We start from the raw sequence: 44,281 nt of genomic DNA, 5'->3' as shown, positions 1-44,281 counted from the left end.
TGCTTGAACGCGGTGATGAACCCGGCAGGGCGCGTGCGGCGGGCTGAGTACGCCCGGCGGGGCGATGTGTACCGTCAATTTTGAAGACGGCAACCGCCTGGGTGAGGCGCGCGGCCTGTTCTTCCAGAGAGGCGGCAGCGGCTGAGGCTTCCTGCACCAGCGAGGCGTTCTGCTGAGTCACGCCGTCCATCTCAGAGACAGCCTGGCTGACCTGGCTGATGCCGCGGCTCTGTTCATCGGAGGCGGAGGCGATTTCCCCCATTATGTCAGTCACATGGCTGACGGCGGTGACAATTTCAGACATCGTCGTCCCCGCATCGCCCACCAGAATGCTGCCTTCACCCACGTAATCCACCGATTCTTCAATCAGTGATTCGATCTCTTTTGCCGCCTGTGCGCTGCGCTGCGCAAGATTACGCACTTCGCTGGCGACCACTGCAAATCCACGGCCTTGTTCACCCGCGCGGGCGGCTTCTACGGCGGCATTCAGCGCCAGAATATTGGTCTGGAAAGCGATGCTGTTGATCACATTGGTGATTTCAGCAATTTTGGTCGAACTGCGCGAAATATTTTCCATTGTGCTGACGACGTTGGCGACGATTTCTCCGCCTTTCTGCGCTTTATTCGAGGCAGCCGCTGCCAGTTTGCTGGCGTGATGGGCGTTTTCAGAGTTCTGTTTCACCGTCGCGGTGAGCTGTTCCATACTGGCGGCGGTTTGTTCCAGCGCGGCAGCCTGTTGCTCGGTGCGTGAGGAGAGGTCGGTATTGCCGGAAGCAATTTCCGTTGAACCCTGATAAATGGACACGGCGCCTTCGCGCACGGTCAGCACGGTGCTGGCCAGTGAATGCTGCATGTGGTCGACATTGCTGCTCAGCACGCCGATTTCGTTGCGGCCATTATTTTGTGCCGGCTGAGTCAGATCGCCTTCGGCGATTTTCTGAATGCGCACCACCAGACGGTTCAGCGGATTGATGATCACTTTACGCATCACCAGATAAGTGATGAACGTCAGTACCAGCGCCAGCAGGAATGCGCCGCCCATCAGGCCATAACCGAGCGTGGCATTTCGCTGCGCTTTATCGTTGATTTTATTGGCAGTTTCGGTGCGATAGGCGATTGCGGCCAGCAGCGGTGTGTTGTTAGCCTGATCCAGTTCACGCACTGTTTCGGCTTCCTGAGAAATCACTTCCTCAAAATGCGCCTGCTTCGCAGAATCCATCATCGGCAGCATGCCCTGCGTCATGTAGGCGTTGTAGGATTTTTTCAGCGGTTCATCGAGCGCCAGATCGGTGGCATTTTTACCGGGCCGGTTGATGTAGGTATCAAAAGCCGTCTGCGACTGTTTCAGGCGGGTGGCGGCATCGCTGAGATTCTTATTAAAGACGTCCTGATCGCCAACGCGGGCTGCCGCTGCGGCCTGAATCAATAACAGGCGGGCAGTGCGCAGGTGGTTGGAGCTGTTCGACAGCGCCAGACGTATTTGCAATTCCTGCGTGGCATTCGACAGTGCCGCATTACTTTGTTTCAGGAAAAAGCTGGATGTGCCAATCGAAATGGCAAACAGGAACAGGATCCCCACCAGAATCTGGCTGATCAAGGTGATGAGTCGAATATTGCTGATAAAAGAGGTTCGGGTATTGATGTTTAAAGGAGTATCCATTTTATTCCGCTCTGTTAATCCTGTTCACCGGCAATTGAAGGTCGGTGAGTGACAGCGATGTAGGGTCTGCCTGCGGGCAAGTCCTGCCGTGGCGAAAACACGCCATATAAGGACATCGGCAATCCAGAGAGGAGATTGAGTTTATATTTGCGACGCGGATCTCATTTCAGAAGTTTGTGTAGCCTTCTACAGGCTATGCAATGGCATAGCCTGTAGAAATAGCCCGTCAGTAAAGAGAATTAGCTGACATAAATACCGTCAGTAAGCTGATCACATAAACGCACAACATGATAAATAATGTGTTTGTTCGGTGATTTTATTTTCCGCTTAATATTTCCTTTATATGACGACACTGTTTTGGTCTTAATTTTCAGCTTATCCGACATTTCATTTGTGCCGTCGCCTGACATCCACATTCTCAGCATGGCCGATTCAGACCGGCTGAGCATCACGGGGCGGATGTCCAGCAGGCCGCAGCTGGCCGGGTTTTTCGCCTGCGGCAGTCGCGGGTGATTCAGCAGTTGTTTCAGGGTTTCAGCCTTAATGGATTTCGAGGTGATAATCACGTTCTTGCGAACGAAAACGTACTCTTCAAAATGAATACGTGTGCTGGACATAAAAATAAAAAATAACGTGTCGGCATATTCAGTAATCAGCGCTCGCAGGCGGGATTTACTGTCCGCATTGGGTTGCATGCAATCTTCATTAATAAACACCACGGACGGCTTCAGTTTGCGGCAACTCTGGTGTAACTGATCAAAGTGGCTGACATAACTGATGTCCTGTTCCTCGGCGAGAAATTGCTGCAATCCAATGCGGGTAAAACGGCAGGGATCCAAGATTATCGTTTGCATAGTGAGTCCTCACAGGACGTCCTTGTTCGGCATAATGATTGGATTAAAACAGATGAATCTTAAAAGCACGAAGAACGTGCTGACCCTATTTCTCGCATGAAAAAACCGCATATTCAAAGTTTTTTTTAGCGTTTAAAGAGAGTTACGAGATTATATTAATTTGGTTTATGTCAGCGTTTACTTTGTGACTGAACAAAAGGATCGTGAAATTAGGACTATTCTGAGCGGATGTAAGGACATAGCAGTAAAACTTATTGATGATGGCGTAATTATAACGACAGGGAATACTTAGCATACACATCAAGAGCCGCAAAATGCTTCAAAACAATTCACGCATTGTAAACGGCAAGTTAACGGGACGCGATACAGAGTACCGCGTCCATAAAAGTTACCAGTAGGATTGCCAGCACTGAGTCAGGCGTACCAGGGCCTCAACGTAAAAATAGTCGCCCCAGCTGCAACATTCATCCACCCCTTTGCCACTCGCCATGTGGTAAACCGAATGCTTAAGCAAGCCGTCACAGTCTTCCTCTTCACGGACAAGATAATGGTCGGTCAGAGAATCCATTATGCGCAGCGCCATTTCCTCATAACAGGCGCGCTTGTCATCGGTGGCGGGCAGGGTGTTGACCAGGCTCAGCAGACCGCATACGGCAATCGCTGCCGCTGAACTGTCGCGGGGTTCCGTGGTCCCCAGCAGCGCCAGATCCCAGTGGCAGACATCATCCTGTGGCAGACGGTTGAGAAAATAGTGTGCCAGACGCCGGGACAGCTCGACCTGATCCTCGTCTCCGGTGTAGTGGTAACTCAGCAGGAAGCCGTAAATCCCCCATGCCTGGCCGCGCGACCAGCATGAATCGTCGGCATAGCCCTGATGGGTGTTCCCAAAGCGCGGCTCACCGGTCTGCGTGTCCATATAAAATGTGTGATAGGTCGAGGCATCAGGGCGAACAATGTACTTCGCGGCCTGCTCTGCATGGGCGCGCGCTGCCTCTGCAAAGCGCGGCTCGCCGGTTTGCTCACTGGCCCAGTAAAGCAGCGGCAGATTCATATTGCAGTCGATGATCATGCGTCCGGCCTGTTCCGGATCCTGCAAATCGCCCCAGGCCTGAATGATTTTCGCTTTCGAATTAAAACGCTCCATCAGGGCCTCGGCGGCCAGCAGCGCGATGCCGCGGGCCTGACGGTTGCCGGTCAGTTTCCAGGCACTGACGCAGGACAGGCTGTAAAGAAAACCAAGATCGTGCGTGGCGGTATCAATGCGGTTAACGATGCGATTGCCAAATGAGGTGACCTGTTTCTCTGCCGCATGACGGTAGCGATCGTCACCGGTCATTTCCCACGCCAGCCACAGCTGGCCGGTCCAGAAACTGGTGGTCCATTCCACATTTTCCGTCAGCGGGTAATGCCCGTTCTGACAGGTTTCTGCCGGAAATTTATCGCCGAACTTTTCCACGTTGCGGGCAATTTTGCTCAGAACCGTCTGGCGCGCCCGCTGCATTTTTTCTGCAAACGCAATCCTGTCTAACTGATTGAGTTCAACCGGCAATAAATTCTCTTTCGCGATATTCATCGTCATATCTTCTCCCTTTTTCAATTAATTCATTCACTCAGCGTTTCGCCGGGGTCAGTTCTGCCGGGGTTTCCAGCGGTTTATCGGTGGCGGGGGCGCCTGACCGGATGCTCTGACAGGCGGATAACGTAAAGGCTGAAACCAGCGTAAAGAACAGCGCAATACTGCCCATGATCAGATAGGTGTGTTCGAAGCCGATGCGTTCATACAGATAGCCAGCCGGCGGTGCGATAACGATCGAACCGACGTAAATCATGGCCTGATAACCCAGCAGATACATGGTGGCGTTAACGCGTTTGCTGAAATGCTCGGCGATATATTTGAAGACTGAAATCAGCAGCAGTGAGATTTCCAGCCCGTAGAACGGCTTGATGATGGAGATCAGCAGCGGATCGTGAGTCAGCCCGGAGGCTATCAGGCGGATCCCCACCACCACGCCGACCATCAGCAGGCTTTTCTTGGCACCGAAATAATTCACCAGGAACGGGATCACCATCATCATCAGGAATTCGAACCCGGACTGTACGGTGCTTAGGTAGCCATACCAGGCGTTGCCTTGCTCTTTGGTGGTAAAAAAGGTGACGAAATAGCGCGAGAACTGCTGCTCGGCGACAAACATCATCCAGGCGACACCGGCGACATAAAGCGAAAACATCCAGAATTTGCGGTTTTTCAGCAACAGGATCACATCGCTGAACACGATTTTTTGCTGCGCGATCACGTCGTTGTTTTTCAGCTCTTCATTGCCAATTTTCAGTGAAAGCAGCACGCACAACATCACCAGCGACGTGGCACTGCTCAGGCCGAAATTCCAGGCAGGAGACAGATTAAACAGCAGGCCGGAGAACGAGGCAGCCAGCGCCCAGCCGAGCGAGCCCCACATACGGACCTGCCCGAACTCCATGTGATACAGACGGCTGAAGCGATCGGCATAAGATTCTGACGCGGCGACACCGGCATACCAGCCGAGGCTGAGATACAGCGCGCCGACAATAATGCCGATCATCATGTGGCTTTCCAGCAGCGGCTGGTACACGAAGATGAAGAAGGGAGCCATCAGCGCCGACACCAGCACGACAAAATAGAGCAGGGATTTACTCATGCCGATCTTGTCCATGATGTAGCCATAAACCGGCTTCATCACCACCGCAAAAACGCCGTTAATGGCGAAAACGGTACCGATACTCATGCTGTCCAGCCCGGCCTTTTGCCCCAGCCACAGGGCGTAAAGCCCGAAGCTGGAAGACCAGGTGAAGAAATACAGGAATATAAAGCTACTCATTTTATAGTAAGCCGATTTACTGGCTGTTTTTATGGCTTTCATGGTGACTCCTCAAGCGTGAACTGCCGGGATTTACTGTGAAATTCAGGCCAGAGAAATCTGCCCGCTGCGTCCCTGATACTGCCAGTGCAACTGGTTGCCCTCGCGGATGATTTCCGGTGCGGCAAGGTCGCCGGTGTCGCTGCCGGTCCCGGCGCAGACCGCGCTGATGAGCCAGTGCGAACCGGCGGGGTAACTGGCTTTAAGCACGGGGATCACCGCCGTTTCGGCGAACATAATGCTGCTGTTCGGCGGAGTCACGACCATCGTGGCCTCGCGCTCGCTCCCGCCGTTCAGGCTGACTATCCGGCTGATGCCGTTGCATGCCGTCACCGCAATTGCGTGCTGATTGGGGGTGATTTGTGACCGGGTCGCCGGATCCTGAATCACTGCAAATCCGCCCTCGGCGGTGTCCAGCGGACGCTGGTTTTTCAGATGATGAATGCGCAAATGCCAGTCACCACACGGGATAAGCCAGGTGCGCACTTCCACGTCGAGCCAGGGCAGCCAGCGCGAATAAATCACATCCTCGCTGATGCGGGTTTCAGCGCAGTCCCGGCGTCCGCGAAAATATCCGTCGCCTTCGGCCAGCATCAGCATGGAGTCGCAACCGGCGTGATTCAGCCCGTAACGTCCGCGATCCAGCGTGAAGCCGAACTGGCTGGAATAGGCGAATTTGGTGTATTTGGCTTCGGTATTGACGAAGTTATTCAGCTCCAGCTGGCCGGACGTGAGCATCACAACGTGCTGACCTTGCGCGTCGCGCATCAGGATCTGACTGGCGTGAGGAATACAGTGCGTGCGCGGCAGTTCCGGCAGTGGCGCTTCATCCGCCAGCCAGAACGCATCATCCTGCGGCAACGCCAGGATCAGAAAGATTTTGCACGCCCAGTAAGGCGAACCCGGCGCGTTGTAGTCTTCGGCCATCACCAGATTGGGTGTGTGATAGCCGATGCTGAGCAGGCCGTCGCGGTCGAAAATGGGCTGTTTCAGCCAGTGACGCAGATGGCGCAGGATCACGCCTTTGACGATACCCGGCGTAAACACATCCAGCTTGCTGTACGCCGCAGCGCTCCAGAAAGCGGCTTCGGCAAAGCGATAGGTCAGGCTGCGGCCAAACGGCACAGCGGCACCGTCGGCGGAGAAAAGAGTGATGAAATCCTGCGCAAATATCCCGGCGCGCTGGCGCAGTAAGGCCGCGCGCGAAGGATCCACATCCGCCATGTTTTGAGCGTACAGCAGGCCGTAATAGTGGAACGCCATTGAGATGTAGTAATCGCGCGGACGTCCGGGGCCGTCGGAGTACCAGCCATCGCCGAGATAATAGGCTTCCATCAGGTCAAAACGGGCAGCCACCGCGTCCTGGCTCCACGGCAAACCGGCCTGCTTAAAGCCCATCTGCACCATGATCGGAAAGAAATTCCAGTTGTTGTTGGGAATGAGTGCGTCACGTCCCTGATTCAGCCAGTCGGCCAGATGTTGCTGTTCCTGCGCGGTAAAATGCTGCAAAAGACGTTTATCCAGCAGCGCCAGCCCGACGCCAAACGCAGCCATTTCCACACAGCGCTGATCGAAATCGCGCAGGGTGCCCCAATACTGCGGATGTTGCGGGTCGGTGCCGAAACGGATCGCATCCAGATAGAAGGGCAGATCGGCGCATTCGCCACCCCCGGCCATCAGCGGAAAAATCCCCCACAACATGCGGGACAGCGCTTCCATTTTGGCAATCTCTTTTCCGTAATGGGTGGTGGACTCTCCGAGGTCGATACCACTTTTGCCTTTTTCGGTATAAGGCGAGACGGCCGAGAGCAGGTCATTCAACAGATGTTGTACGTCTTCGCGATTACGCAGCGGATTTTGAGTATTCACTTTATTTTGCGTCATAAAAGCTCTCCCGGTGGTGTTAAAGGACCGGTAAATAAGGTTTTTATTATTTGAAATACTATTTCAATTCCTTGTGTCGCGATTGAAATATAGAGAAATGGAAAACGCTGATTGTTACGGGGTTCACAGATTCAGCTGAATTTTGAAATTGTGATAAAGAATTTCGCCTGAAAGCGGCTTAAATTATAAAAAATGGACTGAAAATTGTGATCTGCTGTTATCCGTATTATGCGTAAAGGACATCCCGAATGCCGGTATCAGATTATCTTGAACGTATTGCCCTTAATGAACGTCAGGTTTCTTTTAACCGGATGAGTCGCGGCAGCGCTAATTATTTCCACTGGCATCAGTGTCTGGAATTACTGTTTGTCAGCCGGGGTTACGGCATTGTGATTGTTGATAATCAGCAATACACCTTAAAACCGGGGCGCCTGTTCGTGTTTCCGCCGTTCAAATTGCACAAAGTGTTTGTCGAAGCAGGTGAAAATAACGCCTATGAACGCACCACGGTTCATCTGGATCACCAGCTGCTGGACGGCTGCCTGCAATCTTTCCCGCAGCGTCGCGCCCGGTTTGCCAGGTTGTGGGATCCCGACCGCGCCGCCCACATTTTTGACCTGAGCGACCACGCCGCGCACATTGAGGTGATCCTCGAACAGTTCAACCAGCTGACCGAGCAGCAAACACATCAGTGGGAGGAAATCGCGATGCTGGTGTTGCAGCTGATGGCCTTTATGCCCGCGCAGGGCGATACGCCGAAAACGGTCAGCCGCACGACGGCGTCAAAGGTGATGCAGTGGATTGAAGAAAATTATGTGCAGAAATTTTCGATGGCCAGCCTCTCGGCGGCGGTAGGGCTGTCAGAAAGTTATATCTCACGGGTTTTCGGGCAGGAAACCGGCGGTTCTGTTCAGGATTATCTGGCCACGCGCCGGGTGAAGCGCGCCTGCGAGCTTTTACGTTTAACGGATCAGTCAGTGGAAAGTATCGGTCTGCAATGCGGATTCGCGGACGCGCCATACTTCATTACCCGCTTCAAAAAAATGATTGGAAAAACGCCGCTGCAATATCGCAAGGCGGCGTTTTCATTATTGCAGTGAACTGGCTATATTGCAGTGAAATGACTATGCCTTCCGCCAGCTGGCAGGGGATGTGCCGAGCGCAGAGGCAGGCAAATCCCATTGCCACGCGGTGCCCTCAAGCTGAACGGGCGCACGTAAGCGCCAGCCCGGCCCCCAGACGGTATATTCCGGCTGCGACGAGTAGTCTTCTGCCTGCGCCGCAAAAAACCGCGACGCAGACGCTGTCTCTTGTGCCCCGGAGGTCATCAGTTCACGGGCAGTACGTGCCAGCGACAGCCGTGTTTCACTGCCCTGATGCGTTTCGACGCGCTGTGCTAACCCCTGAATCACCGCTGCCGCCATCAGATAACCGGTGACGTGATCCAGCGCCTGAACCGGCAGCGGCACAGGCTTATTCTCGCCCGATTGCAGCATACCCTGTTGCGCGATCCCGCAACTCATCTGCACCAGGCTGTCGAACCCGCGCCGCTCGCGCCACGGCCCGCTCCAGCCGTAGGCATTCAGACAAACATCCACCAGCCCCGGCGACAGGGCGCGCCGCTGTTCACTGCCATAACCGAGTTTGTGCAACGCACCGGCGCGATAGCCGTGAACGATCACGTCCGCCTCTCGCAGCAAGGTTTCAAAACGATGCCTGTCCTGCGGGTTGTGCAGGTTGAGCCGCGCGCAACGTTTACCTAACGTCACGTCGGCTTCCTGGCCCGGTTCATCCCAGCCAAACGGGTCGATGCGCAGCACATCCGCGCCCAGTCCGGCCAGAAAACGCGTGGCTACCGGCCCGGCAATGATGCGCGTGAGATCGAGGACGCGCACGCCTGCCAGCGGACGCTCGCGGCCCAGGGCCCATGCAGGTGGCGTGGCAGGCGGGCAAAGTGCGCGCTGAAACAACGGCTCACTGACCAGCGATTTTCCCTGCACATGCTGCTGCCACTCACCGGCGCTGAACATTTGCGCGGCACAACCTCCGGCCAGCACAACCGCCTGTTCCAGCTCTGCTTTCTTCCACAAAGCCACCCGTGGCGCCAGCGCCTCCCGGTGGTTTGCCTTGCCCAGCACCGTTTCGACGACGTTGCGATGGGCGGGCGCATTGGTGTGAAGACGGATCCAGCCGTCGGCGGTAGCGTAATCACCGGCCAGACTGTCCCAGACCGGAGGAATTTCCCAGCCGTCAGGTTTGATGCTGCTCTGACACCACAACGACGCCAGCCGGCGGTCAACGGTGACAGCAGGGGTAATGCCGTCTTTCAACGACAACAGATGCGACAGCGCCTGCGCCGCCACCGCCACGGACGCTGTGATGAGCGTTGTCACCGGATAATAAGCCGGTAAATCCCCTTCACCGGTCACATGCAGCGCCGCAGGCAGGCGGTCCCTGCCGGTGAGTTGTGCATACAGCGCGCGGGTTCGTTCCGGGATGTTTTCATCAGACATACTGCGACTCCAGAAGGCGGATAACGGAGTTACAAATTTAGAACATTTTGGCCGCAGCGTGCCAAATGAGGGAGAGAAGTGCCCTGAACCGCACGAAATTCAGGGTTCTGTAACAGAATGCTCCTAAAACGCCTGCGTGAATAACCACCAGACTATGCCCCGCAAAGTGCGGTTAGGGAACCTGCCCGCAGCCCCTGACCGGCGGGGGCTGCGCGCTTTCAGATGTGCTTACTTTTACAAGCAAAATATTAGCTGAATGCATTCAATTTCTTATACTCGGCGGGTGAATTTTACGTTAGCCTTGAGGTCGAATTTTTTCGAACACCGCGGGGGCGGCGCCCTGAGGCGATGCCCCCAGATTTTTGCCCAGTACAGGAAACGAATCTGGCATGGAACGAAGAGCATTTATTCAAGCTTCAATGGCATTCGCCGCCTGGTGCGGTGTGCCGGCTATGTCCACACTGTTCACCGGTTCCGCTGAGGCGGCAGAGGCGAACGTGGCAGACGGCGGCGAACTGCCGTTTGATTTCAACGCCCTGCAAAAGATGGCGAAGGACTTAGCGGATAAACCCTATGGCGGTGCGCCGCAGCCTTTACCTAAAACGCTGGCTGAGCTGACACCGCAGGCCTACAACGCCATACAGTACGATCACGCCCATTCCTTGTGGAACGGATTGCAGGACCGGCAGCTCGACGTCGAACTGTTCCACGTGGGCATGGGCTTCAAACGTCGCGTGCGCATGTATTCGGTGGATCCGGTCAGGCACATGTCGCGCGAAATCCATTTCCGCCCTGAATTGTTTAACTACCATGACGCAGGCGTGGACACCAAACAGCTCGAAGGTTTCTCCAATCTCGGCTTCGCCGGTTTTAAGGTCAACAAAGCGCCTGAACTGACGCGCCGCGACGTCGTCTCTTTCCTCGGCGCCAGCTATTTCCGCGCGGTGGATGACACCTATCAGTACGGCCTTTCTGCCCGTGGCGTGGCGGTGGATACCTTCACCGATCAGCCGGAAGAGTTCCCGGATTTCACCGCGTTCTGGTTCGATACGCCTAAACCGGGCGATACCACCTTCACGGTGTATGCGCTGCTCGATGGCCCAAGTATCACCGGTGCCTATAAATTCGTGATCCACTGCGAACCGACGCGCGTGGTGATGGAAATCGAAAACCATCTTCATGCCCGTGAAGACATCAAACAGCTGGGCATTTCTCCGATGACCAGCATGTTCAGCTGTGGCACCAGCGAGCGTGGCCGTTGCGACACCATCCATCCGCAAATTCATGACTCCGATCGCCTGCAAATGTGGACCGGCAACGGTGAATGGATTTGTCGTCCGCTGAATAATCCGAAACGTCTGCAATTTAATGCGTTTGCCGATAACAGCCCGAAAGGTTTTGGCTTGCTGCAACTCGACCACGAGTTCAACAATTATCAGGATGTGATTGGCTGGTATAACAAACGTCCGAGCCTGTGGGTGGAACCGGTCGGTGACTGGGGGAAGGGCGCGGTTAACCTGATGGAAATTCCGACCACCGGCGAAACGCTGGATAACGTGGTGTGCTTCTGGCAGCCGGAAACGCCGGTGAAATCCGGCGCTGAGTTCAGTTTCAGCTACAAACTGTACTGGAGCGGTACGCCGCCGCACCGTAGCCCGCTGGCCAATGTGCTGGCTACGCGTACCGGTATGGGCGGGTTCCCGGAAGGCTGGGCGCCGGGTGAAAACTATCCGGCAGTGTGGGCGCGTCGTTTCGCCATCGACTTCGTCGGCGGTGAACTGAAAGCTTATGCCGACAAAGGCATCGAGCCGGTGATCAACGTCTCTCACGGCCAGATCAAGAATATCGAAATTCTGTATGTCCAGCCGTTCGACGGATACCGCATCCTGTTTGACTGGACTCCGGACAGCGATTCTGTCGCACCGGTCGAACTGCGCATGTTCCTGCGTTCCGGTCAGACCGCGTTGTCAGAAACCTGGCTGTACCAGTATTTCCCGCCAGCGCCTGAAAACCGCAAGTACATCGACGACCGCCAAATGCGCTAACCCGCAGCGGCGTTAAAAAACAAAAAGCCCCGATTCGCTCGGGGCTTTTGCTTTTTACTGACTTGTTTTGCAGATGCACCGGACACAGGATCTGCGTTGGGTAAAACAAGGGTACTCAGCTGACGAAGGCGAAGACGGCAATCAAAACGCCTTAACCAGCATTCCTGTCTGCGGTTGTTGCTGAGGATTTCTCAGCGCCGCGTCGAAAGATTTTTCAACCTCTTTCAACTGTTGTAAGAATTCTTGTGGCGAGAAGTCGTGTGGTTTGCTGCTCATATAAGCCAGGGCCAGTTCTTTGGCGTTGTAACGCTGAAAGTTATACATGCTGTTCCTTATTCATCTCAGAGATTATTAATGGGATGGCTAACAGCAAGCTGGTGTACTCAAACGGCCTGCCACTGCTTACGACGTGCTGCCAATGGACTGCATTCTACGGAAAAGATTGATAAGTAAAAGCTGGTGCTGTTTATGCATTTGATAGCTGAAACCTAACTCATCTCGGTTTTTTGCTTGCACATCCCAATAGTCTTTTCAGGTGATTAATTCATCAGGCCACTGTCTCTGCGGAGGAAAGCCTTCATCCTGCTCAGAGAGAAAATTTCTTTGCCAGTCATGCTGTTAATGTGAATTAAAAGGGTGGGCGCGGGCAGCCTGCTGGGGTAGGCTGAGGGGAGTCATTCACATCTCAATGGTCTACGAAAAGAGGTTTTTATCATGAGTAAATTTATCTTCTCTTCGCCAAGAAAGTACGTTCAGGGAAGCGGTGTGCTGGATGAGTTAGGGGATTACCTGCCGGCGCTCGGCGGGAAATCTTTCCTGATTGCTGATGACGTGGTCTGGGGCATTATCGGCGAGCGCGTAAAAGCATCGCTGAGCGCCGCACAGGTCGAATTTCATTATGAACGTTTCAACGGCGAAGCTTCTGCCAGTGAAATCAACCGTCTGGCGGCCATTGCCCGCGAAGCGGGCACGCAGGTGGTGGTCGGTCTTGGGGGCGGCAAAACCCTCGATACGGTAAAAGCCATCGCGGATGAACTAAAACAAAACGTGGTGATTGTGCCGACGGTGGCCTCAACCGATGCGCCGTGCAGTGCGCTGTCAGTGATTTACACCGACGAAGGCGTGTTTGAATCCTACCGTTTCTACAACAAAAACCCGGATCTGGTGCTGGTCGATACCCAGGTGTGCGCTCAGGCGCCGGTGCGGTTGTTTGCCTCCGGGATTGCAGACGGTCTGGCGACGTTTGTGGAAGCGCAGGCGGTGTTGCGCTCGCACTCCCACTCGATGGTAGGCGGTGACCCGACTATCGCCGGGATGGCGATTGCTGAAGCCTGTGAAAAAACGCTGCTGACCTACGGTTACAGCGCCTATACCGCCGTTGAGCAAAAACTGGTGACGCCAGCCGTCGAAGCGGTGGTGGAAGCCAATACGCTGTTGTCCGGTCTGGGCTTTGAAAACGCCGGTCTGGCGGGTGCTCATGCGATCCACAACGGATTCACCGCGATTTCCGGCGACATTCATCACCTGACGCACGGTGAGAAAGTCGCCTACGGTACGCTGACGCAGATGGTGCTTGAGCAGCGCCCTGACGAAGAGATCGCCAAATACGTGCGCTTCTACCGTTCAATTAAAATGCCTACCACGCTCAAAGAGATGCATCTGGAAAATGAAACCTTTGCCAGCCTGGTAAAAGTGGGTGCACTGGCGAACGGCGAGGGCGATACGCTGGGCAACCTGAATCCGCATCTGTCGGCAGAAGACGTTGCCAGCGCCATTCTGGCGGTCGATGCGTTCAGCAAGTCTGTGAAGTAAATAGTGCGTCCTCCCCTGCGCGGGGAGGACATTTCAGAACCGCGCCATCGCCCACGGCAGTACCACCGGCAGTTGCGACAGCAGATACAGCACCAGCCCGATAAACGCGCCGACCAGCGTGCCGTTGATGCGGATAAACTGTAAATCCTTACCAATGTTCAGCTCGATTTGCCGCGACATATCACGCGGATCCCAGCCTTTGACCGTATCGCTGATGTGGCGGGTGAGGAAGGTGGCGAAATCCGGTGCGAGTTTACCGGCGATGGTTTCCATTTGCAGATTCAGCGACGCTCGCAGTTTTTCATCCTGTGCCAGCGCATTTCCCAGCCACTGGCCGGATTCGGTGACTTTGACAAACACCCGCGAATCCTCGCTTTCTAAATCTTCCTTCAGCCAGTTACGCATGTCGCCCCACAGTTGCAGCACGTAGGCGTTCAGCTTCTCGTCATCTTTCAGGTACTGCTTAATTTCTTCGGCTTTCTGCGCCGTCGCCGGGTCGTTTTGCAGCTTCCAGATAAAACTCTGTACCGAGCGGTCAAAGCCTTTGCGGAAGGCGTGGGTTTTATCGTTGCCCATATCATCGAGCACCGAATTCACCGCATTGGACACCATATCCGCGCCGTTGCGTCCCAGCCAGCCGGTGGGCAGCAGTTTGGCCGTCAGCGGGTGTTCACGCTTCATCCAGCCGACGATTTGCGCCGAAATAAACTGCCGGGTACTGTCCTTTGCCAGCAACACTTCCAGTTGATCCATTGCCTGATCGAGCAACTCCTGATGGCGGCCATTTCGGGTCAGGCTTTCCAGCAGCGTGGCGATGGACGACGAGAGATCGATTTTGTCGATCACCCGGTACAACGCGCGGCGAATCAGCTGCGCGATGCGCTGATCGTCAGTGACATCCAGAAAACCGCGGATCATTTTAATGGCGTAGCGGGCAAAACGTTGGGCGTTGTCCGGTGCGTTCAGCCAGTCGGTCAGCATCCGCGCCGGATCGTGCTGGCGGATAAGGTTAATCAGCGTGGCGGGTGCGAGGAACTTTTCCTGCACAAACACCGCCAGATTGTCGGCGATTTTGTCTTTATTTCGCGGGATGATCGCCGTATGTGTGGAAACAAACGGCACCGGCACACGGCGGAACAGCGCCACCACGGCGAACCAGTCGGCCATTGCGCCGACCATAGCGGCTTCGGAAATGGCTTTCAGCCCGGAAACCCAGAAATTGGGTGGCAGAAAAAGGGTGATCACAAACAGGGCCGCAGCAATCAGCAGCAGCCCCAGCGCGTTACGTTTACTTCGGCGAAGTTCTTGTTCTTTATCCATGGCCCCAGTTTAGGAAGCGAAAAGCAGGCTGTCAGCTTTTTTCTCCGTGGCGAAGAGAGTTGATAAAATGAGAATTATTCTTGATATGAGACAATGTCTCATTAAACTGCCTGCAATCAGGTTTCTGGCATTCACAATGAGAGCATTTCATGGAGTTGTTACGCGTCGTTTTTAAGCAGTATCGCTGGCCGTTTTTAGGCGTCATGTTGCTGAGCCTGCTCAGCGCCATTCTGGGCATTGGCCTGATCGCGTTTATCAATCTTAAACTGATAGAAACAACCCACGCTTCCCTGATGGTCTTGCCGCAATTTCTCGGCTTATTGCTTCTGCTGATGGTGGTGACCCTCGGTTCACAACTGGCGCTGACGATTCTCGGCCACCATTTTATTTACCGTCTGCGCGGCCAGTTCATCAAACGTATTTTAGATACCGACATCGAGCGCATTGAACAAATCGGCAACGCGCAGCTGCTGGCCAGTCTGGGCAGCGATATCCGTAATATCACCCTGGCGTTTGTCCGTCTGCCGGAGCTGGTGCAGGGGATTATCCTGACCCTCGGTTGCGCGGCGTATCTGGCCTGGCTGTCACCGGAAATGCTGCTGGTGACCGTCATCTGGCTGGTGATCACCATTGTCGGCGGTTTCAAACTGGTGTCGCACGTTTACAGCCATCTGGCGAAAGTGCGTGAAGCGGAAGACAAACTGCAAACCGACTATCAGAAAGTCATCGAAGGGCGCAAAGAGCTGGCGCTTAACCGCGAACGGGCGCGCCATCTGTTTGACGATGTTTACCGCAAAGATGCCGAGGAGTACCGCTACCACATTATCCGTGCCGATACCTTCCACCTGAGCGCCGTGAACTGGTCGAATATCATGATGCTGGGGGCGATCGGGCTGGTCTTCTTTATGGCAAACACGCTGGGCTGGTCAAATACCGATGTCGCCGCGACCTATTCCCTGACGCTGCTGTTCCTGCGCACGCCAATGCTGCAGGCCGTGGGCGCGTTGCCGACGCTGCTCAGCGCACAGGTGGCCTTTGGCAAACTGAAAGCCCTGAAACTGGCGCAATACCAGGAGGACTTCACGCCGCCGGTGGTGACGACTCGCTGGCAGACGCTCGAACTGCGCGATCTGGTGTTCAGCTATGAAGGCAAAGAAGATCATGCCGGTTTTGGCATCGGGCCGCTGAACCTTACCATCACCCGTGGCGAACTGGTGTTCCTGATCGGCGGCAACGGCAGCGGAAAGTCTACCCTGGCGATGCTTCTGACCGGGCTTTATCACCCGCGCGGCGGGCAAATATTGCTCGACGGCGTTGCGGTTACCGCACAGAACGCGGAGCAATACCGGCAGATTTTCTCGGCAGTATTCACCGATTTCCATCTGTTTGGTCAGCTGATGGGGCCGCAGGGGCAGGCACCCGATCCGCAGGTGGTGGAAGACTGGCTGCAACGCCTGAAAATGAAAGAAAAACTTCAGTTCAGCGGCAACGAAGTGACCAATCTGCAACTCTCCGCAGGGCAGCGTAAGCGCGTGGCGCTGCTGCTGGCGGCGGCCGAGGGGCGCGATTTTCTGTTACTGGATGAATGGGCTGCCGATCAGGATCCGCAATTTCGCCGGACGTTTTATCGCGAACTTCTGCCGCAACTGCGTGACATGGGCAAAACCGTACTGGCAATCAGCCACGATGATCACTATTTTGAACACGCCGATCGCCTGCTGGAAATGCGACAGGGTAAACTTAAAGAGCTGCACGGGCAGGAGCGCGCTGACGCCAGCCGCGATGCGGTCGCACAAATCGGTCTTTAAGCGACGTTTTTCGAGATAAAGGAACACTCATGAACTGGAACGAAGTGATGGTGTGGGGCATCAGCGGTGTGGTGCTGGCGTCGGTGCTCAGCCTGTTACATAAAAAGGGCAAACTGGGCCGCGTGCCCGGCATCATCTTGTTTGTCGTGCTGATTGTGGGCGGCGCAATAGTGTGGGGCGGGGTGATTAAGCCGCGCGTCATGGGCGAAAGCGAAGAGCAGAAAATCGACAGCGCGCTCGCCGAACTGCCGCTGTATGGCACCATCAGAACACAGGAACCGGCGCTGTATGCGCAGATCCGCCGCGATATTTTGCAGATGAAGAAGGAAGGGAAACCGCAGCAGGAAGCCATTGATACCGTGAAACCGAGGGTGTCTGAGCTGCTCTCTGCGCGCATTGTTCATGCGCCGGATGCGGCGGTGAATGCAGCGATGCAGGTTAATCTCGAAGAGATGCAGACCCTGCTGGCGCGCAAAGACGGCTCCTGCTTTAAGTTTCTCTATCCGCAGGTGAGCGGCGGGGTGAACACCGCGCAGGTGCTGCCGCCGGAGCTGTTCCGCAAAGATCTGAGTACCATGAACGATTTACTGCTGGCGACCGGGCCGGGTCAGACCAATCTGCCGGTGGCGGTGAGCACCGAAAAAGTCATCCTGATGATGGCGCCGGTGCGCGAAGCGCTGGGAAATATGTACGGCGATCAGTTGCAAATGTTCAGCGACCTGACCAAACCGGATGTCGATCGCGAAAAAGTGTGTGAGATTTCCATCAGCCTCTATTCCGGCATTCTGGCGCTTCAGCCCGCCGATTCGGCGGCGATCCTGCGCCAGATGCTGGGTAAACCCAACTGATCCCCACGGACGGTACGCGCCCGCGTGCTGTCCGTGAAGAGACTGATTCAGACAAACAGACAATCCCTACTACTTTTCCGACTAAGAACAGGTATTCTTAGCCGGAAATTCATAAAACAATAATTTACCGAACTTCCGGAATCCTTTTTCTATGCAAAAATTGTTAAGAATGCCGCTGTTGCTGGCATTGTTGTCATGTCTGCTGATGACCCCCACGCTGAGTCAGGCCGATGAAGCCACCGGCCAGCCGGATGCCCAGCAGCCGGTGAAAGTCAACGCCACCACGGCGTTACCTGCGCTGCAAAAACGTCTGGATCAGCTCAAGCAGCAGGTGTCGGCGGCGAAAACCGATAAGAAATTTACCGGCCTCAACGACGGCGCGCAAAAGCTGGCCGAAGACGCCGACAAACTGGCCGTGGCGCTGGCACCGCAGTTGGAAGAAGTGCAGGCGCAACTCGACGTTCTCGGCCCCGCGCCGGCGGCGGGGACGCTGACTGAAACGCCTCAGGTGGTCAGCCAGCGTAATAAACTCAACAACAGCAAAACGTTGCTGACTACCCAGATTGAACAAACCAAAGGTATTGCGACCGGTGCGCGAAATCTGTCCTCGCAGATTTCCGGGATGCGCCGTGACGCGCTGAAAACTCAAATCGCGCTCAATACCGGCAGTATTCTCGGCAGCAATTTCTGGTCACCGCTGATCACACCAAATGAAGACGATGCCGCGCGCTTTGACGATTTTGGCTCGCAGGTCAGCGATGCCTGGACGCAGGCGTGGAGCCCGGACTGGCGCGTCGGCACGGGCATTTATCTGCTGCTGGCGCTGTTGATTGGCGTGTTTGGCCGGAAAACGCTGGATCGCCCGATGAACTGGATCCTGCCGCGCTGGTTGCCGCAGGGGCGTTTTCGCCGCAGTTTCCTGGCCTGTTTCACCACCCTGAGCACCACCTTTACGCTGGGCATCAGCGTCCAGTTACTCGGTTTTATCTTCACCCGCCTGCCGGACACCTCGCAGTGGGTGAATGAATTTGCCGAACAACTGGTTGAACTGACCTATTTCTCAGCGGTGATCGCCGGTCTGGGTATCGCGTTACTGTCTAACGGCCATCCGTCCTGGCGTTTACCGGGCATCGCTGATCCGCTGGCGAAAACGCTGGCGTCATTCCCGGTGTTGCTGGCGGGCTTTATTTTCCTGTTCGGCATTATCGAACAGCTGAACAATCTGGTCGGCGCGAGCATCGCCGCCACGCTGTTTGGCAATGGTCTGGCGGCGTTGCTGGTGGCGCTCAACTGCCTGATTGCGCCGCTTCGCGTTAACCGTATGCGCCGTAAAATGCGCGCCGACGGTGAGCAGACCGAAGCGCGCTCCACGCTGGCCGGGCTTATCCATCTGGTGATCAGCCTGACGGCCTTCGTCATTCTGATCGCCTTGCTGATTGGCTACATTCCGCTGGCGCGTTTTGTCACTTTCGAACTGTTGTGGATCGGTCTGGTGGTTTGCAGCCTGTATCTGCTGATTCACTTCTGGGTCGATCTGTGTGAAAGCGTGTTTTCGGCGACCACACACAGCGGCAAAATCCTGAAAGGCACGCTGAGCGTCAACGATCGTCACCTGTCGCTGGCAGCGACACTGTGCTCGGCGCTCGGTAAAACAGCGCTGTTGCTGATGGCCGCCGTTGCGTTGCTTAACGGGACGTTCGGCACCACCACGCCGCTGGAATTGCTGAGTAAAATTGTCGACATGTGGGGCGGTAAAGGCCTCGAAAGCCTGAACATTATTCCGGCGCACGCGGTCAATGCGGTGCTGTGTCTGGTGGTGGGCTGGTACGTGCTGCGCTCCGCCAAGCGCTGGCTGGACAACGATTTCCTGCCAAAAACCATGATGGATCGCGGCATGCGCGCCTCGCTGGTGACGCTGTTCACCAACGTGGGTTATGTGCTGATCATCATGCTGACGTTGTCATCGCTGGGCATTGAGTGGAACAAACTGGCGTGGATCGTCAGCGCCTTGTCGGTCGGTATTGGTTTCGGTTTACAGGAGATCGTGAAGAACTTTATCTCCGGTCTGATCCTGCTGACGGAACGTCCGGTCAAAGTGGGTGATTTGATCAGCATCAGCGGTGTGGAAGGGGATATTCGTCGTATCAACGTTCGCGCCACCGAAATTCAGCTCAGTGATAAATCGACGGTGATTGTGCCGAATTCCCAGCTGATTTCGCAGAACGTGCGTAACGCCACCATGGGTAACGCGCAGGGCGTAGCGACCATTGTCCTGACTTTCCCGCTGGACATCGACCCCGAGCAGGTACGCACGTTGTTACTTGACGCCTACAACCTGCACGAAGCGATTCTGGAAAACCCGCCGCCGTCCGTGAGCTTTAAGGAACTGGGGCCGACCGGCATCGTGCTGAGCGTCACCGGTTACGTCAACAGCCCGCGCATGGTAGGCGGAACGCGCAGCGACCTGCTGTACGAAATCCTCAAGATGCTGCGCGCTGCCGAAATCAGCCTCAGCCAGACCCAGACCATGGTGTTGGAACAGCCGCTGGCGCGGATTGCGGCGGCAGAAGAATCCTCATAGTTCAAGGTCGTGGGCGCCGGCCCACACCGGGTTAAGGGGCGTAAACGCGCCCCTTAACAATCCCGCGTTTTTTTAACTGCGTGCTGTCGCTCGCGGGCTATGTTTCAGTTACTCCTGCTATTGCCGCAAACGCCGCCGCTGCGCGGTTCTCTCATTTCAGGTTCGGACCCGCTCGGAAAAACACCCTCGCGGTTTCTCACCGTTCATTCGACGTCGTTTTGAGCGCGGCCAGAGGCTTCTTAAAGCACAACCTCACCGTTTTCGACTTTATAAATCAAAAATAAATCAAAAAATTAAGTCTCAATAATCATCTGAATTACATAGCCATTGGCCGCACTCAAAAATCATCTGAATTACATAGCCATTGGCCGCACTCAAAAATCATTTGAATGACATAGCCATTGGCCGCGCTCAAAAATCACGCCGAAGGGAGTGGTGGAAAACCGCGCATGTTTTTGCGCGGGTTGTAACCCGACCGGAGGGTACCGCGAAGCGGCGGGATTTTGCGGCAATAGGAGGAGTTTCTGAAACATAGCCCGCGAGCGGCAGCGCGCAGTAAAAAGACGGGGGAGATCCAAGAGGGGCCCGTCCTGGCCCCTTTTGGGCGGTTTCGGCGCAGCGCGTTAAGTGATCACCACACGTGAGAAACCGAAACTCTCTCGATTAACCCTAAACGATTACTCGCTATTCAGCGACTTAGCCCTCTTCCTATGAATTAACAAATACACCGCCGGGATCACCAGCATTGAAAGCAGTGGCGCGCTGACCATGCCGCCGATCATCGGGGCGGCGATGCGTTGCATCACTTCCGAGCCGGTGCCGCCGCCCCACATGATCGGCAGTAAACCCGCCATAATGGTGGCGACGGTCATGGCCTTTGGCCGTACGCGCAGCACCGCGCCGTGGTGAATCGCCTCGCACAGCTGTGCTTCAGTCATCTCCCCCCAGGTTTTCTGCTGGCGCTGCACCGCCTGATTCAGATACAGCACCATGATCACCCCAAACTCCGCCGCCACGCCGGCCAGCGCGATAAAACCGACGGCAGCGGCGACCGACAGATTGTAGCTGAGCAGGTATAATAGCCAGATGCCGCCGGTCAGGGCGAAGGGAAGCGTCGCCATGATCAGCAGCGCATCCCGCACGCTGCTAAACGTGACGTACAACAACACGAAGATGATCAGCAGCGTCACCGGCAGCACGATTTTCAGTTTTGCCGTGGCGCGCTCCAGATATTCAAATTGCCCCGACCAGCTCACCGTGACGCCTTCCGGTAATGTCACCTGCTGATTCACCGCCCGCTGCATCTCTTCGACGGCAGATTTCAAATCGCGGCCGCGCAAATCCACATAAATCCAGTCCGACAGACGCGCATTCTCGCTTTTCAGCATCGGCGGGCCGTCGGTGACCGTGACGGATGCCAGCGCCGACAGCGGCACCTGCGCGCCGGAGGCGGTCAGTACCGGCAAATCGCGCAGCGCCTGCACGTTATCGCGTAACTCGCGTGGATAACGGAGGCTGACGGGATACCGCTCGCGGCCTTCCAGGGTTTCACCGATGTTTTCACCGCCCACCAGCGTTGAAATCAGCGACTGCAATTCCGTCACCGTGACACCGTAACGTGCTGCCTCCCGGCGGTTGATAGCAATATCGACATAGCGGCCACCTTCCAGACGCTCAGCCAGCGCCGAGGTGACGCCCGGCACGGTTTTGACAATGTGCTCAATCTGCTGCGCAACCGCTTCGATCTGCGCAATATTATTGCCGTTCACTTTGATGCCTACCGGGCTTTTGATGCCGGTAGCCAGCATATCCAGCCGGTTACGGATCGGCGGCACCCAGACGTTGGCGATGCCGGGCAGTTTCACCGCGTTATCCAGCTCGGTGATGATTTTGTCCGGCGTCATGCCAGGCCGCCACTGGTCACGGGGTTTAAAGCGGATGGTGGTTTCAATCATGGTCAGCGGTGCAGGGTCGGTGGCGCTGTCTGCCCGTCCGGCTTTGCCAAATACGCTGGCGACTTCCGGCACGGTTTTGATCAGGCGATCGGTTTGCTGCAACAGCCGCGCCGCTTCGCGGGCGGAAATCCCCGGAAGCGTGGAGGGCATGTACAGCAAGTCCCCTTCATCCAGCGCGGGCATAAATTCGCTGCCCAGCTTTGCCAGCGGATACAGCGACACCAGCAGAAATAGGCCGCTGAATAACAGCGTGGTTTTCGGGCGTTTCAGCACCGCGGAAAGCACCGGCTGATAGGCGGCGATAAGCCAGCGGTTGACCGGGCTGGCGTTTTCATCCGGGATTTTCCCGCGAATAAAATACCCCATCAGCACCGGCACCAGCGTGATGCCCAGCCCCGCGGAAACCGCCATCGCATAGGTTTTGGTGAATGCCAGCGGGGAGAACATCCGGCCCTCCTGCGCCTCCAGTGAAAACACCGGAATAAACGACAGGGTGATGATCAGCAAACTGCAAAACAGCGCCGGGCCGACTTCGGTTGCCGCACGTTCAGACACCTTCCAGTAATCTGCGGAGGTCGGTTGCTGCCCCGGATGATCGTGCCGCCATTGTTCCAGCACTTTGTGCATATTCTCGATCATCACAATCGCCGCATCGACCATCGCCCCGATGGCAATGGCGATCCCGCCGAGCGACATAATATTGGCGCTGACCCCCTGATAGTGCATGACGATAAACGCGCCGAGAATGCCGAGCGGCAGGGTGATGATCGCCACCAGCGCCGAGCGGAAGTGAAACAGAAACAGCGCGCAGACCACCGCCACTACCGCGAATTCTTCAAGCAGTTTATGTGACAACGTCACGATGGCCCGTTCAATCAGCGGCTGGCGGTCATACACCGGCACGATCTCCACGCCCGCCGGAAGGGTGCGGGCCAGCGCATTCAGACGCACTTTCACCGCTTTCAGCGTTTCCAGCGCATTCTTGCCCGAGCGCATCACAATCACGCCACCGGCCACTTCGCCTTCACCGTTCAGCTCCGCCACGCCGCGCCGCAGTTCGGGGCCGGTGCGCACGGTGGCGACGTCAGAAATTAACACCGGAATGCCGTTGCTGGCCGTCACCACCACGTTGTTGAAATCTTCCAGGCTTTTCAGATAACCGGAGGTGCGCACCATGTATTCGGCTTCGCCCATTTCCAGCAGTGAGCCGCTGCTTTCCTGATTGGCACTTTGTAATGCTGTCACCAGTTGCTGATGCGTCACGCCACGGGCGCGCATCCGCTGCGGATCGGCCACCACCTGATACTGGCGCACCATGCCGCCAATACTGGCGACCTCGGCCACATCCGGCACGGTTTTCAGATCATAACGCAGCGTCCAGTCCTGCAGGGCGCGCAGCTGCTCGAGGCTGTGTTTGCCGGTTTTATCCACCAGCGCGTATTCGTAAATCCAGCCGACGCCGGTGGCATCCGGCCCCAGCGAGGCTTTGGCCCCCGGCGGCAGCGTGGACTGCACCTGACTGAGGTATTCCAGCACCCGTGACCGCGCCCAGTAGGGATCGGTGCCGTCGTCAAACAGCACGTACACGTAAGCGTCACCGAACATCGAAAAGCCGCGCACGGTTTTCGCGCCCGGCACGGAGAGCAGCGTCGTGGTGAGCGGATAGGTCACCTGATCTTCAATAATTTGCGGCGCTTTGCCGGGGTAACTGACGCGCACAATCACCTGCACGTCCGAGAGATCCGGCAGGGCGTCGAGCGGTGCTTTCTGCAATGACCAGATACCCCAGGCGGCCATGATCAGCGCGGCCAGCAACACCAGCAGCCGGTTTTTCAGCGACCAGCGGATCACGGCGGCAATCATAAATCACCTCCGTGCTGATGCGCTTTTGCCGGCGCGGCTGCCGCGGGCAGTGCGCTGCGCAGGCTGGCTTCGGAATCAATGAGGAATTGCCCGGAGGTCACCACAGACTGACCTTCTTCCAGGCCGGAAAGCACCTGCGTCCAGCCATCACGCGTCGCGCCGGTCGTCACTGCCTGCGCAGTGAAATGCCCATTGCCGTCGTCGAGCAGTACCGTATTGCGGCTGCCGGTCTGGATCAGCGCTTCCTGCGGGATCGCCAGAACCGGAGCCTGTGACACGGCGTCCAGCGCCATCGTCAGGTACATACCGGGGCGCAGTTTATGTTGCGAATTCTCCATTACCACGCGGGCTTTCAGCGTGCGGCTGACGGCGTCTACGTCCGGCAGCAGTTCGCTGATGGTGCCGTGGAACAGCTCGCCGGGCTGGCTGTCTGCGCTGGCAGTGACCTTGCTCCCTGTCTGGATCTGACTGGCGGCGGAGGGAGGATAATCGATCACAATCCATACCTGTTGCAGGCTGGTCAGTTCGAACAGCGGCTGCGTGGCGCTGACCTGCGCGCCTTCGCGTACCGCAAGCTGGCTGAGATAGCCGTCCACCGGTGCAATCACGTCGATACGGGTTTGCGGCTGACCGGTTTTCTCGACGCGGCGCAGCACGTCCTCGGGCATAAACTGTAAGGCCAGACGCTGACGGGCGGCGGCGCTGAGGCTGCGGTCACCCAGCTGGCGTACGGCCAGATATTCCTGCTGCGCGGCGGTCCAGTCAGGGATCCACAACGTCGCCAGTTTCTGGCCTTTTTTTACCTGCTGCTGGCTGGCGGCAACGTAGAGTTTTTCCACCAGACCGGCGGCGCGGGCAGAGACGGTACGCAGGCTGCGCTCATCGGCGGCGACCGTGCCGTAAAAGTTAAGCGGGGCCGAGAGGATCCGCCGCTGCACTGTCTCGCTGCGCATCCCCAGATTTTGCTGCTGACGGGCGCTGACCGTCACGCCACCATCGTCTTCCACGTCACCGGCGTAACGCGGCAACAGATCCATATCCATAAAGGGGGATTTTCCGGGTTTGTCAAAACGCTGATCCGGCGTCATCGGATCGTACCAGTACAGTACCTTGCGTGCGGCGGGCGCGTCAGAAACCTGCGTTGGCGCGGGGACGCTGTGGCGTCCGGCAAGGTAACCGGCGGCCAGAGCGGCCAGAATGGCGACGGCCAGCAGGCTGTAATTTTTCGCGGATGTCATTGAAGATCCTCCTGTGGCGCGAGATAGCGCAGGGCGACCCAGAAACGGGCGGCTTCCAGTTCGGCGTTACGCCCGGCCAGCTGGCTGTCGAGCAGGCTGAGGCGCGCGCCGAGTACATCATTCAGGCTGCTTTTCCCGGCGCGATACTGCGCCTGGATCACGCCAATACGCTGCTGTTGCAGCGGAATGACATCCTTCACCTGCCGTTGCCACAGCGTGACGGCGGCCTGATATTGCGTCACCAGCGTGTTCAGCTGCGCCTGATGATCCCGCGTCAGCTGTGCCAGCCGGTCGTTGCTTTCCATTGCCATCGACCGGTCGGCGGCATGATCTTTGTCCTGTCGCGAGGCGGTAAACAGCGGTAAATCGACGGTAAACATGATGCCTGCCATGTCGTCATAATCGTCGGCACGGTGGGCGTAATACACTTCGACACCCACGTCGGGCAGCGCGGCAATCGCCGATTCGGAGGATTTCGACTGCGCGACTTCCGCCTCGCGCCGCGCCTGCAGAATTTCCGGGTGCAGGCTGACGCTGTCCGCCTGCTGCGCGCTGGCGGGCAACGCACTGACCGCAGGCACCTCACCACGGATGTCAGGGTGATCGATGCCCGTCAGCTGACTCAGACGGGTGCGCGCCAGCTCAACGTCACGTTTCGCCTGGGTGAGAGTGTCCTGCATGGCAATCAGGGTCAGACGGGCGTCGAGCACCGAGGCAGGCAGGGCGCTGCCGCTGCTGACGCCGCCGCGCTGTACACCAATCTGCCGCTCACTTTCTGCCACCAGCGACCCGGCCTGGCCGACGTTCTGCTCGCCGATCGCCAGCGCCATCCAGGCCAGCGCGGTGTCACGTTGCAACCGGGCGCGGATACTTAGTGTGCCCGCCGCCACCTGCCGCGATTCGGCGCGCAGGGTGTCGGCCTTACGCTCGCGTTTCGTGCTGCTGACGTAATCCTGCATGATGCCGATGCGCTGCATGGTCATGCCTTCACGGGTAAAGCGGCGAGTGTTATTGCCACCGACCGGCAGGTTCTCAATGCCGAATTTCAGCTTCGGATCCGGCAACTGCATGGCGGCGTCCGCGCGGTTATCCAGCGCGTTGATCTGGTGGCGGCTGGCGGAAAGCTCAGCGGAATATTCCTGCGCGGCAACCAGCGCCTGCGGCAGGGAAACGGGTGTGGCAAAGGCGCAGACCGGCATAAAAGCCAGCAGCCAGTGCCACGTCACCCGAAGGCGACGCGGTAAAGTCAGCATGTGTAATTCCCCTGTCAGCGTGTCAGCGGCGTGAGTGTCTGCAACTGATACGCAGACTCAGTTTTGACGAAGCTGAAGGCAACCGGTGTTCCGGCGGGCAGGGCGTTGGCGGTGATCTGTGGCGGCAGACGGAAGTTCATGGTCATGGCGGGCCATTTCAGTGCAGGAATGGCGTGATGGGAAATCCCCACGCGATCGGCCTGCCACTGAGTGATGATGCCTTCGGATTGATAAACCGTGGCGTCTTGTTGCATCGCCCTATGATCGTGACCGGCGGGCATGACATCCGCGAAGGAATAAACGGAAATAAAGAAAAGACTAACAGAGAATAAATTAAATAAAGCGCGCATGGGAAATACTCCAATACTGTCATAAAGGAAAGTTGCCATTAATCTGGCAGGGTAATTTCATTTAATTTCGGATGCGGAAAAACATCCGCGACAGCAGGGCGCTATTCTCTGTATCGGCAAAACCGGACTTCGGCGGGAGGAGCGATAACCGGCGGGGCAGTCCAGTCAGCCGTGGTGACGGCGGCGCTGGCATCGACGGTGATCAGGGCTAACGTCTGGGCGACCGGCACGGCCAGCAGCGGCACGGTGCCGTTATCAGACGAGGTTCTTTCCGGGACGCAATGCTTCTCGCACAACACCGACTGACTCTGCATATGCGCTTGTGTATCAGGCATTTGCATGAACTGGTTGTGTTGCATTTGGGTATTTTCCACCGGCGGACGCAGGTCACACGGGTGGCTGGCGAGCGCCAGCTGAGCGTTCAGTACCAGCCAGCATAACGCGAACAGCAACGCACTGACCCGCTTGCCTGGCAAGCGTAGTGAATGCATAAACTGTGAAATCGCGAAGCGAACTGACATAGAAATACTATTTCCGGCGGGAAAGATGCGAATGAGTATATAAGTATTCTTCGCAGGCAGGGAAGCGAAAATAGATAAAAGCGGAAGTTAACGCGTGAGAAAGGGATAATAAGGCGAATAACACCGGAAAGTGTTATTCGCATGTAACTGTTATGCATTAATCAGGTAATAGATTATAACCAGCCGGACTTTTTCAACTTCCAGTATAACCATACGCAACCGACAAACGTCACGCCGAGCGTCACCGGATAACCCCACCAGTCGTCCAGTTCCGGCATGTTTTTGAAGTTCATGCCGTACAGACTGAACACCACCGTCGGGATCGCCAGAATTGCCCCCCAGCCCGCCAGACGCTGCACCACCTCATTCTGATGCACTGACACCAGCGCCAGATTCACATGCATGGCGTTGGAGAGCATTTCGCGCATGTCATCGGTGGTTTTTATCACCTGATTGGCGTGATCCTGCACATCGCGGATATACGCGCGCAGGCCCTTCGGCACCAGCTCTTCGTAATGGTGGCTGAGCTGATTACAGATATCTTCCATTGGCACGGCGGCGTTGCGCAGCGACAGCAAATCGCGGCGCAGTTTATACACCTGCTGCACCGCCTGCTGATTGAAGGTGTTCTGGAACATCAGCTTTTCGATGGCATCGAACTGTTCGGTGTACTGATGCAGGATTTCCAGATAGTTATCGACCACGGAATCGAGCACACAGTACAGCGCATACGCCGGGCCTTTACTGAGCATGTCCGGCCGCTCTTCCGCGTGTTTACGGATTTCTTTATAACTCGATGACGCGCCATGACGGACGGTGATCAGGAAGTTCTTGCCCAGAAACAGGTGCGTTTCGCCGTACTCGATGCTCTCTTTAACCTTCTGCGCGGTGTGCACAACAATAAACAGTGACTCGCCGTACTGTTCTATTTTTGGCCGCTGATGGGCGGTCAGTGCATCTTCAATGGCCAGATCATGCAGGCCGAATTCTTCCTGAATGCTGCGCATGTAGCTGTCTTCCGGCTGCCACAGCCCGAGCCAGACAAATGTATCCGGCTCTTTGAGCACTTCGCTGATGTCTTCGACCGTGACGTCCTGCAAACGCTTACCGTCGCGGTAAGCCACGCTGTTGATCACTGAATCGCAGCTGGGTTTTTTATCTTCTGTTGCAATGTCGTTCATGCTGCGGTTATTCCCCGGCGGTCGTTTTTACTTTTACGTCCGGCGTAGCAGCCGGGCCAAATACCGTGTAGGTCGGTAATTCCACATTCTGATACGGTTCCCAGCCGCCGCCCAGCGCTTTATACAATGAAACCAGATCGGTGCTGGTTTTCACTCTGGCTTCGGCAGATTGCTGGTGCGCCTGTGCCAGCTGGCGCTGGGCATCCAGCACGTTGATAAAGGTGGACAGCCCCTGACGATAGCTGTCGCTCGCCAGATCAAACGCGGTCTGCAAGGCTTCGGTCGTCTGATCCAGCCCGCTGACCTGATCCTGATCGGTGCGGTAGTTGACCAGCGCGTTATCCACATCCTGAAGCGCTGTCAGCACCGTCTGGCGATAATTGAGCGCCGCATTGGCCTGTTGCGCGCGGGAAAGGTGCACCCTCGACACCAGCCGACCGCCCTGGAAAATGGGCACGGTGACCGACGGGCCGATGGAGTAAAAGTGGCTGCTCCAGTTGTCGAGATAACTGGCATCGGTGTTGCGCATCCCGAACTGGCCGGTAAGCGAGATGCTCGGGAACAGTTGCGCGACGGACACGCCGATATTGGCGGTGGCGGCATGGAGATCGGCTTCGGCTTTGCGCACGTCAGGACGTCGACGGGCAAGCTGCGACGGCACGCCCACCGGCACGGCGGCGGGCAGGGCGGGCATCGGTTTGACGGCGGCCAGTTCGTTATCCAGCGAGCCCGGCGTCTGACCGAGTAACACCGCCAGGCCGTTCATCGCCTGACGTTCTTGTGCCTGATACTGCGGCAACTGGGCGCGCAGGGAACCTAACTGCGCACGGGCATTTTCCACATCCAGCTGCGGCGACAGCCCGTTTTGCTGCCGGTTCTGCGTCAGGCTCAGCGTCTGCAGGGCGACGTCGATTTGTGTCTGAATCGATGCCGTGATGCTTTGAGCACCGCGCAGTTGCAGATAAGCACGCGCGACTTCGGCTTCCAGCGACACTAACGCATCGTTGCGCTGTTCGACGGAAGACTGGGTCTGGGCGTTGGCGGCTTCCACCTGACGGCGCGTGCCGCCAAACAAATCCAGCTCCCAGCTGGCATCGAAGCTGCCCTGATACAAATCCACCGGGCGCGTGGCGGTGTCGATGGCGCCGGAGGCCTGCGGGCTGAGATCGTTTAACTGATCAGACGCACCGCTCGATTCCAGGATCCCTTTCAGGCCGAGCTGCTGACGGGTCACTTTCGCGTTGCCCTGTACGGACGGCAGCCAGGCGCCCTGAGCCTGTTTCACCTGTTCGCGCGCACCGGCAATGCGCAGCACTGCCTGCTGCAAGGAGATATTGCCGGCGATGGCACGGGTGACCAGGCTGTCGAGCTGGGGATCGTTAAAGGCTTTCCACCATAACGGATTCGGCTCCGAAGGCAGGGCAATCGACGCCCCGTCTTTGTCTTTCGGCGGGGTCATATCGTTGAATGCCCCCGGCGTGGCCGTCTGAGGTTTCTGATAGTCAGGGCCGACGGAGCAGGCGGCTAATACCAGCGTTAAGGTCGAGAGTGTCAGAAAACGGACACCGGAATGCTGATGACCCGGCGTAGAGCTTATCTTTTTCAACTTAATGTGCTCCGGCATTACCTTCGCTCTTCACAGGCGAAAGCAGGAAACAAAATGGAATCAAAATAACGGCGACGATGGCGCAATAGCCGAACACATCGATGTAAGCCAGAATGCGCGATTGCGACACCATCTCCTGATACATCCGCGCGGTGGCAAGCTGCATCGGGTCGCCCAGAACGTGGGCGAAATCACGGATGGCGGCGGCGCTTTTGGTCACGGCCTGATTAAACTGTTCGTTGAGCGGCGACATGTTGTGCACCATATGCGCGCTGTGCGCTTGCGTTCGCTCGGTCACCCCGGCGGTCGCCAGAGAAATCCCGATCGAGCCGGCCACGTTACGGAACATGGTAAACAGCGCAGCGGCATCGGCGTTCATGCGTTGCGGAATGGTAATAAACGCGATAGTGGTGAGCGGCACAAACAGGAACCCGAGGCCGATCGACTGCGCGCTGCGGAACATCACCAGCGTTTCGAAATCAACGTTTGGCGTCAGCCTTGCCGAAAAGAGGAAAGACGCGGCCAGCAGGAAGAAGCCGAAAGCGATAATGTAACGCGTCTGGATAATCGGCATCAGCTTGAGCACCAGCGGAATCGACAGCACGATCAGTATCGCACCGGGCGACATCACCAGCCCGGAGAGCGTGGCGGTGTAACCCAGTTGCTGCTGCGCCAGTTGCGGGATAACCACCGAGCTGCCGTACAGAATCATCGCCATACCGGCCATCAGCAGGCCCGCCACCGCGAAGTTTTTGTCCTTCAGGCAGCGTAAATCCACCACCGGTTTTTTCGCGTACAGCAGCCAGTAAATCGCCCCGACAATGCCGGTTGCCGCCAGCACCGCGAAGGTGACGATAAAGCCGGATTTGAACCAGTCGTCATCTTCACCGCGGTCCATCATCACCTGCAAACAGCCCAGCCCCAGCGCGATAAGCCCGATACCGATGTAATCAATACTCAGTTTGCCTTTGGCTTTACGCTCCCACGGCGGATCTTCCAGCAGCTGATAAATCGCCAGCAGGGCAATGATCCCGACAGGGATGTTGATCAAAAACACCCAGCGCCAGCTGAAATGGTCCGTGATGTAGCCGCCAAGCGTCGGGCCGATGACCGGTGCCACGATGATGGCAATGGACGACAGGCCAAAGGCTTTGCCGCGATCGGCAGGTTTGAAGTAATCGAGCAGCACCGACTGCTGAATCGGCTGTAAACCCCCGCCGAAAAAGCCCTGCAGGATGCGGAACAGAATCATCTGCCACAGTTCGGTGGCGATACCGCACAGGAAAGAACAGACGGTGAACATGCCGATACAGATCAGGAAGTAAGTTTTACGTCCCATCACGCGGCTGAGGAAGGCGGAAATCGGCAGCACTATGCCGTTGGCGACCAGATACGAGGTCAGCACCCAGGTGGATTCGTCGTAGCTGGAAGAGAGCGAGCCGGCGACGTGCGGCAGCGCCACGTTGACGATCGTGGTGTCCAGAATTTCCATGAACACCGCGATGGTGACAACGGCAGCAACCGCCCAGGGATTGGCCTTGGGTTTCCAGTAACTGCGGTCTTCGTTCATTCTACGGTCACCGTCGGCTCAACCGACAGGCCGAGCGGCAGAGGTTGTTTCGGATCCAGACCGCTGTCGATCACGATCTTGACCGGAACGCGTTGCACGATTTTCACGTAGTTACCGGTGGCGTTTTCTGCCGGGAAAGCGGAGAAGCGTGAACCGGTGCCTTGCTGAACGCTGTCCACATGGCCCTGCAATTTGATATCAGGATAAGCATCCACGGTGATCTCAACTTTGTTACCCGGACGCATCCGTTCAAGCTGAGATTCTTTAAAGTTGGCAGCGATCCAGATGTCTTTCGACACCACGGAGAACAGCGAAGAACCGGCCTGCACCAGCGTGCCGATCTGCACGTTACGCTTGGTCACATAGCCGTCAAACGGCGCGCGAACCTGCGCATAAGACAGATTCAGCGTGGCGCTTTCCAGCTGGGCTTTCGCCTGTTCAACCTGCTGCTGACGGGCTTCTACGTTGGTTTGGGCCTGACGAATTTGCAGCTGAACCTGTGCCGCCACCTGAACCTGCGCTTTGGCATTTTCTAAATCGGCCGCGGCGGAGCGAACCTGCGCGCTGGAAGAGTCGATGTTTTGTTGCGTCGTGGCGCGGGGATCCACACCACGCTGACGGCGGAAATCGGCGGTGGCATTCATCAGGCTGGCTTCGGCGCGGGTTTGCTGCGCTTTTGCCTGGGCAAGCTGCGCCGGATACTGCACTTTCGCCAGATCAAACTGCACCTGCGCCTGATGCAACTGAGCCACGGCCAGCCCGAGCTGCGCCTGTGCCTGATCGCGTTGCGCGGTGGCGTCACGCGGATCGATTTCGACCAGCAAATCGCCTTTTTTAACGAACTGGTTATCTTTCACTGACAGGCTGGTGACGTAACCGGCAATTTTCGGCGCAATGGTCACCGCATCGCCTTCGATAAAGGCGTCATCTGTGTTGACCTGATCTTTGGTCATCAGCCACCAGATCAGGGCGACCACCACCATCACAACCACCACAATACCCAGAATAATCAGAGGCTTCTTGCCGGGGCCTTTGCCTTTTTCGTCGGCGTCATCCTTGTCTTCTTTCTTATCTTCAGGATCCGGGCTGTGTCCTTCTCCCGATTTAATCTGGCTGGAATCAAGTTCTGTGTGTGCGTCATCCGACGCGGAAGGCTGTGGCTTGTTGTCGTTTGTCATAATGCTCTTCTGATTATCGGCGTTTGTGGCCGGAACAAAGAAATCTTGTTTTAACCTAGATTGTATTGATGTAAAAGCAAGTAAATATAAGTCAATAAACCTTAGTGAGGGCACGAAGATCCACACCATAGGGAAGCTCCGAAAACGGCAAAAAGATGTATAATGCTGGGCTGGTATTTGTATTTTTCAAATAAAGTTGATTATCTGCTTCAGGATATCCCTGTGATAAACGCCCAAAATGATCTGTCTTCGTGGGGTCAGCCATGAGCCGTCCTGCACCTTCTTATAAAGGCCTGACGCGCATTGCGTCACTGGTGTCGCTTTGCGTGGCGCTGGTGCTGGTCTGTGTGAAAGTCTGGGCATGGGCGGCCACCGGTTCGATTGCGCTGCTGACCTCGGCGGCTGACGGGCTGGTGGACGTGCTGGCTTCAATGGTGACGCTGATTGGTGTGCGCTACGCGCTGCGCCCGGCGGACAAAGGCCACCGCTATGGTCACGGCAAGGCCGAAGCCGTGGCGGCGTTTGTACAGGCACTGTTGCTGGGGGCGGCAGGGCTGGTGCTCGGCGGTGAATCCATCGGGCGCATTATCAATCCGCAACCCCTGGCGCAGCTCGGTCTGGGTATCTGGGTCATTATTGGCAGCTCGCTCGCCGCTACCGGCCTGGTGCTGATGCAGACCTATGTGGTGAAACGTACCGGTTCAACGGCCATTGCCGCAGACCGCGCGCATTACGTCACTGACGTGGCGGTGAATATCGCGGTGCTGGTGGCGTTGATTCTCGAACGTCATCTCGGCTGGACCCGTTCCGACTCTATCGGCGCGCTGTTGATTTCCTTCTATATGATCTGGAACGCACGCGGCATGGCGGCGGATGCTCTCAAGCAACTGCTGGATCGTGAACTGGATATGATCGACCGCAAGCGGGTGAAAGCCGCCGTGCTGAGCGTCGAAGGCGTGCGCGGTGTGCACGATATCCGCACCCGTAATGGCGGGGACCGCGTGTTCGTGGAGTTTCATCTCGAAGTGGACGGCAATCTGACCGTCGATGTCGGTCATGAAATCGGTGATGCGGCGGAAATGGCGGTGAGTCTGCTGTTTAAATCTGCTGACGTGACCGCGCACCTTGAACCTGACGGCATTGATGATGACCGGCTCGACAATCTGCTGCTCTGATCGCTAATGAAAAACCTCCGCCAGCCATGACGGAGGTTTTTTTCTTTCTCACTGGCAGACATGTGCTGTTCTGCCAGCTTTTCCTAGTGTGTGCGCATTCCCGCTGCGGCCATCAGCAGCTTAAACACTGACGCGACGGCAAACAGTGCCAACACGCTGCCCAGCCAGATCATCGCCATCCAGCCGATGCGTTTCCAGAACGGCTGCCTGATGACGGTGTCATCGTCCATTTCTCTGATCAGTTTCTTCATCATTCACCTCGTCAGCCTCAATGGTAGCCCTGTTCCGGCGTCACTTTCCCGCGGAAAACGTAGTAGCTCCAGAAGGTGTAAACCAGAATCACAGGGATGATAAACAGCGCGCCCACCAGCATAAAGCCCTGGCTTTGCGGCGGGGACGACGCCTCCCAGATCGACACAGACGGCGGAATAATATTCGGCCAGATACTGATGCCCAGACCGGTATAGCCGAGGAACACCAGCGCCAGCGTCAGCAGGAACGGCGCATGGTGTGCCCGACGTTGCACCGCCCGCAGCATCCATGCCGACACCAGCACCACCAGCACCGGAACGGGCAGGAACCAGAACAGATTTGGCCGCGTGAACCAGCGGTCGGCGATATCACCGTGGGTGAGCGGCGTCCAGATACTGATCACCGCCAGCACGGCCAGCAGGGTGAACAGCAGCGGCCTGACGCGGCTGTGCATGTTGTCCTGCAAGTGTCCTTCGGTTTTCATAATCAGCCAGGTGCAGCCGAGCAGGGCGTAAGCCACGACCAGACCCACCCCGCAAAACAGGTTGAACGGCGTCAGCCAGTCCAGCGCGCCACCCGCATACGCCCGGTTCACCACCGGAATGCCACTTATCACTGCGCCCAGCACCACGCCCTGACAGAACGTCGCCAGCACCGAACCGCCGATAAAGGATTTATCCCACACATGGCGTTTCTGCGCGCTGGCTTTGAAGCGAAACTCAAAGGCCACGCCGCGAAAAATCAGGCCAAACAGCATTAACGTCAGCGGGATCGCCAGCGCATCGAGGATCACCGAATACGCCAGCGGAAACGCACCGAACAGCCCTGCGCCGCCGAGCACCAGCCAGGTTTCGTTGCCGTCCCAGACCGGGGCGACGGTGTTCATCATCACATCGCGTTCATGCTCTTCTTTCACCAGCGGAAACAGCAGGCCGATCCCCAGATCAAAACCGTCCATTACCACGTACATCATCACGCCAAAGACGATGATCAAAAACCAAATCAGCGGAAGATCGATACCCATGTCAGACTCCTTTACCTTCGTCTTCGAGTGGTTCTTTGATGGCCGACAGCGGACGCGCCGGTGTGCGATGTTGCCCCGGACCGCCGTGTTCGCTGCTTTGTCCTTCGTGCGGCTGCGGCCCTTTGCGGATGAGCTTCATCATGTAGAGATAGCCCACGCCAAACACCGACGAATAAATCACCACAAACAGCAGCAGGCTGATGCTCATCTGCATCGCCCCGTGGCTGGAGACGGCATCTTTAGTGCGCAGCAGGCCATACACCACCCACGGCTGCCGCCCGATTTCCGTGGTAAACCACCCCGCCAGCAGGGCAATCAGCCCGGAAGGGCCCATCCATAAGGCAAAGCGCAGGAACGCTTTGTTCTCATACAGATTGCCGCGCCAGCGCAGCACCAGACTCCACAGACCGAGCACAATCATCAGCATCCCCAGACCGGCCATGATGCGGAAGGTGTAGAAAATGATGGTCGAATTCGGGCGATCCTCTTTCGGAAAAGATTTCAGTGCCGGAATTTGCTCGGACAGACTGTGCGTGAGGATCAGGCTGCCCAGATAGGGGATTTCGAGGGCGTAACGGGTTTCCTCGCGTTGCATGTCAGGGTAACCAAACAGGATAAGCGGCGTCGGCTCGCTGTTTTTGTTCTCCCAGTGGCCTTCAATGGCGGCGATTTTAGCGGGCTGATATTTCAGGGTATTCAGGCCGTGCGCATCACCGAGAAAGGCCTGAATGGGCGAGACGATCAGCGCCATCCACATCGCCATCGACAGCATGGTGCGCATCGCGGGCGTGTTGCGGCCTTTCAGCAGATGCCAGGCGGCAGACGCGCCCACAAAGAACGCCGAAGACAGGAACGCGGCGGTGGTCATATGCAGCAGGCGGTAAGGGAATGACGGATTGAAAATCACTTTAAACCAGTCGACCGGGATCACCTGGTTATTGACGATTTCATACCCTTGCGGCGTGTGCATCCAGCTGTTGGAGGCCAGGATCCAGAACGTGGACATCAGCGTACCGAGCGCCACCATACAGGTCGCGAAAAAGTGCAGGCCGGGGCCGACTCTGTTCCAGCCGAACAGCATGACGCCAAGAAAACCGGCTTCGAGGAAGAAGGCGGTCAGGACTTCATAAGTGAGCAACGGGCCGGTAATGCTCCCGGCGAACGAGGAGAAAAAGCTCCAGTTTGTGCCGAACTGGTAAGCCATCACCAGCCCGGACACCACGCCCATCCCGAAGTTAACGGCAAAAATTTTCGACCAGAAATGGTAAAGGTCGCGGTATTCCTCTTTCTTTGTTTTCAGCCACATGCCCTCAAGCACCGCCAGAAAACTGGCAAGCCCGATGGTGATAGCCGGAAAAATAATGTGGAAGGAAACGGTGAAAGCGAACTGTATACGTGCCAGCTCCAGGGCATCCAGACCAAACATAGAACCTCTTTTTTTGCAGGTGATCCCTTTAACCAAGGATAGGTGGTAGAACCACATTGGTTAAAATTTATTCAAATTGTGGCGTTTCATGGTTTCATGGTTTCATGAGGGAAGGGATTGAAACACGGGGAGGGGGTGTATAACAGATACAGTTTGGTGATGGATGTGTATAACAGTTTTGGGGGATTTGAGTTTAAGGTCAAGTTCAAGGTCAACACCGTGGGCGTCGGCCCACACCGACTTGGGGGGCGGCCTATCGCCGCCGCCCCCCAAGACCCCCCGGGCTCTTGAACTGCGCGCTGTCGCTGGCAGGCTATATTCCAGCGGCTACGGCTATTGCCGCAAAATCCCGCCGCTTCGCGGTGCCCTCCAGTCGGGTTACAACCCGCGCAAAAACACGCGCGGTTTTCCACCGCTCCCTCCGGCGTGATTTTTGAGCGCGGCCAATGGCTATTTCCTTCAAAAGTTTATTTAGACTTAAGTTTATGAATTAAAAAGTCGAAAACGGTGCCTCTCCCTCCGGCGTGATTTTTGAGCGCGGCCAATGGCATTTTAAAGTCAAAGGAAATCAGTTTGGTTTTGCTTTACTTTTCTCATCCCACTTCGCAGGTGGAGGGTAAAAAACTCTGTTTTACATAGCCTCTGGCCGCGCTCAAAACGACGTCGAATGAACGGTGAGAAACCGCGAGGGTGTTTTTCCGAGCGGGTCCGAACCTGAAATGAGAGGACCGCGCAGCGGCGGCGTTTGCGGCAATAGGAGGAGTTTCTGAAACATAGCCCGCGAGCGGTAGCGCGCAGTGAAAGAGCCTGGGATTCTTAAGGGGGGCGGCGATAAGCCCCCCTTAAGGCCCGTTTGGGCGGCGAGCCCAAGGTTTTGACCTTGAAGTATTCGCAGATCTCCCTGAAACACCCTGATTAGCTCCCCCCTGACAAGGATATCAACTCTATTCTCTCAATTGCCCCGCGAACCCCCCCAAACGTGATCTCCCCCGGCATGTTCCCCATATCCGGTGTACTCAGGCTTCTGTCAATAATCACCGCCAGATCTTCCTCTGTGATGCCCTCGGCGAGCTGAGAAAGCTGCGTCGGCACCGCACTGGCACGCGCGAGGGCGATGGCGGTCAGTAATTCTTCGTCGCTGCGGCCTTCGAGCGCCAGCAGGCACAGATTACCGTAACCGACCAGCAGGCCGTGGGCGACGTGGCGGGTTTTGGCGCAGGCGGTGAACCCCTCGTATAAGGCATGTGCTGCGCCGGTATGGGCGCCGTTACTCATCACCGAGGTCAGCCCGGCGTAAAGGAAAATTGCGTCGAGGACCTGCTCGAGGGCGTTGTTGGCTTTACCTTCCTGCACCGCGAAACAGGCATCGGCGGCGAAATGTTCGATCAGGGTATAACAGAGCTCACTGTTGGTTCGCGCAACGCCCGCCAGGCCGGTGAGCTGACTGAGATCGCTGATGGCGCGGTACTCATACCACTTTGCCAGCGTGTCGCCGATGCCTGCCGAAAGCCAGTGCAGCGGCGAGGTGGCGAGAAGATCGGCGTCAATCACCACCGCCGCCGGGCCGCAGGAGAGGGGGAACATATCGCGGAACTGACCGTCTTCGTGGTAGCGAAAGGTCAGTGAGGTGACGGCAGAACAGGTGCCTGCAATGCTCGGCAGTGTCACCACGGGAATGTTGCAGGCGACGCCCGCGGCTTTGGCGGTGTCGATGACTTTGCCGCCGCCGGTGGCAATAATCACCTCGACGCCCTGCGTGCGGAAGATGTCGGCCAGGCGGTTGATTTCCTGCTGGCAACATTCGCCGCTGAACACTTCGCTGCCAAGATAGCTCACCATCTGCTGTTCGAGCTGATCGGCGACTTTTGCCTCGACGCTGGCAATGGCGCGTTTACCGCCCACCAGCATGGCGCGCTGGCCTAAACGTCCGCACATCGCGCCAAGATGTTTAATCGCCCCGCGCCCGCGCAGCACACTGGCAGGAAATACCAAACGATGGGTGAACATAGTTGCCCTCATAAAACGTCGTGTTTTAAGAAGTATAGAAGGCGCGTTCCGGATCGCAGTAAATTCAGCGGCGGCGCTGGCGGACGGCGTCGTGGGTTTTACGCAGCGCATCGCGCGCACCCGGCAGACGCTGGGCGATACCGATATAAAGACAGTCGATGATCAGTAACTGACTGGTGCGGCTGGCCATCGCGGCGGCGCGAAAACCCAGTTCGCGACCGCTGGTCAGCAGCACGACGTCGGCTTTGCGGGCGAGGGGGGAACGCCCGCCAGCGGTGATAGATAACGTCATCGCGCCGCTGCTTTTGGCCTGCATCAGCGCGTCCAGCACGCCGGTGGTTTCTCCGGAGTGGGAAATCGCCAGCGCCACATCGGCGGCGGTTAACTGGCAGGCGCTGACCAGACTTTCATCAGTACTGCCGTAGGTCTGAGCGATGACGCCAATACGGCGCAGTTTCTGGCAAAAATCCTGTGCCACCAGCGCGGAGGCACCGGCTCCGTAAACGTCGATACGCCGCGCCTGCGACAGCACGCTGACGGCCTGTTCGAGGGTGTCGCCGCTGAGCAGTTGCGCGGTAGCGCTCGCGCCTTCCACTTCAAACGCCAGCAGTTTATGCAGGATCTGTTTCGGCGTGTCGCCCTCGCCGATGTCGGCCACCAGCGGTTCTCCCGCCGGGGCATTGCGCGGCAGTTCAGCGGCTAACGCCAGCCGCAGCGCCGGATAGCCTTCGAAGCCTAAACGACGACTGGCGCGCACCACGGTCGCGGTGCTGGTGGCGGCGCGCTTTGCCAGTTCCGCCACGCCGAGCTGCGCCACGCCGGGCGGATCGCTGATGATCAGGGTAATCACCCGCTGTTCTGCCTGCGAAAAACTGCCCTGCAACGCCTCCAGCCGCGACTGCAAATTCATTCCTTTCATCGGCTATTTTTCCAGTTCGCGCAGGTGGTCATCTTTGCGCAAGGTCATCAGCGCAAACAGACTGACGATACAGGTGGCTACCACGTAGTACGCCGGAATATCCAGATTGCCGGTTTCTTTAATAAGACCGGTGATGATAAGCCCCGCACAGCCCGAAAATACCGCATTCGACAGCGAATACGACAGACCAAGGCCGGTGTAGCGCACGCGGGTCGGGAACATTTCCGCCAGCATAGCCGGACCGGGGCCGGCGATCATGCCGATGGTGGCACCGGCGATCAGCACCGCAATGCCTTTCGCCAGCAGGCTGCTCTCAGGGTTTTGCAGCAAATGCAGCAGCGGGAAGCTGAGAATAATCACCGCCAGCACGGCGGCCATCATGACTTTTTTACGGCCAATTTTATCGCTCAGCCAGCCGGAAGGAAGAATGGCAATGGCGAAACCGACGTTCGCCAGCACGGTGGCAACCAGTGCCTGTAAGAACGTGGCGTGCAGCGAGGTTTGCAGATAAGAAGGCATCACCACCAGGAACGTATAACCGCCCGCTGACCAGCCCATCATACGGCCAATACCCAGGGCGATGGCTTTCGCGGTGGCAATGGCGGAAGCTTTTTCCGCCGCCGTCTGCCGGGTTTTGACATCCGGTTTTTTACTGGCGACAAAGCTTGGTGTTTCATCGAGTTTCAGACGCAGCCACAGCGCCACCAGCCCCATCGGCAGGGCCAGCAGGAACGGAATACGCCAGCCCCAGTCTTTCATCTGCGCTTCCGGCAGTGTCTGCACCAGAATCGCTACCAGCCCGACGCCGGTCAGTAAACCCAGTGACACGGTGAACGACTGCCATGCACCGTAAATCCCGCGCTTGCCCTTCGGTGCGAACTCGGTCATCAGCGAAACCGCGCCGCCAAATTCTCCCCCGGCAAACAGCCCCTGGAACATGCGCATCAGCGTCAGCAACAGCGGTGCCGCCACGCCGATCTGCGCGTAAGTGGGCAGCAGGCCAATGATGGCGGTGGCGACGGTCATCAGCAGCACGACGGCGATAAGCGTAGGTTTACGGCCAATGCGGTCGCCGATGCGGCCAAAAATGATCGCGCCTATCGGACGGCAGAAAAATGCCAGGGCGAAAGAGGCGTAGGTGAGCAATAACCCGGTGAGCCCGCTCTGGCCCTCGAGGGTGAAGAAGTTACCGGCGATCAGCGTCGCCAGATACCCGTAAACACCGAATTCGTACCATTCGATAAAGTTGCCGACCGAACCGGCGACGAGTGCACGACGGGACTGGCTGGCGCTGGTTACAGCAGGGGAAGTCTGGCTGGTCATCAAAAACCTCAGATCGTTATCAGAATGGAATGTAAATAATTTTCTAAATTCAGGTGATCATTATGTCAATATTTTTCAGGAACTGAGCAAAATAAAAGCGAAATCTGTGGAGTTGAACAGAATTTAAAGAGGAATGACGAGGCGAAACAAAACAGGCGATGCCCGTGAGCATCGCCTGTTAGCGGAAAAAGGAGAGGGTGAAAAGGTTCAGAGCGTGTGGATGTCGATCCCGTCGCCGATGTTACTTTTCTGGTAATACGCGCGCGGTACTTCAACCTGATACTGTTTGTCGGCGTAAGCGACTTCCAGAATGAAGCGCTCGTTTTCATACGATTCCACCGGGATAAACCCGAAGAATCCTTCCGCCACGCTGATGGTGCGCGAGGACGGCACGGCATAACGGTGAACAATCCTTGCTCTGAGCGGCTGCTGAGTGCCAGTTAACATATTCCATACGCGGTTAACGGGTTGCGACAGCGTGGCAAGCACGTCTGAGGCCAGCGAGTTGAGGGCGGAGGGCCAGCTCTCAGGTTTTTTCATAGTCATGATAAATACCTCGTTGGTCTATATAACCTAATTCTTATAATTATCTGTGGCTAAGATCCAATGATTTTTTAGACTTAACTATGTCAATTTTTGTAAGTGGCTGGCGGGTCACGAAATTACTCCGCCAGCGTTTTGCGTCTTTTGCCAGATTTACGTTCTGCTAGCAATAACGGGCAGGAAGGGCACATCGCATGGTCAGCCAGATCGTACCGCAGACAGCACTGTTTGCGGTATTGCGGGCTGTCCGGGTCGGCCGGATTTTCGGCACGCATCGGCTGAAACAGCGGGTTTTTACCGCCATAGCGCAGCTCGCGGGATTCCATCAGCGCCATGCCGTCGGCGATATCTGCGTTCACCAGCTCGGCCTGTTTTACGCCCCAGCCAACGCGGATGGCGGCGTTACTCCAGTAGATACCTGGCTTGAGGCCGGAGAATTCTGCCAGCGCTTCACACACCGGGCGTAAATGCTGCTCGATCATCACATCGAAACGCGCCATCGGTTCAGAAGAGGTCAGCGCTTCGCCTTCGCCATCGAGATAAATCTGCGCGGGTAACCCTTCTTCCTGCATACACAGGTAGACGTTTTCGGCGGCGATCGGCAACTGCCAGCCGTGACGCAGCGAGACGATCACCCAGCTTGGCAGCAGGGTGGCGAAATACCACTGTGACCACATCGAAATCCGCGCGCGGCGTGTGTCGCACTTCGAGGCGTCAGCAGAATTGGCATCCAGATAGCGTTTAAGCATGCTGGCACAGCCTTCCGGGGTGGTGAGATGCGTCACAGGCACCGCGTTGGTGACCAGCGGCGTCAGCGGTTTAAAGGTGTCCGCCACCCAACTGACGGGCGTATCACGGAAACTGTCGAGAAATCTTTGCATTGTCGGGGGCGAATAGGATTCGGCGCTATAAATCATGCGGACAGAGTAGCGAAAATTAAAGCGGAATAGTAATGATTTCGATTTAGATTGCGATGCGGCAGGCAAATCCGATCAGCAGCGGGGCGACATCGCCGTGCCCCGCATAATAGACCGTCTTACAAGACGTTACTCTGCAACACCCACACGGCGGCTTCGACGCGTGATTTCAGTTTCATCTTTTTCAGCAGATGTTTGACGTGAACTTTCACCGTGCTTTCGGTGATGTTAAGACGGCGGGCGATCATCTTATTCGGCAGACCTTCGGCGATCAGTTTGATGATGTCGCGTTCGCGCGGTGTCAGGGACTGAATATCGCGGTCACCGCTCGGGCGGCTTTCCCGCAGGCTGGCTGCTAATACCGGCGTCAGCGCTTCGCTGAGCACCATTTTTCCAGCGGCGGCGTTATGCAGCGCGGCCAGTAAATCTTCCGGCTCCATGTCTTTAAGCAGATAGCCATCGGCGCCGCGTTTAAGTGCGGTCACCACGTCATCTTCATGATTGGAGACGCTGAAAACCACCACGCGGCCTGACAGCGAGGTCTGGCGCATTTTATCCAGCGTGTCCAGGCCGTTCATGCCGGGCATATTCAGATCCAGCAAAATCAGGTCCGGATCCAGCTGTTTTGCCAGTTCCACGCCTTGTTCGCCGTTGCTGGCTTCGCCGATCACTTTCAGGCTGGCGTCCAGCGCGATCAGCTGTTTGACGCCGTTGCGCAGCATAGGATGATCGTCAATCAGCAAAATAGTGGAGGGGGTGATGTCGTTCATACTTGCTCCTGGGGATTAATTGGCAGGGCTTCCGGGCGGAAACGCACGCGCACTTCAGTGCCGCCGTCCGGACGTCGGTCGAACCGACAGGTGCCATGTAAGGTGCTGGCGCGATCCTGCATGATGATCAGGCCATAATGATTTTGCCGTTCAGCGTTCGGTGAAATGCCCTGGCCGTTATCGCTAATGCGCAGGGTAATTTCCCCGTCATCGCAGTGCAGGGACACCGACACCTGCGTGGCGCGGGCGTGTTTATAAGCATTGTTCAGCGCTTCACGGGCGATGTGCAGCAGATGAATTCCCTGATTCGCCGGAACGGAACGCGGGGGGATCTGATAATCGAAACCGATGGTCAGCCCCATGCGGCGGGAGAATTCATCCACCGTGTGTTGCAGCGCCGCGCGCAGGCCGGGGGTATTGAGGGTCAGGCGGAACGTGGTCAGCAGCTCGCGCAGCTGGCGGTACGCGGTGCTCAGTTCATCGCGCATCTGCTGTAACAGGTTTTTATCCTCTTCCGAAAACGTGCTGGCGTGCATCTGCAAACAGGCGACCTGGATTTTCAGGCAGGAAAGTGACTGCGCCAGCGAATCGTGCAGCTCGCGGGCAATGGCCGAACGCTCTTCCATCAGCATCAGCTGCTGCTGATGTTCCGCCTGACGCGCGAGCATCAGGGTGCTGGTCAGCTGCTCCATCAGCATTTTGATCAGCTGTTGCTGATCGTCATCCAGATGCTCCCCCGGCGGCAACTGCGCCAGCAGAACGCCGTAATTGTCGCGCTCATCGCGCAGGCTCCAGCTCAGTGAATCCCCGTCCTCATCCGTCTGTTCACCGACTTTCGGGCTGACCGGCTGGCGCGGCGAGGCATTATTGAACTCATTGAACACCTCGGCGCTGTTGTTTTCGTACTGACGCAGCTGCACTCCCCGCAGCGGCGTGAGGGACTGCAATTCTTTCAGCACCGGCTGCATCCGCGCATCCAGCGGCTCGCTGG

35 protein-coding genes are annotated in these 44,281 nt (G+C 56.8%); 7 read left to right on the top strand and 28 right to left on the bottom strand.

Annotated features, from left to right (window positions below):
* The 5 genes from ED901_RS07200 to ED901_RS07180 all read right to left on the bottom strand — a co-directional run.
* Positions 1 to 1,660 (bottom strand): methyl-accepting chemotaxis protein (locus tag ED901_RS07200; RefSeq protein ID WP_122095452.1); only part of this gene is annotated, 1,660 nt, incomplete at its 3' end.
* A 239-nt stretch (positions 1,661 to 1,899) separates the two neighbouring features.
* Entirely contained in the window at positions 1,900 to 2,514 is a 615-nt protein-coding gene (gene rcsA / locus ED901_RS07195) for a transcriptional regulator RcsA (RefSeq protein ID WP_122095451.1), read from the bottom strand.
* A gap of 388 nt (positions 2,515 to 2,902) precedes the next feature.
* Complete coding sequence (locus ED901_RS07190; RefSeq protein WP_122095450.1) at positions 2,903 to 4,093, bottom strand: glycoside hydrolase family 88 protein; 1,191 nt, start codon at positions 4,091 to 4,093, stop codon at positions 2,903 to 2,905.
* A 31-nt stretch (positions 4,094 to 4,124) separates the two neighbouring features.
* Positions 4,125 to 5,411, bottom strand: coding sequence for an oligosaccharide MFS transporter (locus tag ED901_RS07185; protein WP_122095449.1), 1,287 nt, complete (start codon positions 5,409 to 5,411; stop codon positions 4,125 to 4,127).
* A gap of 42 nt (positions 5,412 to 5,453) precedes the next feature.
* Positions 5,454 to 7,292, bottom strand: a complete 1,839-nt coding sequence (locus ED901_RS07180; RefSeq protein WP_122095448.1) for a DUF2264 domain-containing protein — start codon at positions 7,290 to 7,292, stop codon at positions 5,454 to 5,456.
* Positions 7,293 to 7,540: 248 nt separating this feature from the next.
* Between ED901_RS07180 and ED901_RS07175 the strand changes: the two genes are divergently transcribed.
* Complete coding sequence (locus ED901_RS07175) at positions 7,541 to 8,392, top strand: AraC family transcriptional regulator (protein WP_122095447.1); 852 nt, start codon at positions 7,541 to 7,543, stop codon at positions 8,390 to 8,392.
* Positions 8,393 to 8,416: 24 nt separating this feature from the next.
* On the opposite strand, the gene ED901_RS07170 is transcribed toward ED901_RS07175, so the two are convergent.
* Complete coding sequence (locus tag ED901_RS07170) at positions 8,417 to 9,805, bottom strand: CoA transferase (protein WP_122095446.1); 1,389 nt, start codon at positions 9,803 to 9,805, stop codon at positions 8,417 to 8,419.
* A 389-nt stretch (positions 9,806 to 10,194) separates the two neighbouring features.
* On the opposite strand from ED901_RS07170, the gene ED901_RS07165 reads away from it, so the two are divergent.
* Positions 10,195 to 11,850 (top strand): glucan biosynthesis protein D, encoded by a 1,656-nt coding sequence (locus ED901_RS07165; protein WP_122095445.1) that lies wholly within the window; start codon positions 10,195 to 10,197, stop codon positions 11,848 to 11,850.
* Positions 11,851 to 11,991: 141 nt separating this feature from the next.
* Here ED901_RS07165 and ED901_RS07160 read toward each other — a convergent pair whose 3' ends face one another.
* On the bottom strand, positions 11,992 to 12,174 hold the full coding sequence (locus tag ED901_RS07160) for a hypothetical protein (protein WP_056780449.1): 183 nt from the start codon (positions 12,172 to 12,174) through the stop codon (positions 11,992 to 11,994).
* Positions 12,175 to 12,564: 390 nt separating this feature from the next.
* Between ED901_RS07160 and ED901_RS07155 the strand changes: the two genes are divergently transcribed.
* Complete coding sequence (locus ED901_RS07155) at positions 12,565 to 13,662, top strand: glycerol dehydrogenase (RefSeq protein ID WP_122095444.1); 1,098 nt, start codon at positions 12,565 to 12,567, stop codon at positions 13,660 to 13,662.
* Positions 13,663 to 13,695: 33 nt separating this feature from the next.
* On the opposite strand, the gene ED901_RS07150 is transcribed toward ED901_RS07155, so the two are convergent.
* A complete protein-coding gene (locus ED901_RS07150) occupies positions 13,696 to 14,982 on the bottom strand; it encodes a DUF445 domain-containing protein (protein ID WP_056780443.1) in 1,287 nt (428 codons plus the stop codon).
* Between the two features lie 149 nt (positions 14,983 to 15,131).
* Here ED901_RS07150 and ED901_RS07145 point away from each other — a divergent pair, with 149 nt between their 5' ends.
* From ED901_RS07145 to ED901_RS07135, 3 genes are all read left to right on the top strand, one after another.
* Complete coding sequence (locus ED901_RS07145) at positions 15,132 to 16,790, top strand: multidrug ABC transporter permease/ATP-binding protein (RefSeq protein WP_122095443.1); 1,659 nt, start codon at positions 15,132 to 15,134, stop codon at positions 16,788 to 16,790.
* A gap of 29 nt (positions 16,791 to 16,819) precedes the next feature.
* Positions 16,820 to 17,638 carry a hypothetical protein gene (locus ED901_RS07140; RefSeq protein WP_122095442.1) on the top strand — a complete coding sequence of 273 codons (819 nt, stop codon included), beginning with the start codon at positions 16,820 to 16,822 and terminating at the stop codon, positions 17,636 to 17,638.
* 151 nt (positions 17,639 to 17,789) lie between these two features.
* Positions 17,790 to 20,219 (top strand): DUF3772 domain-containing protein, encoded by a 2,430-nt coding sequence (locus ED901_RS07135; RefSeq protein ID WP_122095441.1) that lies wholly within the window; start codon positions 17,790 to 17,792, stop codon positions 20,217 to 20,219.
* 677 nt (positions 20,220 to 20,896) lie between these two features.
* On the opposite strand, the gene ED901_RS07130 is transcribed toward ED901_RS07135, so the two are convergent.
* The 10 genes from ED901_RS07130 to ED901_RS25060 all read right to left on the bottom strand — a co-directional run bounded on the left by ED901_RS07130 (position 20,897) and on the right by ED901_RS25060 (position 33,199).
* The gene (locus tag ED901_RS07130; RefSeq protein WP_122095440.1) at positions 20,897 to 24,037 is read right to left on the bottom strand and encodes an efflux RND transporter permease subunit; all 3,141 of its coding nucleotides are present in this window, start codon (positions 24,035 to 24,037) and stop codon (positions 20,897 to 20,899) included.
* Entirely contained in the window at positions 24,034 to 25,275 is a 1,242-nt protein-coding gene (locus tag ED901_RS07125) for an efflux RND transporter periplasmic adaptor subunit (protein ID WP_122095439.1), read from the bottom strand. Before ED901_RS07125 ends, ED901_RS07130 begins: the two co-directional genes overlap by 4 nt.
* Complete coding sequence (locus tag ED901_RS07120; protein WP_122095438.1) at positions 25,272 to 26,528, bottom strand: TolC family protein; 1,257 nt, start codon at positions 26,526 to 26,528, stop codon at positions 25,272 to 25,274. The genes ED901_RS07125 and ED901_RS07120 overlap by 4 nt, the downstream gene beginning before the upstream one ends.
* Positions 26,529 to 26,542: 14 nt before the next feature.
* A complete protein-coding gene (locus ED901_RS07115) occupies positions 26,543 to 26,878 on the bottom strand; it encodes a copper-binding protein (protein ID WP_122095437.1) in 336 nt (111 codons plus the stop codon).
* A 101-nt stretch (positions 26,879 to 26,979) separates the two neighbouring features.
* Entirely contained in the window at positions 26,980 to 27,399 is a 420-nt protein-coding gene (locus ED901_RS07110) for a hypothetical protein (RefSeq protein ID WP_056780421.1), read from the bottom strand.
* A 173-nt stretch (positions 27,400 to 27,572) separates the two neighbouring features.
* A complete protein-coding gene (gene corA, locus ED901_RS07105) occupies positions 27,573 to 28,580 on the bottom strand; it encodes a magnesium/cobalt transporter CorA (RefSeq protein ID WP_122095436.1) in 1,008 nt (335 codons plus the stop codon).
* A 7-nt stretch (positions 28,581 to 28,587) separates the two neighbouring features.
* A complete protein-coding gene (locus tag ED901_RS07100; RefSeq protein WP_122095435.1) occupies positions 28,588 to 30,204 on the bottom strand; it encodes an efflux transporter outer membrane subunit in 1,617 nt (538 codons plus the stop codon).
* Positions 30,188 to 31,756 carry a DHA2 family efflux MFS transporter permease subunit gene (locus tag ED901_RS07095; protein WP_122095434.1) on the bottom strand — a complete coding sequence of 523 codons (1,569 nt, stop codon included), beginning with the start codon at positions 31,754 to 31,756 and terminating at the stop codon, positions 30,188 to 30,190. The genes ED901_RS07100 and ED901_RS07095 overlap by 17 nt, the downstream gene beginning before the upstream one ends.
* Positions 31,753 to 32,934 carry an HlyD family secretion protein gene (locus tag ED901_RS07090; RefSeq protein ID WP_056780406.1) on the bottom strand — a complete coding sequence of 394 codons (1,182 nt, stop codon included), beginning with the start codon at positions 32,932 to 32,934 and terminating at the stop codon, positions 31,753 to 31,755. The genes ED901_RS07095 and ED901_RS07090 overlap by 4 nt, the downstream gene beginning before the upstream one ends.
* A 91-nt stretch (positions 32,935 to 33,025) precedes the next feature.
* Positions 33,026 to 33,199 carry a hypothetical protein gene (locus ED901_RS25060; RefSeq protein WP_156362042.1) on the bottom strand — a complete coding sequence of 58 codons (174 nt, stop codon included), beginning with the start codon at positions 33,197 to 33,199 and terminating at the stop codon, positions 33,026 to 33,028.
* On the opposite strand from ED901_RS25060, the gene ED901_RS07085 reads away from it, so the two are divergent.
* Complete coding sequence (locus ED901_RS07085) at positions 33,198 to 34,109, top strand: cation diffusion facilitator family transporter (RefSeq protein ID WP_122095433.1); 912 nt, start codon at positions 33,198 to 33,200, stop codon at positions 34,107 to 34,109. The genes ED901_RS25060 and ED901_RS07085 overlap by 2 nt on opposite strands.
* Before the next feature lie 83 nt (positions 34,110 to 34,192).
* On the opposite strand, the gene ED901_RS07080 is transcribed toward ED901_RS07085, so the two are convergent.
* The 10 genes from ED901_RS07080 to ED901_RS07035 all read right to left on the bottom strand — a co-directional run.
* Positions 34,193 to 34,339 carry a DUF2474 domain-containing protein gene (locus ED901_RS07080; RefSeq protein ID WP_217204176.1) on the bottom strand — a complete coding sequence of 49 codons (147 nt, stop codon included), beginning with the start codon at positions 34,337 to 34,339 and terminating at the stop codon, positions 34,193 to 34,195.
* A 38-nt stretch (positions 34,340 to 34,377) separates the two neighbouring features.
* Positions 34,378 to 35,385 carry a cytochrome d ubiquinol oxidase subunit II gene (gene cydB, locus ED901_RS07075; RefSeq protein ID WP_122095432.1) on the bottom strand — a complete coding sequence of 336 codons (1,008 nt, stop codon included), beginning with the start codon at positions 35,383 to 35,385 and terminating at the stop codon, positions 34,378 to 34,380.
* A 1-nt stretch (position 35,386) separates the two neighbouring features.
* Positions 35,387 to 36,811 (bottom strand): cytochrome ubiquinol oxidase subunit I, encoded by a 1,425-nt coding sequence (locus ED901_RS07070; protein ID WP_122095431.1) that lies wholly within the window; start codon positions 36,809 to 36,811, stop codon positions 35,387 to 35,389.
* A 915-nt stretch (positions 36,812 to 37,726) separates the two neighbouring features.
* Positions 37,727 to 38,818: an iron-containing alcohol dehydrogenase family protein gene (locus ED901_RS07065; RefSeq protein ID WP_122095430.1), complete on the bottom strand. Its 1,092-nt coding sequence runs from the start codon at positions 38,816 to 38,818 to the stop codon at positions 37,727 to 37,729.
* Between the two features lie 64 nt (positions 38,819 to 38,882).
* Positions 38,883 to 39,737, bottom strand: coding sequence for a MurR/RpiR family transcriptional regulator (locus tag ED901_RS07060; RefSeq protein WP_122095429.1), 855 nt, complete (start codon positions 39,735 to 39,737; stop codon positions 38,883 to 38,885).
* Positions 39,738 to 39,740: 3 nt separating this feature from the next.
* On the bottom strand, positions 39,741 to 41,060 hold the full coding sequence (locus ED901_RS07055; protein WP_122095428.1) for an MFS transporter: 1,320 nt from the start codon (positions 41,058 to 41,060) through the stop codon (positions 39,741 to 39,743).
* A 207-nt stretch (positions 41,061 to 41,267) separates the two neighbouring features.
* A complete protein-coding gene (locus tag ED901_RS07050; protein ID WP_056780385.1) occupies positions 41,268 to 41,606 on the bottom strand; it encodes a hypothetical protein in 339 nt (112 codons plus the stop codon).
* A 116-nt stretch (positions 41,607 to 41,722) separates the two neighbouring features.
* Positions 41,723 to 42,484: a siderophore-iron reductase FhuF gene (fhuF, locus tag ED901_RS07045; RefSeq protein ID WP_122095427.1), complete on the bottom strand. Its 762-nt coding sequence runs from the start codon at positions 42,482 to 42,484 to the stop codon at positions 41,723 to 41,725.
* A gap of 155 nt (positions 42,485 to 42,639) precedes the next feature.
* Positions 42,640 to 43,290 carry a two-component system response regulator NarL gene (gene narL, locus ED901_RS07040; protein ID WP_056780379.1) on the bottom strand — a complete coding sequence of 217 codons (651 nt, stop codon included), beginning with the start codon at positions 43,288 to 43,290 and terminating at the stop codon, positions 42,640 to 42,642.
* Positions 43,287 to 44,281: histidine kinase (locus tag ED901_RS07035; RefSeq protein WP_240993882.1), on the bottom strand; the 995-nt coding region annotated here is incomplete at its 5' end. The genes narL and ED901_RS07035, both read right to left, overlap by 4 nt.

This window comes from Rahnella sp. Larv3_ips, assembly GCF_003697865.1.
Lineage (GTDB): Bacteria > Pseudomonadota > Gammaproteobacteria > Enterobacterales > Enterobacteriaceae > Rahnella > Rahnella rivi.
This window is presented reverse-complemented; position numbering and strand designations above follow the sequence as displayed.

Excerpts from the sequence above, each read along its gene's own strand:
- ED901_RS07100 (WP_122095435.1), bottom strand. The coding sequence starts at position 30,204 with ATGCCGGAGCACATTAAGTTGAAAAAGATAAGCTCTACGCCGGGTCAT.
- ED901_RS07175 (WP_122095447.1), top strand. The coding sequence starts at position 7,541 with ATGCCGGTATCAGATTATCTTGAACGTATTGCCCTTAATGAACGTCAG.
- ED901_RS25060 (WP_156362042.1), bottom strand. The coding sequence starts at position 33,199 with ATGGCTGACCCCACGAAGACAGATCATTTTGGGCGTTTATCACAGGGA.
- ED901_RS07185 (WP_122095449.1), bottom strand. The coding sequence starts at position 5,411 with ATGAAAGCCATAAAAACAGCCAGTAAATCGGCTTACTATAAAATGAGT.
- ED901_RS07060 (WP_122095429.1), bottom strand. The coding sequence starts at position 39,737 with ATGAAAGGAATGAATTTGCAGTCGCGGCTGGAGGCGTTGCAGGGCAGT.
- ED901_RS07155 (WP_122095444.1), top strand. The coding sequence starts at position 12,565 with ATGAGTAAATTTATCTTCTCTTCGCCAAGAAAGTACGTTCAGGGAAGC.
- ED901_RS07095 (WP_122095434.1), bottom strand. The coding sequence starts at position 31,756 with ATGAACGAAGACCGCAGTTACTGGAAACCCAAGGCCAATCCCTGGGCG.
- ED901_RS07150 (WP_056780443.1), bottom strand. The coding sequence starts at position 14,982 with ATGGATAAAGAACAAGAACTTCGCCGAAGTAAACGTAACGCGCTGGGG.
- ED901_RS07145 (WP_122095443.1), top strand. The coding sequence starts at position 15,132 with ATGGAGTTGTTACGCGTCGTTTTTAAGCAGTATCGCTGGCCGTTTTTA.
- ED901_RS07110 (WP_056780421.1), bottom strand. The coding sequence starts at position 27,399 with ATGTCAGTTCGCTTCGCGATTTCACAGTTTATGCATTCACTACGCTTG.
- ED901_RS07125 (WP_122095439.1), bottom strand. The coding sequence starts at position 25,275 with ATGACATCCGCGAAAAATTACAGCCTGCTGGCCGTCGCCATTCTGGCC.
- ED901_RS07085 (WP_122095433.1), top strand. The coding sequence starts at position 33,198 with ATGAGCCGTCCTGCACCTTCTTATAAAGGCCTGACGCGCATTGCGTCA.
- ED901_RS07080 (WP_217204176.1), bottom strand. The coding sequence starts at position 34,339 with ATGGACGATGACACCGTCATCAGGCAGCCGTTCTGGAAACGCATCGGC.
- ED901_RS07140 (WP_122095442.1), top strand. The coding sequence starts at position 16,820 with ATGAACTGGAACGAAGTGATGGTGTGGGGCATCAGCGGTGTGGTGCTG.
- corA (WP_122095436.1), bottom strand. The coding sequence starts at position 28,580 with ATGAACGACATTGCAACAGAAGATAAAAAACCCAGCTGCGATTCAGTG.
- rcsA (WP_122095451.1), bottom strand. The coding sequence starts at position 2,514 with ATGCAAACGATAATCTTGGATCCCTGCCGTTTTACCCGCATTGGATTG.
- ED901_RS07120 (WP_122095438.1), bottom strand. The coding sequence starts at position 26,528 with ATGCTGACTTTACCGCGTCGCCTTCGGGTGACGTGGCACTGGCTGCTG.
- fhuF (WP_122095427.1), bottom strand. The coding sequence starts at position 42,484 with ATGCAAAGATTTCTCGACAGTTTCCGTGATACGCCCGTCAGTTGGGTG.
- ED901_RS07115 (WP_122095437.1), bottom strand. The coding sequence starts at position 26,878 with ATGCGCGCTTTATTTAATTTATTCTCTGTTAGTCTTTTCTTTATTTCC.
- ED901_RS07165 (WP_122095445.1), top strand. The coding sequence starts at position 10,195 with ATGGAACGAAGAGCATTTATTCAAGCTTCAATGGCATTCGCCGCCTGG.
- ED901_RS07190 (WP_122095450.1), bottom strand. The coding sequence starts at position 4,093 with ATGACGATGAATATCGCGAAAGAGAATTTATTGCCGGTTGAACTCAAT.
- ED901_RS07055 (WP_122095428.1), bottom strand. The coding sequence starts at position 41,060 with ATGACCAGCCAGACTTCCCCTGCTGTAACCAGCGCCAGCCAGTCCCGT.
- ED901_RS07160 (WP_056780449.1), bottom strand. The coding sequence starts at position 12,174 with ATGTATAACTTTCAGCGTTACAACGCCAAAGAACTGGCCCTGGCTTAT.
- ED901_RS07070 (WP_122095431.1), bottom strand. The coding sequence starts at position 36,811 with ATGTTTGGTCTGGATGCCCTGGAGCTGGCACGTATACAGTTCGCTTTC.
- ED901_RS07050 (WP_056780385.1), bottom strand. The coding sequence starts at position 41,606 with ATGACTATGAAAAAACCTGAGAGCTGGCCCTCCGCCCTCAACTCGCTG.
- ED901_RS07135 (WP_122095441.1), top strand. The coding sequence starts at position 17,790 with ATGCAAAAATTGTTAAGAATGCCGCTGTTGCTGGCATTGTTGTCATGT.
- cydB (WP_122095432.1), bottom strand. The coding sequence starts at position 35,385 with ATGGGTATCGATCTTCCGCTGATTTGGTTTTTGATCATCGTCTTTGGC.
- ED901_RS07130 (WP_122095440.1), bottom strand. The coding sequence starts at position 24,037 with ATGATTGCCGCCGTGATCCGCTGGTCGCTGAAAAACCGGCTGCTGGTG.
- ED901_RS07170 (WP_122095446.1), bottom strand. The coding sequence starts at position 9,805 with ATGTCTGATGAAAACATCCCGGAACGAACCCGCGCGCTGTATGCACAA.
- narL (WP_056780379.1), bottom strand. The coding sequence starts at position 43,290 with ATGAACGACATCACCCCCTCCACTATTTTGCTGATTGACGATCATCCT.
- ED901_RS07065 (WP_122095430.1), bottom strand. The coding sequence starts at position 38,818 with ATGTTCACCCATCGTTTGGTATTTCCTGCCAGTGTGCTGCGCGGGCGC.
- ED901_RS07090 (WP_056780406.1), bottom strand. The coding sequence starts at position 32,934 with ATGACAAACGACAACAAGCCACAGCCTTCCGCGTCGGATGACGCACAC.
- ED901_RS07180 (WP_122095448.1), bottom strand. The coding sequence starts at position 7,292 with ATGACGCAAAATAAAGTGAATACTCAAAATCCGCTGCGTAATCGCGAA.